Source organism: Flavobacterium nitratireducens (assembly GCF_029625335.1).
Classification (GTDB): Bacteria; Bacteroidota; Bacteroidia; order Flavobacteriales; family Flavobacteriaceae; genus Flavobacterium; species Flavobacterium nitratireducens.
In genome coordinates this window covers 1,903,020-1,960,690 of record NZ_CP121111.1, presented here as the reverse complement: position 1 = coordinate 1,960,690, position 57,671 = coordinate 1,903,020, and the positions used below count along the sequence as shown (strand labels likewise).

The following is a 57,671-nucleotide window of genomic DNA, read 5'->3' as shown; positions in this document are numbered from 1 at the left end:
TTCGTGCTGGATTTTCGTGTTCCAACAACCACTTTTTACGCCACAATCCACCGGCATAACCCGTGAGTGAACCATCGGTTCCTATAACTCTGTGGCAGGGAACTACAATCCAAAGCGGATTTTTTCCGTTTGCGGATGCTACTGCTCGAATGGCTTTGACATCTCCTAATTTTTTGGATAAATCCAAATAGCTCATCGTTTTTCCAAATGGAATTTCGATTAATGATTGCCAAACTTTTTGTTGAAATTCGGTTCCTTTTGGATTTATTTTGAAATCAAAGTCTGTTCTTTTTCCATCAAAATAGTTCTGAAGTTGATGCACGGCTTCTTCTAAAACAGCAGGAATTCTTTCGGTTATTTTTCCATTTTCCTGAATGGATATTTCCGAAATTCCGTTTTCATCACCAATAATTTTAGCGATTCCTAATGGAGTTTTGAAAAAAGTGGTTTCTATATTACTGTTCATTTTTACTATTTTTTTGGGTCAAAAAGATGATTGCTTTTTGAGCTATTTCTGATGGATTTCCTTTTGGTGTTGCCAATAAAATATCCGTGAATCGTTGTGATTTCTTTAATTCTAAAAAGGTCAATTCGGGATAATTATGTGTTTTTCGAATGGCAGAAGGAACAATGGAAACCCCCAGTCCGTTCTTAACCAACTGAATAATTGAAGAAATATTGTTGGATTCGTGTACGACTTTGGGACTGAAACCATACTGCGCACAGATTTCCAATAAAGCATCATAAAAATGCGGCGCATAGTCTTTGTTGAAAAAAACAAAGGTAGCTGATTGTAAGTTTTCCAAATCCTCTTCAGACGGAATGGAATATTGATTCTTATTGAAAACCAATGAAAATCGGTCTTTGAACCACAACTGCGAATCGATTTTTGGAGAATGTAAAGGCGCACGGATAATTCCAAAATCAATTTTACCTTCTTCCAAGGCTGCTATTTGTTTCACAGTAGGTACTTCATACAATCGAAAATTGACATAGGGATATTCATTCGACAAATACTGAATCAATTTTGAAATATCTCCTGAAAAAGTAGAACTCACATAAGCAATCCTGAATTCACCACTTTGATTTTCAGATATTTTTTTGGTTGTTGCGTTAATACGTTCCAAATTTTGAAGCAATTCTTGAACTTCTTTTTGGTAATATTTACCAGCTTCGGTTAGGATAACCCTTTTGTTATTGCGTTCAAAAAGGGTGGTACCTAGTTCGGTTTCCAGTTCCTTAATCTGACGGCTCAAAGGGGGCTGCGAAATAAATAACTTTTCGGCAGCGCGGACAAAGCTGCGTTCTTCGGCTAATTTGAGGAAATATTTAAGGTGGCGTAATTCCATAAATACCTAATAAGTATTAATAATTGACAAAATAAGTATTTTTAAGTCATATATAAAAATTCTAGGTTTGTGAAATAGAAATCTATTTCGCTGATTATTAGCCACGAATTCACGAATTAATTTTGAAAATCGGAAATCAAGAATTATACGAATCAATTAGTTAAGCTTATTGTTAGTGAAATATTGAATTTAGTTAAAAATAATAGTTCGTGAATTCGTGGCAAATAACAGATCCAAACAATTAAAAATTGAATTATGAAGAAATCAACAGTTGCAGAAATCAGAGAACGTTTTGATAATGAGGTAGAACGTTTTTCTAATGTAGAAACGGGGCAAGTGGCTACTATGGATGCTACCATTGCTTTGGAATTAATTACAAGTACGGCAAAAGCTGTAAAACCAAATGCCAAAAGTATTTTGGATTTAGGATGCGGAGCGGGAAATTATACCTTGAAAATGCTTTCTAAAGTGGCTGATTTAGATTGTACTTTGATTGATTTGAGTCAGAATATGTTGGACAAAGCCAAAGAGCGGGTTTCTGCTGAGACGAGAGGAAATGTAGCTACTATTCAGGGTGATATTCGGGATGTCGAGTTGCCTAATAATCAGTTTGATATTGTTTTGGCGGGAGCCGTTTTGCATCATTTACGTGAAGATTCCGATTGGGAAATGGTATTCCAAAAATTGTATGATAGTTTAACGCCTGGAGGCTGTTTTTTAATTTCGGATTTGTTGGTTCAGGATCATGCTGAGGTGAATCAAATAGTTTGGAAAATGTATGCTAATTATTTGATAGGTTTAGGAGGGAGGAGTACCAACAAAAGGTTTTTGATTGCATCGAAAAGGAAGATACACCACGCTCGATGAGTTATCAATTGGACTTGATGAAGAAAGTTGGTTTCTCTTCGGTAGAGATATTACATAAAAATGCCTGTTTTGGCGCTTTTGGAGGAATAAAATAAACAAAAAAACCTTTCTGCAAATGAAAGGGTTTTGAGTATTATTAAGTGTGTTTTATTAGCAAACAGCTTCTTCGATAGTTTCGTTATAGGGAAGGTTGAAAGCATCGGCTACACCTTTGTAAAGAATTTTACCGTTAGCAATGTTTAATCCTTTCTTCAATTCTTCGTTCTCCGCACATGCTTTTTTCCAACCTTTGTTTGCTAATTGTAATGCATATGGTAAAGTTGCATTAGTCAACGCTAACGTAGAAGTATAAGGAACCGCACCTGGCATATTAGCTACACAGTAGTGAACGATATCGTCAATGATGAAAGTTGGCTTTTCGTGAGTGGTAGGAGTACAAGTCTCGATACATCCACCTTGGTCAACAGCAACGTCAACAACTACAGTTCCAGGACTCATTAATTTCAACATATCACGAGTAATCAAGTGAGGTGCTTTAGCTCCAGGAATTAATACCGCTCCAATTACTAAATCAGCAGTTGCGATTTCTTGACAGATGTTGTAGTGGTTAGACATTAATGTAGTTACGTTAGCAGGCATAATATCATCTAAGTAACGTAAACGAGCTAAGCTTAAATCCATGATAGTTACCTGCGCACCAAATCCAGCAGCCATTTTAGCAGCCTGAGTACCTACAACTCCACCACCAAGAACAACTACTTTTGCTGGTTTTACTCCAGGAACTCCTCCTAAAAGGATTCCTTTTCCTTGTAATGGTTTTTCTAAGAATTTAGCACCTTCTTGGATAGACATACGTCCAGCTACTTCTGACATTGGAACTAATAAAGGCAAACTACGATCTGCTTTTTCAACCGTTTCATAAGCTAAACATATTGCTCCGCTTTCGATCATTGCATGTGTTAATGGCTCACAAGAAGCAAAGTGGAAGTAAGTAAATACTAATTGATCTTTTTTAATTAATGGGTATTCAGAAGCGATAGGCTCTTTTACTTTGATGATCATCTCAGCAATTTTATAAACAGCTTCAATTGTAGGTAAAATTTCAGCTCCAGCCTCTACATAAGCAGCATCACTAAATCCACTGTTGATACCTGCATTTGTTTGCACATATACAGTATGTCCAAATTTTTTAAATTCAGCTACACCAGATGGAGTAAGTGCTACACGATTCTCATTATTTTTAATTTCTTTTGGAACTCCGATTATCATAGTTAGTAGTATTAGATGATTGATTGTTATTTCAGTACAAATGTATTCATAAGTGTTTTTTACTGATTAAACTACGTTTAAATAAGAAAATTTTCGTTTTATTGTTTATTTTTACACAAATTATTTCTGGTTTGTTCACTTAATCGTTTTCGTAACAGAAATTTTTTCTTTTGTAGTCTTTTAATAAAATGAAATGTTATGGTATTGGACGAAACGGATAAAAGAATTTTGCGCTTATTGCAGAAAAATGCACATTATAAGCTAAAAGATATTGCTGCTAAAATCAACTTGTCATTGACTCCAGTTCATGACCGACTAAAGCGATTAGAGCGGGAAGGTATTATTGATAAATATGTGACTGTTTTAAACAAAAAAGAAACTGGGAAAGAACTTAACGGTTTATTGTCAGGTGACATTGGTCAAGCAGAATTATGATATCTCGGTAGTTTTTAATCAAGCTATCCTCAATATGCCAGAGGTGGTAGAGTGCAATTTTATTTCAGGTAGTTTTGATTATTTACTTAAAATTGTTTTGGAAGATATGGAGAGTTATCATCATTTTCATCAAAAAAAACTCTCTGTATTGCCTGAAGTTTCATTGATCAATAGTTTTTTTATTATCTCAGAAGTAAAGAATACGACGATGTTGCCCTTATAAACACAAAAACCATTCGATGTTCCGAATGGTTTTTGCTTTTTTTGATGACTTAGGATTTATTTTAAATGCGAATTAATGTATGCTTCTAATCCTTCTAATTCTTTGTCAGAAAATGTTTTTGTTAGGTTTAGATTCGCCTGCATTACAGCAAATTGAGACGGATCTACAATAGCATCGCTTTCTCCTTTTAAGAAAGTGACGATGCTAGCATTTTTATCTTTATAGATTTTTGCAATTTCTTTCAAGCTTGGTCCAATTAATTTTTCCTCTGATTTATGGCAGGAAATACAATTTCCTTTGCTTTCAAAGATTACTTTACCTAATTCTTCAGGTGCCAATTCTTTTTCTTCCGTAGCAACGGTTGTTTGATGTTCTTCATTTCCAAATGATTCCTGACTTTCTTTCTTACAGGCAAAGGTTAATAGAATCAGACTCAAGAGTAGTAATTTTTTCATTGTTATAAATTTTATACACCAAATATACTTTTTAAGAGGCGATGATAAAATGATTAATATCAGTTTATTGGTTCAAAAGAATGGCTGCTTCTTTAGCGAAATAAGTCGAAATCAAACTAGCACCGGCTCTTTTGATGCACATTAACTGTTCCATCATGATTTTGTCATTATCCAGCCATCCACGTTCGGCAGCGGCTTTAATCATGGCGTATTCACCCGAAACATGATAAACGGTTACCGGAACATTTACAGCGTCTTTTACTTCGCGTACGATGTCTAAATAAGCGATTCCCGGTTTTACCATAACCATGTCGGCACCTTCTTCAACATCCCAAATAGCTTCTTTAACCGCTTCAATACGGTTTGCATAGTCCATTTGGTAAGTTTTCTTGTCTTTTGGTACCACAACATCGGCTTCCTTAGGTGCAGAGTCCAAAGCATCGCGAAACGGCCCGTAAAAAGCCGAAGCGTACTTTGCCGAATAACTCATAATCCCCACGTTTTGAAATCCTGCGGTATCCAATCCCTGACGTAAACGCAATACACGTCCGTCCATCATGTCTGAAGGTGCTACGAAATCGGCTCCGGCTTGTGCATGAGAAACCGCCATTTTTACCAAAGCTTCTACCGTAGAATCGTTTTCGATATCGCCATTAGCGATGATTCCGTCGTGACCATAAATGGAATACGGATCTAAAGCCACATCTGGCATTACAATCATCTCCGGACAAGCAGTTTTAATCGCACGAATAGCCTGTTGCATCAATCCATTAGGATTCCAAGCTTCTTTTCCAGTATTGTCTTTTAAATCTTCACTTACTTTTACATAAATGTTTACTGCACGAATGCCTAAAGCGAATAATTCTTTTACTTCTTCTACCGTTAAATCAATCGAACGACGAAAGATTCCCGGCATAGAAGGAATTTCTACTTTTACATTTTCGCCTTCGGCAATAAACATAGGAAACATAAAATCCGAAGGACTTAAAGTTGTTTCTCTAACTAAACTTCTTATTGATTCGTTGACTCTTAAGCGACGACCTCTGTGTATTGGGAACATAATTATTATTTTTCAAGCTCCGTAGGAGCGTAATATTTATAGTTTATTTTCGATTCGTGATGTTAGCTCCAGAGGAGCGACATGTTAAATATCTTCGAATAAATATTCGTTTTTAAAATCAACATTAAACAATTTTAAAAATTCGACATATTCTTCTTTAAATGTTTTTGTTTTATGGTGTTCTTCCTGATTTTGAATATAATTGATAACATTAGTTAATTGCGAATGGCTATAAGTGAAAGCACCAAATCCTGTTTGCCATTCAAATTTACCATTTATCCATGCTTTTTCGTTGATGAATCGGGATGAATTTGCTTTGATATCTCTGACCAAATCAGATAATGCTTTATTGGGCTTTAATCCAATTAGAATATGAATATGGTCAGGCATTCCGTTGATAGCAATCAATTTTTGATCTTCATTTGTGACAATTCCTGTTATATATTTGAATAATTCATCTTTCCATTTATTGGAAATCAGATTTTGTCTTCCTTTGACGGCAAAGACAATTTGAATATATAATTGCGTATAGGTATTTGCCATTCGAAATAGATGTTAATTAAAATTTGTCATTCCTACGGGATTCAATATAGATTGCATAAAATGTTTCTATAAATATGTCGCACCGATGGTGCTTTTTTTTAAATATTGTTTATTGCTACAAATATATCGCTCCTTCGGAGCTGCTTCAAAAATGATAAATCAACAGCTATAAAAATAACGCTTCTACGAAGCTATCCAATCAACTGGTTTTTCTAATACTTTCAATAACTTTTCTTCTTCGCTTCCGGCTTCCGGATGATGGTCGTATGCCCATTGTACATGCGGTGGTAAACTCATCAGGATACTTTCGATTCTTCCATTGGTTTTTAAGCCAAATAAAGTGCCTTTATCGTGAACTAAATTGAATTCTACATAACGACCACGACGGATTTCCTGCCAGGTTCTGTTGGCTTCAGTGTAAGGAAGATCTTTTCTTCTTTCTACAATTGGAACATAAGCCTCTAAGAAGCTGTTTCCAACTTCTGTAACGAAATTGTACCAATCGTCCATTGTCATTTCTGGAGTGGCTTTTAAATAGTCGAAAAACAAACCGCCGACACCTCTGGCTTCATGTCGGTGAGCATTCCAGAAATAATCGTCACATTTCTTTTTATAATTCGGATAAAACTCCGGATTGTGTTTGTCACAGGCCGTTTTACAAGTTTGGTGAAAATGCTTAGCATCTTCCTCAAACAAATAATAAGGCGTTAAATCTTGCCCGCCACCAAACCACGAATTGATAACGCTACCATTATCATCATACATTTCAAAATAACGCCAGTTGGCATGCACCGTTGGTACCATTGGATTCTTAGGATGAATCACCAAACTCAGTCCGCAGGCAAAGAAATCAGCTTCGCCAACGTTGAACATTTTCTGCATCGTATCCGGTAATTTGCCATGAACGGCTGAAATGTTCACGCCACCTTTTTCGAAAACAGCACCGTTTTCAATCACACGGGTTCTTCCGCCGCCACCTTCTGGACGGTCCCATAAATCCTGACGGAATTGAGCAACACCATCTATCTTTTCTAATCCGGCACAGATTTGGTCTTGGAGGTTTTGTATGTATTGATAAAATTTGTTTTTCATTTTGTGATTAAATAATCATGATTAAAAAGACAATTCCTATTAAGAATAAAAAAGGTAGGCTAATGTATTCGTAATCAGTATAGTATTTCTTTTTTGAAATTAAATTAATTATTGCAATTATTAATAAAAATAAAAGTGATAAAATAGGAGTAAAGAACATCAATGCAGTAATCATATATCCGGCACCACAAGGAGGATGATTTTTAAATGACTCTATTTTAAAAATATAAAAATATAAAACAAATAATACCCATAGACTATGAAGTCCAATAGGTAAAATGTTGTTCTTATTAATAATTTTTAAGTATTTCAAAATCTTTATTTTACAAGATATTCTGACGGTTTTCTTTTTATCTTAAATTACTTTTTGCAGTGGCAATTTTATTAAAAATTCCAAAAGAAAACATCTTGCTTTCCGCTTGGATATAATTGTAAATTGCGATGGCTTTTTCTAAAAAATGAAATTTATTCTGCTGAGACATTTGCACTAAAATATCTGCAAATCGTTCCTGTTGCTCCCAGTCTAAATGACAACGTTGTATCAGTTGAATCAATTCCTTTTCAGGAATTTCATTTATTCTTTCTAAGCTTAAACCAAAACCTTTTAACTGCTCATCAATAGCCGGGAAATCTTCGTCATCCAACTTTGGTACAAAAACCAAAGAATGCAATGTTCGAAAGATATTATCAATTCGAATGCTTTCCTGATCTCTAAGTCCTTTGTTGAGCATTTTTTGAGTTGTTGGTTGTCGGTTTATGGTTGATAGTTTTTTATCCAACAACTATCAACCATAAACTATCAACTATTATTTTCCGTACTCTTTCACCGCATCAATAAACGCTTTGGCATGATCCACAGGAATGTTTGGTAAAATTCCGTGCCCCAAGTTTACGATGTATTTGTCTTTTCCGAATTCGTCAATCATTTCGTGAACCATTTTCTTGATGGTTGGAATTGGTGATAACAATCTTGATGGGTCAAAATTACCTTGTAAAGTCACATTTCCACCTGATAAATAACGCGCATTTCTGGCAGTACAAGTCCAATCAACTCCAAGAGCCGAAGCCTTGCTTTTACCCATTTCGTTCAATGCAAACCAACAACCTTTTCCAAAAACAATAACAGGAGTAATATCGGCTAAAGCTTCAACGATTTGGTTGATGTATTTCCATGAAAACTCTTGATAATCAGTTGGAGAAAGCATTCCTCCCCAAGAATCAAAAATTTGAACGGCATTAACTCCCGCTTTTACTTTTTCTTTTAAGTATAAAATAGTGGTATCGGTGATTTTTTGCAATAAAGTGTGTGCTGCTACTGGATTTGAGAAACAGAAACCTTTGGCAGTATCAAAACTCTTCGAACCTTTTCCTTCAACAGCATAGCAGAAAATTGTCCATGGAGAACCTGCGAAACCAATCAAAGGCACTTCGTCGTTCAACATTTCTTTGGTCAATTTTACAGCGTCCATTACATAGCCTAAAGTTTCTTCGATATTTGGAACAAATACCTGATTAACTTGCTCCATGGTACGAATTGGATTCGGGATAATAGGTCCTAAATTGTCTTTCAATTCTACGTGAATTCCCATCGCTCTTGGCACCACTAAAATATCCGAAAATAAAATAGCAGCATCCGGAGCAATACGACGAATAGGTTGAACCGTGATTTCAGCAGCTAATTCCGGAGTTTCGCAACGGGTGAAAAAATCATATTTGTCACGTAAAGCTCTAAATTCCGGTAAATATCTTCCTGCCTGACGCATCATCCATACCGGTGGACGTTGAACAGTTTCTCCTTTTAATGCTTTTAAGAATAAGTCGTTTTTTATCATTTTGATTTTATTTAACCCTTTCAGAGTTCAAAACTCTGAAAGGGATTTTTATTTAAATTCTTCTATTACTGCTTCGATGACATCTTCGATGGTAGGTTGTGCCGCCACAATGATGTTCTTTGCTTTATTTTTTAATGCTGATGCTGTGGTTTCGCCAATGCAAAAGCAAACTTCTTTTGTGATGGTATTATTTGTCAGGTAACTTTCTACTGCCGAAGGACTAAAAAACAGAATACCATCAAAATTTTCTTCTTTGGAAATTTTAAATGGTGCTAACTTGGTTTGATACACCTCAATTTCATTGAAAGTGATACCCGCATTTTTAAGGGCTTTAGGTAAAGTTTCTTTGCGAAGATTTCCGCTGAAAAATGTATAGCTTTCTTTGTTGTAGATTAGCGTAATAATCTCTGCCAACTCAGAGGCGTAATCCAAATAGACATCTACTGTAAAACCATTTGCCTCGAGTAAATCTTTTGTTTTTTCGCCTACGCAAAATACACTTTTGGATGTAAGTTTTTGCCAATCCTTTTGTTCCATCAAACTTAAAACTGCATTTTGACTGCTGAAAATCAGATTGGTATTGATTTCTTTTAGTTCAAAATTGTTGTTTTGGATTTCGATGAAATCTTGTTCTAAAAGGTCAATTTCGGCATCAAGAAAAGCCTGACGTTGCGCAACGGATAAGGTTTTGGTCGAAAGAATACTTGTCTGACTCATTATTTTTTCAAAGTTGCTTTAATCGTTGCCATCAATTCGCTTCCTCCATTATCGAGAATTTCTTTAGCAGAATAGAAACCTAATTTTTTCCATTCGGATATATCCACCACTTTGTTGATTTCGATTTTTTGTTTTCCATCCAAAGAAAATAAAACGCCATCCAAATGAATAGTGTCTTCGTCTTCATTGTATTTTGCTAAAGCACCAATAGGAGCTGTACAACCACCTTCTAAGGTTCTCAAAAATTGGCGTTCGATATAGGTACAAACTTCGGTTTCGATATCGTTTAATTGCGAAACAGCATCTAAAGTAAATTCGTCATTTGCCATAGCAACGACTAGCATAGCACCTTGAGCAGGAGCCGGAATCATCCAGTCTAAATCGATATAATCACTTGGTTTCAAGTTGATTCTTTCTAAACCTGCAGCGGCAAAAACAGCTCCGTTCCAGTCATTGTCTTGCAATTTTTGCATTCTGGTATTCACATTTCCACGTAAATCAACTACGGTGTGATTTGGGTATTTATTCAACCATTGTGCTTGACGACGCAAACTTCCAGTAGCGATTGTTCCTTCAGTTTCTAGAAAATCCAGATCACCTTTGTGCACTAAAATATCAAGTGTATTGGCTCTTTTTAAAACGGCAGCCTGAACAATTCCAATAGGTAGGGCAGTGGGAACATCTTTCATAGAATGTACAGCGATATCCACATCGCCATTAATCATAGCTATGTCTAATGTTTTGGTGAAAATTCCAGTAATTCCCAATTCGTATAGTGGCTTGTCAAGAATAATATCGCCTTGTGATTTTACGGCTACGATTTCGGTTTTATAACCTAAATCGTTGAGTTGTTTTTGAACAGTATGTGCTTGCCATAAAGCGAGTTCGCTATCTCTTGTACCTATACGTATTGTTTTTTCTGCCATTTTATTTTTTTGCCATAAATATAGAAAGTAATTATGACTTAATTAATTTGTGAAAATTGGTGTAATTTGTGGTGGATTTTATTTTACCACAGCTTCAATTTTAAAGACTTTTTCAATCCATTCAATGCTTTCATCTACCATTGTGTTTTCATCTTTTAGGTGATTGGCAAAATGCGTAGTGATTTTTTGAATGATTCTGTTGCTGATGATTTCGGCTTGTTCTTCGTTAAAATCGGCTATTTTTTTACTTTGAAAATCCAATTCCGAATTTTTGATTTCGTTTAGTTTGGCTTTCAATGCATTGATAGTTGGAGCAAATTTTCTGCCTTTGGTCCAGGTATTAAATTCGTCTTTTATTTCTTCGATTATCGCTTCAGCAGCAGGAATATGTTCTTTTCTGTTTTCTAAAGTCTCATCGGTAATTTGTGATAAATGGTCCATGTGAATTAGTGTCACACCTTCTACTTCTGTTACATTTTCATGTACGTTTTTAGGAATAGACAAGTCTAATATCAACAAAGGTTTTTTAAGGTTCAAAATGGCTTTGTCAACCGTTGGGTTTTGAGCACCTGTGGCTACAACTAATACATCGGCTTTTTGTATTTCCAATTGTAAATCCGAATAATCTTTAACTACTACATCCAGTTTTTCGGCTAATTTTTCAGCCTTGTCTTTGGTTCTGTTGATTAAAGTAATTTGTTCGTGTTTGCTGTGTTTTACCAAATTTTCACAGGTATTTCTACCAATTTTTCCGGTTCCAAAAAGTAAGATATTTTTATTAGCAATATCTTCTACATTTTTGATGATATATTGAACAGATGCAAAGGATACTGAAGTTGCACCTGAAGAAATTTCGGTTTCTGTTTTGATTTTTTTACTGGCTTGTATCACCGAGTTTACTAAACGTTCCATGAAATTGTTTACTAAACCATAGGATTTACTCTGTGTAAAAGCATTTTTGATTTGACTGATGATTTCAAAATCACCTAAAATTTGGCTATCTAATCCGGTCCCAACACGAAACATATGATTAATAGCCTCTTGGTTTTTGTAGATATAAGCTACTTCTTGAAAATCTTGTACCGAACCGTTACTGTTTTCGCAAAGTAATTTGATTAACTCATAAGGATGGTTAGCAAAACCATAAATTTCAGTTCTGTTACAAGTTGAGGTAACTATAATTGATTCGATTCCTTCTGCTTCAGCTTGCATTAATAGAACGGATTGTGCTTTGGCATCTAAGCTAAATTTTCCTCTAATCGTTGCATCTGCTTTCTTGTAACTTAAACCTAAAGCGTAAAAAGTGCTGTTTCTGGACATATTAAAATTTTCCATAATTATACTTTCCTTAAAAAGTTCTACAAAATTATTATTAACTATTTTATAAAAACAACGCTGTAAGTTCTTTTTGTATCGCTTAGCGATTATTTGAACTATTATCGTAATTAAAAATTCAATTTTTATGTGAAATTGGACTAAAATAGCTAATTTTTGAGCTATTGTGTAGACTTGTTCTAAATAATTAATTGGTATTTTTTCGAAATTTATAATAAAAATATCGCTATGAGTTCAAATTATTGCTTCATACAATATATGAGTAAGTGGAGTTGTAAATAAATGAAAATCAAATGATTAATATTTTTTTATGAGGTTTTGGATTTTGATTGTCGGATTTTATAATTAGTGATGCTTTATAAATTTGGTTATAAGTAAAAATTTCCCATGAAAAAGATTTAATTTTGAAACACCGATATGAGAAGTTTAACTAAAAACGACTATATTAAGTTGAATAAAGTAAATCGAAAAAATGGAAGAAGAAATAAAAATTGACGATGATTTTATTTTAATTCGTTTTCAAAATAATACCGATACGGTTTTAACTTTTCAGCGACCTGTTCAATTGGGCTTGATACAATTTCATTTTGGGTTAAAGGGTAGTGCCAATTATATTTTTAATCAGGGAAATTATGTGCTGAATCTCAAAGAAGAAAAAGCTTTGTTGTTTTATAACACCGAAAAAGAATTGCCTTTGAACGTGCAAATAGCTCCAAAATCCTGGTTGATTTCCATTTTTGTTTCTATCAAAAAGTTTCATGGTTTGTTTACCAATGATGCCGAGCATATTCCGTTTTTGAGTAAAGAAAATCAAGAGAAAAAATATTATAACGAAAGCGATATTAGTCCGTCGATGGCCATTGTTTTGAACCAAATGTTTCATTACAATTTGAATCCTTCTATCAAAAATTTGTATTATAAAGGAAAAGGTTACGAGTTGTTGAGTCTTTTTTTCAATCGAGAATGAAGATCCAAATGCTGAACAATGTCCGTTTTTAGTAGACGAAGAAAATGTTTTGAAAATCAAAAAAGCCAAAGAAATTATCATTGCTAATATGGCCGAACCACCAGGTTTACCGGAACTGGCCGACCAAGTGGGGCTGAATTTGAAAAAATTAAAAATGGGTTTCAAGCAAATTTATGGCGACACGGTGTATGGCTTTTTGTTTGATTACAAAATGGATTTCGCTCGTAAATTATTAGACAGCGGTTCGTACAATGTAAACGAAGTAGGTTTGAAGATAGGCTACAGCACCGGCAGTCATTTTATAGCCGCTTTCAAGAAGAAATTTGGAACTACTCCAAAAAAATATTTGATGTCAATCAATCCGAATGCATAGTCGTGATTGATTTTCTAAATTAAACAATAAATAAAAAATAACATTTATCATAGATCTACAAAGTGGCTTATGCTATTTTTGGAGAAAATCAAAAAACAAAAATCTACACATGAAAGGAGTATTATTAGTCAATTTAGGTTCACCAGAAAGTCCAACGCCAAAAGATGTAAAGCCGTATTTAGACGAATTTTTGATGGACAAATACGTTATCGATGTTCCGTTTTTATTGCGTGCCTTATTAGTTCGTGGGATTATTTTACAAACCAGACCTAAAAAATCGGCTGAAGCTTATGCTAGAATTTGGACTGATGAGGGTTCGCCTTTAATTGCTATTTCCAAAAAAATGCATCAAAAAGTACAGCAATTAGTAGATCTTCCTGTTGCTCTTGCCATGCGTTATGGTACGATGACGATCAAGAAAGGATTGCAAGAATTAAAAGATAAAGGAGTGACCGAAGTGATGTTGATTCCGTTATATCCGCAACACGCTATGGCTTCTACAACGACAATTGTTGTTTTGGCTGAAGAATTGCGTCAAAAGTTTTTTCCAGAGATGACTTTTACTAATGTTCCTGCATTTTATAACAAACCTGATTATATTCAGGCATTAGCTAATTCGATGAAAAAACACTTGGATGGATTTGATTACGATCATTTGTTGTTTTCGTATCATGGAATTCCTAAACGTCATATTCGTAAAACAGATGTAACAAAATCACATTGCAAAATTGATGGTTCTTGTTGTAATACGCCATCACCGGCACATGAGTTTTGCTACCGCCATCAATGTTATGAAACAACTAAACAAGTGGTAAAATTATTAGGAATTCCAGAAGAGAAATACAGCCAAACCTTCCAGTCTCGATTAGCAGGCGACAAATGGTTAACACCTTATACAGATGTAGAAATTAATAAAATGCCTGAAAAAGGGATTAAAAAATTAGCCGTTGTTACACCCGCTTTTGTGGCTGATTGTTTAGAAACATTGGAAGAAATTGCAATGGAGGCTAATGAGCAATTTTTACATCATGGCGGAGAAGAATTTTTGGCCGTTCCATGCATGAATGATGATGATGAATGGTGCGGAGTTGTGGCTAATTGGATTGAAGATTGGGCTAGATAGATTTAAGATTGATGAATGTTGATTAATGATTTGAGAATACAACATATCAGAAATCTAAAATTGTTAATCAGAAATCTAAAATTTTTATGGAATACTACAACTATCTAAAATCCCTTCATCTCATATTTGTAATCACTTGGTTTGCAGGTTTGTTTTATATTGTTCGCTTGTTTGTATACCAAATTGAAGCTGCTGCTAAAACTTCGCCTGAAAAGGAAATTTTGCAAAATCAATTCAAAATTATGAGTTATCGTCTGTGGTATATTATCACTTGGCCGTCGGCGGTATTGGCTAGTATTTTTGCTTTTTGGATGCTGTTGTTTACTCCTACAGGAAATGCGTGGTTGCAAATGCCTTGGATGCATGTAAAACTTGGCTTTGTTTTTGCGCTCTATTTGTATCATTTAAAATGCCATCAGATATTTAAACAATTACAAAAGGATGAGGTAAAATATACTACTAATTTCATGCGTTTGTGGAATGAAGGAGCGACCATTATTCTTTTTGCAGTTGTTTTTTTAGTAATATTAAAAAATGCGGTCAACTGGATTTATGGTGTAATCGGGATAGTTTTATTCTCGGTTTTAATCATGCTGGGCTTTAAATTTTACAAAGGAATAAGAGAAAGACAATAGTTATATGTTATGGGTTGTGAGTGTTGAGTTCATGACGCATAACCCACAACTCATAACCCACAACTTTATAAAAATGCTTAAAAGCTTCAAATTATCCATGCTTTCGTTGCGAGTTCGAATCTTTCTTTCGATGATCGTTGTGATAATTATTTCTTCGGTTTTATTAGCATCCATTTCTATTATTCAGTTTAAAAACGAGGCTAAAGAATACCATCGTGAACGTTTAGAACGTAAAGAAAATGCGGTAAAAGAACATATTAATTATATTCTTTCTACTACCACTTATCCATTGAATACGGAGAATTTAGATTTAATTTTTAAGGATAAAATCCACGAATTAGCCCACATTCACAACATTGAAATCAATATTTACGACTTAGACGGAAAGTTGTTGAAGTCGTCCAAAGAATCTTTTTCGGTAGATAAAACAGCACCTCCTATTCCTAAATACATTCTGAAACTGGTTCGCTCTTCTATTGAAAAAAGATATGTGGATATAAAAACCATTAATGGTGTTAAAAATCGTTCTTCGTTTACCCAGATTAAGGATGATAAATTCAAACCGCTGGGGGTTTTAAATCTACCGTATCAGGAAGATGATGGTTTTTATGACAAAGAGTTAAATAGCTTTTTAATTCGGTTGGGGCAAGTCTATTCATTTATGTTGATTGTAGCATTTGCCTTGGCGTATTTTCTTTCATCATATATCACCAAGTCTTTAAAAACCATTTCGGATAAGTTGAACGAAACCCGTTTGAATAAGAAAAACGAAAAGATTTTGCTTTCTGCCAGTAGTAAAGAAATCAATTTGTTGATTAGTGGTTATAACCAAATGGTGGATGAATTAGAAAAAAGTGCCATTAAGTTAGCCCAAAGCGAAAGGGAAGAGGCTTGGCGTGAAATGGCAAAACAAGTGGCGCATGAGATTAAAAATCCGCTTACGCCAATGCGTTTAACCGTGCAGAGTTTTCAGCGAAAATTTAATCCTGAAGATCCCAATATTGTCCAGAAAATGAGGGATTATTCAGAAACATTGATTCAGCAAATTGATACGATGACATCTGTAGCTTCGGCTTTTTCTAATTTTGCTTCGATGCCAGCACAGCAAAATGAAACGCTGAATGTAGTTGCAGTTGTCGAATTGGCTTTGGATATTTTTAATGAAGATCAAATAGTTTTTGAAAGTAGTGCCCCTGAAATAATTTCTAAGATTGATCGAACACAATTAATCCGAATTATCACTAACTTAGTAAAAAATGCCATTCAAGCAATTCCTGAATCACAAGAAGAAAAAAGGGTGGCAGTATCAGTAAAAAAAGAAAAGGATAATGTATTGATAGTGGTTGAAGACAATGGAGTAGGTATTAAAGAAGAAGATAAAATCCGAATATTCGAGCCTAAGTTTACTACAAAAAGTAGCGGAATGGGATTGGGATTAGGAATTATAAAAAATATTATCGAAAATTATAAAGGCAGCATTGACTTTGAAACAGAATACGGAAAAGGAACCCGTTTTACGGTTTCGCTACCCATTATTAACTCTTAAATCAACACAATGAGCTACCAAAACATTTTGATTGCAAAAGAGCATAATATTGCAACCATAACGATTAATCGTCCGGAAAAATTAAATGCTTTAAACAAAGTTACGATTCAGGAACTGCATCATGCTTTTTCAACCTTAGAAAGCCATAGAGATATTCGCGCTATTATTCTAAAAGGAAGTGGCGATAAAGCTTTTGTGGCTGGTGCTGATATTGCTGAGTTTGCCGAATTTTCAATCGAAGAAGGCATTCAATTATCAGCTCAAGGTCAGGAAACTTTGTTCAATTTTGTTGAAAATCTAAGAGTCCCTGTTATTGCAGCCATTAATGGATTTGCCCTTGGTGGCGGATTAGAGTTGGCTATGGCTTGTCATATTCGTGTGGCATCTGAAAATGCTAAAATGGGACTTCCAGAGGTGTCCTTAGGTGTAATTCCGGGTTATGGAGGTACACAGCGTTTACCACAATTAATTGGTAAAGGACGAGCCTTAGAAATGATTTTAACTGCAGGTATGATTTCTGCCGAAGAAGCACACAGAGAGGGCTTAGTAAATCATGTGGTAAAACAAGAGGATTTGCTTTCTGTATGTAATGAAATCGCTCAAAAAATGATAAAAAATTCCCCTGCAGCCATAGCAATGGCGATTCATGCGGTGAATGCCAATTTTAAAGAAGGGGAAAATGGTTTTGAAACCGAAATTAAATCTTTTGGAAGATGTTTTGGAACCGAAGATTTTAAAGAAGGAACCAAAGCCTTTTTAGAAAAAAGAAAAGCCGTTTTTACGGGAGAGTAATTTTGAGTATCTAGTTTGCAGTAGCAGTTTGCAGTATTAAAAAATTAAAAAAATAAAATGTCATACGAGCCCGTATTTGCCCTTTTTTGGGAAAGAGTGAAGCAAAGTATATTAGATAAGACTTTTGCCAAATTAACCCTTGCAAAAACCATAGGAGATACTGAATTGAAAAATATTTATGTTCGCCCCATTTTAGACGAAAATAATGAGATGAAAATGTCTGTTATTGCACGTTATAAAACTGAAGAAGTAGAAAGTTTTCACTCCTTAGAAGATACTTATCCTATTTTGTGTTCGTATATGAACAATCCTTTTTTAAGTGCCTTGTTGTTTACCAGTGAACAAGATGTGGTTTTTAAGCTAAACAAAAAACGAGCAGGAAGTATTAGCGAGCAAGCCCCTACTTTTTTGAATCCTTCGGATGTGATTTTGGAGATGAAAGCAAAGGGAATGTGATTTTAGAATGTAGAATCGAAGTAAATATAAACAACAAAGCCACTCTGAGAATAGTGGCTTTGCTTTATCATTAGAAATAGCTTTTAAAGACTATCAAACTTTAAAATTTTAGAACTAATTCCATCCTCCTCCTAATGATTTGTACATGTTAACCTTAGCGGCTAATTGTTCTTTTTTGGTTTCAACCAATTGAAGTTTGGATTCTAAGGCATCACGTTGCGTTAACAAAACTTCCATATAATCGGCTCTGGCTGCATTGAAAAGTTTAGTAGTGATTTCGATAGAATTTGTCAAAGCTTCCACTTGATGTACTTTTTGCTCATAGCTTTTCTTCAGGATGTCAATTTTAGACAAACCATTTAATACTTCGATATGTGCCTTTAAGATGGTTTTTTCATATTCAAAAACGGCTTGCAATTGTTTGTCATTTGCATTGTAATAAGCGGTTTTAATAGCATTTCTGTTGATTAAAGGTGCTACCATATCACCCGCTAAACCATACAATAAGGACTCAGGGGTTGAAGTAAGATACTTGGTTTGGAAAGCTTCTAAACCTACACCAGCTCTTAACGTAAATGAAGGATAAAAATTAGCTTTAGCAACCTGTGTATCCAGTTTGGCTGCTTGCAATTCATATTCTGCTCGTCTAATGTCTGGACGATTTGTTAAGAGCTGTGAAGGTATGCCTACATACATAGTGTCTATTTCTTTTTCTACAAATTGTTCCGAATTACGCTGAATGGGTTGAGGTGCGCGACCTACTAAGAAATTCAATTTGTTCTCCGTTTCTACAATTTCCTGTTTTACAGAAAACAATTCGGCAGTGTTTTTATATACTTCTGCTTCTAATCTTTGTACGCCCAGCGATGTAGCCTTAGCCGCCTGCATTTGAAGACGAATAGTTCTTAAACCATTGTTTTGCAATTCTAAGTTTTGAGTTAGAATTTTAAGTTTGTTGTCCAAAGCTTGTAATTCGTAGTACGAATCGGCTATTTCAGCAATCAAATTCGTTACCATGAAATTCTTCCCTTCAACTGTAGAAAGGTATTCCATTACGGCTGCTTTTTTGGCATTACGCAATTTTTTCCAAACGTCTAATTCCCATGTTGCAAAAGCCCCAACTTTATAATTTTGCAAAGGTTCTGGGAATTCTTTTCCAGGTTTAATTTCGGTATTTGCATCATTAGCTCCCTGACTGGTATAACGACCTACTTTTTCTACTTCGGCAGCAGCTTGAAGACCTACAAATGGCAAGTATTCTCCTTTTCTGGCCTGGATTTCATTCTTTGCCATATCTATTTGTTGCAAAAAGATATTTAACTCCTGATTGTTTACTAAAGCCGTTTCAATGAGTGCATTTAAATGTTCATCATTAAAGAATGTTTTCCATTTAATTTGTGCCGAATTAGTTGTGTCTTTAGAGGCGACATTTTGAAATTGTTCGGGTAAATCCTTTTTTTCTTCGCGTACGGTTTTTGTTGGTACACAACTTTGAAAAATCAGGCTTGATAAGGTCAGTGTTACTACTGACCTTATATTTATTAGTTTGAAAATTGACTTATTCATTTTCTTCCTCTTTTTTCATTAAATTTTTCAATAGTTTGTTCATTTCTTTTAGCTTCAATTTCAGCTTACTATCGCCTTCGCTAACTCTCATGAATTCCTCTGATACAGGTTCGTTATGTTCGTCTTGAATCATATTACGGCCATCACTCATTTTAGCAAAAATGTAATACAATCCAGGAATTACAAAGACTCCAAATAGGGTTCCTATAATCATTCCTCCCATGGCCGATCCTCCAATAGTTCGGTTACCAATAGCTCCGGCTCCAGTAGCAAGAACTAACGGAATTAACCCAGCGATAAAGGCAAAGGAAGTCATCAAAATAGGACGGAAACGAAGTTTAGCTCCTTCTATTGCCGAATCAACTATACTCATACCCTGAGCCCGTTTCTGGACGGCGACTTCTACAATCAATACGGCATTTTTACCCAGTAATCCAATAAGCATGATAACCCCAATTTGAGCATAAACGTCATTAGATAATCCCATGAGTTGTAGTAAAGCAAATGAACCAAAGAAACCTACTGGTAACGATAGCAATACGGCTAATGGCAATAAGAAACTTTCATATTGTGCCGCTAAAACCAGATAAACGAAGATTAATACGATTCCAAATACATACATGGCGTCATTCCCTCTGTTAGCTTCATCATACGACAAACCTTCCCAGGCAATGTCGTAGCCTCTTGGTAACTTTAATTGAGCGACCTCTTTGATGGCATTAATCGCATCGGCACTGGTGTATCCTTTAGCTGGTAATCCTCTAATGGCAGCCGAGTTGTAGAGGTTGTATCGGGTAATCTCATTAGGCCCTAGTTCTTTTTTTACTTTCATAAAAGAAGAGTAAGGTACCATTTCGCCAGCTTCATTTTTCACAAATAAATTTTCTAAATCCGAAGGGATTCTTCGGTATTCAGGTCCTGCTTGTGTGTATACTTTGAAAAATTGACCAAATTTTATAAAACCTTGTTCGTACGTACTACCAATAAGGATGTTCAGATTGTCCATCGCTTTTTTGATAGTAACTCCTTTTTGCATTGCCGCTTTGTTATCAATGTCTAATTTCAATTGCGGATAATTAGCAGAATAAAAAGTAAAGATTCCTGTTAATTCTTTGCGTTTTTCTAATTCGGCAAGGAAATCATTATTTACCTTTTGGAATTCCTGATAATCGGTTCCATTGGTTTTATCCAATAAACGTAAAGAGAAACCTCCAGAAGAACCAAATCCTGGTACTGCAGGTGGTTCAAAATATTCAATAACCGCACCTAGATTTTTTGATTTTTCTTCCAATTCTTCCATGATTTCATGTACAGAATGGCTTCTTTCTTCCCAAGGTTTTAAGTTAATCAAACAGGTTCCGGCATTCGATCCACGACCTTCGGTCATGATTTCATAACCTGCTAAAGAAGATACAGAAGAAACTCCGTCGATTTCTTCACAGATTTTCTGTAGTTTTTTAGCAACATCATTGGTACGTTCTAAGGTAGTTCCTGGAGGTGTTTGAATGATGGCATAAATCATTCCTTGATCCTCACTTGGGATAAATCCAGCAGGAAGAGTTTGGTTTGTATAATAGGTTGCCACACTAAATCCGATTAAGATTCCAAAAGTGATAACTCTACGGTTTACAATGTGTTTTAATATGCCAATATAGTGTCCAGTAAGTTTTTCAAAGCCTTTGTTAAACCAATCAATAAATCGATCAATTGGTGATTTTTTTCTTGGTTGACCATGGTTGTTTTTTAATAACATGGCACAAAGAACCGGTGTAAGTGTCAAGGCTACAACTGCAGAAATGATGATAGATCCTGCCATTGTAATAGAGAATTGACGATAGAATACCCCAACTGGTCCAGACATGAACGAAATAGGAATGAATACTGAAACCATTACCAATGTAATCGCAATAATAGCACCACCAATTTCACCTAAAACGGCTTTAGATGCCTTAAATGGACTGAGATGTTCTTCTTCCTTTTTTACGTGAACGGCTTCCACCACAACAATAGCATCATCGACTACAATACCAATGGCTAATACTAAGGCAAAGAGCGTAATCAAGTTGATGGATAAGCCAAACATTTGCATAACAAAGAATGCTCCAATCAACGAAACGGGAACGGCAATAACTGGAATTAGTGTCGATCGCCAATCGCCTAAGAACAGGAATACGACTATGGATACGAGAATGAAGGCATCTCTAAGCGTATCTATAACTTGTTCGATAGAAGCATTTAAGAAACTGGATACGTCATAACTGATTTTGTAGCCTACTCCCGGAGGAAGATCCTTTTCTAATTCTTTTAATTTAAGTTTAACGGCTTTAATTACATCGCTACCGTTTGTTCCAAGTGTTTGTTTTAATACGATGGATGCAGATGGTTTTCCGTCTAAATTGTCGTAGATGTCATAAAATTCACTTCCTAATTCTACATTTGCAATATCACCTAGTTTTATTTCTTCCCCATTCGAATTGGCTCTGATAATTATATCTTTGTATTCTTGTGGAGTCGAATATCTGTCTTTATAGGTTAAAACATATTCAAGGGATTGCGATTTTATCCCAGAACTTTGCCCTAAACGTCCTGGTCTGGCAAGGATACTTTGTTCCTGCATGGCTTCCATTACTTCTTCTGCCGAAATATTGTAAGCACGCATACGGTCTGGTTTTAACCAAATACGCATCGCATATTTACGGCTACCTAAGATTTGTGCACTGGCAATACCGTCGATACGTTGTATTTCACGAAGCATGTTGGTATAGGCATAGTTGTAAAGGAATTTTTCATCTGCTTCATGTCCTTTTTTGCTGTATAAATCCACATACATCAACATACTTGGTTGGACTGGAGTAATGATAACCCCTTCACGTTGTACTAAGTCGGGTAGTAAGGGCATTACTTGGTCGACCCTAGTTTTTACCCTAATAACGGCGACGTTGGGGTCGGTTCCGGGTTCAAAAATTACACGAATGGTTCCTTCACCAGCACTGGTAGCATCCGAGGCAATATAACGCATTCCTGGCACACCATTAATGGCTGTTTCCAATGGGATTAAGGTTGATTTTACTAATACATCTGAACTCGAACCTGGATAGGCGATAAAGATGTTTACAGTGGTAGGCGCAATTTCAGGGAATTGTGAAATGGGTAATTGTTTGATAGCAAGCAAACCCATAAATACAATGATGACCGAAATTACAATCGCTAAGACCGGTCTTTGAATAAACTTTTTAAACATTTTGTTGTATTTTTAAGGTTGATTACTCGGCGTAAACATCAAGATGTGTTAATACATGTTTCGCATTTTCAACTTTGTATTTTATTTTTTCGTTGTTTTTAACCAATCGTAAACCGTCTAATAAAATGTGATCGCTTTCCTGCAATCCTTTTTTAACAACAAAAAGGTTTTCTAAAGTGGTTCCAATAGTAATTTCTCTTTGTCTAACTACTCCGTTTTTATCAATTACAAAAACATAGCGTTTGTCTAATACTTCAAAAGTTGTTTTTTGAGGAATCAGTAATGCATTTTTCAACGGAACAGTCATCAAAATAGAACCTGTTTCACCGTGTCTTAAAATCCCTTTTGGGTTAGGAAATGTGGCTCTAAAGGCAATGTTTCCGGTTTCATTGTTAAATTCTCCTTCAATGGTTTCTACCACTCCTGTTTGATCAAATACATGATTATTAGCCATTAAAAGTTGTACTTTTTCTTTTTTGTTCTTGTTAGCACTTTCCATGTAGTTTAAGTATTCGGCTTCAGGAACATTAAAATACACCCACATTTTACTGTTGTCTGAAAGTGAAGTCAATAATTCACCTTCTTCTAGCAAACTTCCTTCTCTAGCCATTAAATGGTCCATTACGCCGTCAAAAGGTGCTCTAACAGTAGTAAATCCTAAATGGGTTTTAGCAAGGTCAATTTCGGCTTTTGCTTTGTCGTATTTAGCTCTTGAAAGCGCTAATTCGTTTGGAGAAACTACTTTACTATCGGCTAAAAGTTTCGTGTTTTTGTATTCAATTGCAGCAACATTTCCTTCTGCTTTTGCTTTTTGTAAATCGGCTTGGTAAATGTTAGGCATGATTTGGAACATCAATTGCCCTTTTCTAACTTTCTGACCTTCGTCAACGCTTATTTTTTGAAGGTATCCTTTTTCCATTGCTCTCAATTCGATATGACGAATAGAGTGAATTTGGCAAACGTATTCTTTAATTATTGAGGTATCCATCGCCACAGGATTTGTTACTTGAAATGTCCTCTCTTCCTTTTTTTCTTCTTTGTGTGAATTACATCCAATAGTGCATATAGCAGCCAGTAGACCAATGAAAATTGCATTCTTTTTCATGATAGTTTTTTTTAACGATAAAATATTAGGATTGTATTTTGTTGTGAAAATGATAAACAACAGCAAATTGAGCTCTATTTTCTTGCTTTTATTAATTGCGGCAAGAAATAAAGTAGTAATAAGCAACAATAGATGTGCTTAGTAAGAAGAAAAAATCAAATACGAAATACCTCGAAGATAATGTAAAGTGAGGTAAATGATGGTAAATAAAAAAACGCTTTGCAAAAGGATTTTGCTAAAGAGTTATAGTTGTAATTCGTTAAAAAAGAGGGTGGTAATGAGCTTGAAAATGCGATATAGGAAATCGTTTTTTCAAGTTGTTTTTTACCGTTTAGGATTTCAGAATCTTCTTCTTCATAATCCGTAATTATTTCTTTTTTTGCCTCGGTTTCTTTTGTTGGAGTAGTAATATCTGTTAAGTCCGAAAGCTGGATTTTTTTGGTAAAAACCGACTCATCTTGAATTGATGTTTGAACAAAAATGAACGATTTGACTGGAGTATGAGCAAACAAGCTATTGTTACTAATAAGTAACAGCAGACACAAAGTTAGAATATGTTTGATTCTCATTCTCATTTCTGATGCAAAGCTAATTTTTCAAATACAATTTTTGAAAGTAGGCGCTCATAAATATTTGTTAATTGCGGTAAAAACAACAAGTAAACTGTTAAAATGCATGAATATATGCAATTGAAATTAATTATAAAGCAATTAATTTTTTCCAAGATTTATTTTACCCCATCCCATTCGGCATAAAACTGAGCCAAAAAGCTTTCCATAAAACGATGTCTTTCTTCAGCAATCTTTTTAGCTGTAGTAGTATTCATTTTGTCATTAAGCAATAATAGTTTTTCGTAAAAGTGATTGAGGGTAGGTGCCTGGCTCTTTTTGTATTCCTCAGTACTCATGTCTAATTTAGGAGCAATTTTAGGGTTGTATAATGCTCTATTTTTAAAACCACCATAATTGAATGCGCGAGCTATTCCTATGGCTCCTATGGCGTCTAATCGATCAGCGTCTTGAACGATATCTAATTCTATCGAACTGAATTTCTTTTCAAAATTTCCGCCTTTAAATGAAATGTTTTCAATGATAGCAATAACATTACTGATTTTTTCAGAATCAAGTTGTTGCGATTCTAAAAACTCACGGGCTATTTTTGGGCCAATAGACTCGTCGCCATTGTGAAATTTACTATCGGCTATATCATGAAGTAATGCGCCTAATTGCACGATTTGCAAATCGCATTTTTCCTCTTGAGCAATTAATAAAGCGTTTCTATATACTCTTTCGATATGAAACCAGTCGTGTCCGCCTTCGGCATTTTCTAATTTTTCTTTTACAAAAAGGATGGTGTTATTTATTAAATTTGTGTTCATGTGTAGCTTTGGAATAAAAAAAGCTGATTTTTAAAGTCTAAACCTCAAAAATCAGCAGTATATATTAATAGCAAAAATCAATTTCAATGGTAATTTCAATTGAAAAAATCAAAAATCATTTTTCTATTTCAAACCAAATCTGAAATCAAAAATCGTTAATCTTCAATCTGAAATCTATAATCTTGCAGGTTCAACCCATTTGAAAATGTGCGATTCTTTAGGGATAACTAATCTTTCAGAGATTTTAGCCATTCTTGCTGGTAATTTCATTAAGTAATCACGAGCTTTTTCGGCTTCATCAGTTAATCCAGATATTTTTTCAATTTCCCATTTGTCAATCAATTTCTGCATAATTTCAACATAATCTTGGGCTGTATAAACTCCAATACGCTGTGCTGAATCAGAAAATAATTCAAATGCCGAACTTATTTTAGCTCCTGATTCTCTCAGGAAATGTGCTGGCATCACGATTTTAGCTTTCATCATGTATTGAAAAGCAAGCATCATTTCGCTTGGATCTACTTTGAAAATTTCGCTCACAAAATGGCTATAAGCGTGGTGATGACGCATTTCGTCTCCAGCAATCATTTTACACATTTTAGATAATTTCTTATCACCATATTTTTTGGCTAATTGCGAAACTCGGTTATGAGAAATGTAAGTAGCTAATTCTTGGAAACTAGTGTAAACGAAGTTTTTATATGGGTCTCTACCAGTACCAATGTCGAAACCGTCATTGATAAGGTGTTGGGTTGTCATTTCAATTTCGCGCATGTTTACACGACCTGATAAGTACAAGTATTTATTTAACAAATCACCATGGCGATTTTCTTCACCGGTCCATTGACGTACCCAAGCTGACCAACCGTTTCTTCCTTCATTATCAACTCCTTCTACTTCCATTAACCAGTTTTCATAGGTAGGAAGTGCCTCTTCGGTAATCATGTCACCTACCATAGCTACCCAAAAATCATAAGGTAAATCTTTTGAGATTTCGCGTAATTCTTTTACTTCTTCTAAGAAATTATCTCCTTCAGAATTGGGTAAAAAATCCGATGGCTGCCAGATTTGTTCCACTGGAATCAAGTATTGATCCATGTAGCCAGTCACGTTTTTTTCCAAAAACTGCATAACTTCTAATCGAATGTTTTTTATTGACATTTTATATGTATTAAAATTGTATTCCTTTTACTACTGCACTTTCCGTCTTCTCCATTAATTCAGGAAAATTATAATCGCTCACTTTAAGTGGATTATGAATTACAAAGGTAAGATGATTTCCTAAACCAACAGGAAAAAAACCAAATTTTACCATTTTCCATGAATTATTAATGCTTACAGGAACAATATAGGCGGATGGTGCGCTTTTACACAATATTTTCAAGCCAGTTTGGGCAAATTCTTTGGGTTTTCCGGTTTTGCTTCGGGTGCCTTCTGGAAAAATTACTGCTGATCGTGTATTCTTTTCAATATAATCTCCTAATTTTTTTATTTCGGGAATCGCTTGTTTAGGGTCTTTTCTGTCTATCAAAGCAGCTCCTCCATGTCTTAAGTTATAAGAAACACTTGGGATTCCTTTGCCTAACTCTTTCTTACTTACAAATTTACAATGAAATTTACGCAAATACCATATCATAGCAATTATATCGTACATACTTTGATGATTGGCTACAAATACCAAAGGTACTCCCTCAGGAATAAGTTCTCTGTTTTTGAATGAATAGGTTGTTCCTACTAAGTTAGTACATTTTAGCAAAAAAAAGTTTAAATAATCAACACTTTTTTTGTGCGCCTGATACCCAAAAACATTGAGGCAAAACCATTGAATAGGGTGGAAAATGACTAATGTAAGTCCAAAACACAAATAATAAATAACCGATATAGGATAGGAAATAAGTTTTTGCATTTTAAAAAAATTAGCTGCAAAAGTATGAAATAATTTTTTAGCGGTATTTAAAACCTAAATAATAAGTAGGTTTAGCGTTAAATTGTACCTTTGTTGTCTGAATTATAATATTTATTAGACACTAAATGAACTTTAACTATCCAAAGAACGAAAAACTTAAAAGCAAAATTAGCATTGGATTGTTGTTCTCTGAAGGAAAATCAGTTTCAAAATATCCCTTGCGTTTGGTGTATCATTCGGGGACGTTGAATGAAAATGAGAAAATCAAAATGGGTATTTCGGTTTCTAAAAAGTATTTTAAAAAAGCAGTGGATCGAAATCGTTTCAAACGCATTCTTCGCGAAACCTATCGTTTAAATAAGCATATTCTACTAGATAATTTAGATAAACCGTATTGCTTTATGTTTTTTTATCAAACCAAAGAGCGTTTGTCTTACGATGAGATTAATACCAAAACCATTCAGTTGTTTGAAAAGTTTGTGGCTCAGGTTTTAAAAAAAGAAAACCCCTAAATTGGTTTACTATTAATTACTTAGATAGTTATTCTATTTCCTTTTTATTACTGATAAATTGTTATTTTAGTAATTCACAATTAATAATATTATGAAATTTTCTTTCCAAAAAAATACATCATTCCTGTAGTCGCTTCGGCTTTTATTTTCATTGGTTCTAGTTTTAAAGATGATTTTTTTGAAATTGCTAAGCAAATCGAAATTTTCACGACACTATTCAAGGAATTGAATACCAATTATGTAGATGAAACCAATGCAGGCGAATTGATGGATACCGCTATCAAAGGGATGCTAGCCAGTTTAGATCCGTATACGGTTTATTTTAATGAACAAGATGTATTAAAATTTAAGATCAATAATACCGGAGAGTATACGGGAATTGGCGCTTTAATAACTCAAAAATCAGGGAAATTAATTTTACGTGAAGTATATAAAAATTTTCCAGCCGATAAAGCTGGTTTTAAGGCTGGAGATGAGATAGTACAAATTGGCGACATACAAATGGCCGATTTAAAAGAAGATGCTTCTCAGTTATTAAAAGGGGCTAAGAATACAAAAATTGATATTAAATACCTGCGTCAAGGGAAGTTGTATTCCACTCAAATAACTTTGGATGAGGTAGAAATTAAGTCGGTTCCCTATTTTGCAAAAATTGATGACAAAACAGGTTATATCGTTTTAAGTCGTTTTAACCGAAAAGCATCTAATGAAACTAAAGAAGCTTTGTTAGAACTAAAAAAACAAGGCGCTCAGCAAATTGTTTTGGATTTGCGAAACAATCCTGGGGGACTTTTGAATGAAGCGGTTAATATTTGTAATTTATTTGTTCCCAAAAACGAAGTAATTGTCACCACCAAATCCATCAACGAAAAACACAATAACACTTATAAAACCGCATTTGATCCTATTGACTTGGATATTCCATTGGTAATTATTGTCAATGATAAGAGTGCTTCGGCTTCGGAAATTGTTTCCGGTGCACTACAGGATTTAGATCGTGCCGTTATTGTAGGTAGCAGAAGTTTTGGGAAAGGTTTGGTTCAAAAACCAATTGATTTAACCTATAACACCCAGTTAAAAGTGACCATTTCGAGGTATTTTACGCCTTCTGGAAGATGTATTCAGGCTTTGGATTATGCGCATAAAGACAAAAATGGTTTGGCTATACGAACAAAAGAAACCAGTTATAATTCGTTTAAAACACGCAAAGGAAGAACAGTTTATGATGGAGGAGGAATTTTGCCAGATGTCCAAATGCCAGAATCAAAAACCAGTGTGATCGCTAATGCTTTGATTAAGAACGACGGTATTTTTAATTATGCCACTACGTATTTTTATAAGCATCCCAATTTGGGTAATGAAATACCAAATTTCACTAATGCTGACTTTCAGGATTTTAAACAGTTTTTGAAAAGTCAAAAGATTAATTTAGATACTGAAACCGAAGAGTCTTTGAAAAACACATTGGCACTGGCAAAAAAAGAGGCAATTGATGCCGCTATTATTTCCGAATACAATCAGTTATTGACGGCAGTTCAAAAATCGTCGGAGGCTCAAATTGATACTAATCAGGAAGAAATTAAGAATTTACTTTTAGAAGAAATTATTAAACGATATCAATATCAAGAAGGTTTTTACGCGTATTATATGAGAAGCAATTCAGAGATTAAAAAATCGGTTAAGATTTTGAACGATGTTGCTACTTACAGAAACATTTTAAAAATGTGATGAAAACGTCAATTCTACTCCTTTCTTTTCTTGTTTTTGGGAATGTTTTTTCTCAAGAAAAAAAGATTGGTACCGTATATTTTGAATTTGATAAATACACAATCGATGCCGTTCAAGAACAAATTATTATTGATTTTATTCAAAAAATCGATACTTCTAGGCTTGAATCGATTCAAATTTATGGCTATTGTGACGATAGAGGCGATAATAATTACAATTTAAAATTGTCTCAAAATAGGGTTAATGCTGTTCGTGAAATACTTACGGCAAACGGTTTTAATAAGAGCAAAATCGTAATGATTGAAGGTAAGGGTCGTGTGTTACTTGATAATTTTTCAGGAGGAAGTTTAGAAGATGTTCGCTCAAAAAACCGAAGAGTAGATTTATTAATTGTAAAGAAAAATAGTTTCGGAAAAGGGATGTATAATTCCTTTCATGATCATCATGAAATTGGAGATCGAATTTTTCTAGAAGATATTTACTTCGAATTGGGTAGTAGTAAACTTACCGAAGCTTCTAAAAAAGAGCTTGACCGAATTGCCGAAATCCTTTTGAAAAACAAGAATATCGAATTTGAAATCCGCGGTCATGTGTGTTGTACTCCAAGCACGTATAAAGATGCTATTGATTTTGCTACCAAGGAAAGAAAGCTGTCTTTAAATAGAGCTAAAAGTGTTTTTAGATATTTGATTTCTAAAAATATCAATAGCTTACGAATGACTTACCGTGGTTTGGGTAATCAATTTCCTTTAGGAAAAGGTGACGATTATGATCGCAGGGTTGAGTTTTTAATTACCAAGAACTAGTTGGGTTTCTTTTGAGCTTGTTTTTTGATGATTTCAATCGATTTTATAATAGCTTCGGTCTCGAACATCAAATCTCTTTTTTCTTTTGAAGGAGCGTAACAAAATCCCTCTAATACCACTATTCTATTATTCGCCTTGTCGACAATTCCGTAATTGATAAAAGGTCCCGACATAAAGTCGTTTTTGAGTACCCATGTGCCTTTAGTTTCATAAGCTCTTTTGTAATCGAGTACTATGTTAGAAAAATAGGGAGCGTAGGCCTCTTCAGTAATCATATCTGTTTTTTCTTCCTTACCATGAATGTATAATTTACCTATCGAATCTCTCATTTTGATGATGTGAGCGATTTTATTTAATTTATTTTCGATAGTATTTAAAGGAACTTCATAGATTAAAATACTGGTGTTACCACTGATGATTTCTTTTTTAAACCAAACAAATCCTTTTTTTGTACCATCAATTGATAACTGGTAGGCATTTCTAGTTTGATTTTAAATTTAACTTCAAAATATTTAGAATCTAAAAGTGATTTCCTGTGCTGACGTTGTAATTCTTCAATTTCGGTTTGATGAATTTTTTTTATGATTTCAGGAGCATGTTGTTGGATTAGGCACAAAATGTCATCAGCGGTTTTACCCGAAATTTGAAAGATGTTTTGTGGCGTAGCGTATTTGTCTTTTAGGATGTTAAAATTTTCATTCGTGTCTTTTTTAATCACAATAATGTTGCGACTATCCGTCAAATAGCCCTCCATTAATTTTACTGGAAATTGATTGATAGTAAAGAGCGGTTCTTCTTGAGGTAATCCAATAACTGGGGAAGCAAATTTATTCCGAATGCTGTCGCCGATTTCCCCATTCCATAACAAATCATCAATAATTACAGATATGGTATTGATTTTCCCATTTGGTTTCTTAGGGTCTGTATTTTCTTGTTTACAGGAAACAAAAAAAGCGACATGCATACTAATATAAAATGGACTTTATTCATTTTACGATTGTAACGATAGGATAAAAAATGTGAATCTTGATTTTATCGGTTATGATTTCTTTCGAATTTACACCGCTAATATCGTTCCATTTTTTTAAATGAATTGCAAAATGATTAATAAAATGCCGTTTAGAAGCAAAAAAGGCTTTATTTTTTTATCAATAAAGCCTTTTTAGTATTGTATTTTTGATATTAACCGCCAATTTTTAATTTCATTCCAGGTTTGATATCTTCATTTTTAATATCGTTCCATTTTTTAATATCTGAAACGGTTACACCTGATTTTTTTGCAATGCTAAATAAAGAATCTCCTTTTTTTACCATATAGTCACGTTGCAAAGCAGCACTTTCTAATTTGTTTTTCTTAAAAGTAGCTGCAGTAGCTTTAGCGGTATTTATGGCAATTTCGTCTTTGGCAACAATCAATGTTTTACCCAAAGCGATATTGTTATCGGCTAAATGATTCCATTCTTTCAAATCGTTAATTGGAGTTCCAAACTTTTTTGAAATAGTACTCAGATTGTCTCCTTTTTGAACGATGTATTCAATGTTTTTTAATTCGACTGCAGGATTTGCAGCGGCAACTTCGTTAGCTTCGATTTCTTTATTAGACACTTGTAAGTTCATTCCAACTTGAATCGTGTTTCCAGTAAGCTTATTCCATTCTTTAATTTGAGCTACTGTTACATTGTTTTCTTCGGCAATGGTATTTAAGTTGTCTCCTTTTTGAACAATGTAATTGCTTGTTTTATTACTTGCAATGATCGAGTCGGCCTTAATTTCTTTTTTAGCCTTTTCAACCTTGCTGTTTTTATTGTCAACAGTTGCTATAGCAGTAGTATTGTCTTTTTCTGAAGTTACTATGGTGAGTACTTTGCCATACGAAAGCGAATTACTGCTCAATCGATTCCATTTCTTTAAGTCATTGATGTCAACATTGTATTTGGCAGCAATAGCGCTTAAATTGTCTCCTTTTTTGACTTTGTAATATTGCGTTGTACTTCCTTTTGGGAAAACAATTTTTTCTACTGGAGCAGCTGCAATTGCAGTGTTAGGAGTTATGTTTTTAAAATAAGGATTGTTGTTTTTTAATTCTGCTTCATGTTGAATATAAGCGTAAATCTTGTTCTCATTAGAAACAAAAAGTCCAATTTTTTCTTTAGGTAATCGCAAGTAGTGATTTTGATCTTGATATTGCGGAATTACGTTTAATTTATAAGAAGGATTTAGTAACTGAATTTGAGAAATAGGCACATCAAGTAAATCGGAAATTTGCTTAAAAGACATCTGTTTTTTAATCATTACCGTATCGGTAGCAAAGTGTTGCAGATTGGCTTTGTTAGGTTTAATTCCATGCTCTTTATGGTATTCGTACAAATACATCGTTGCTAAGAAAGCAGGAACGTATCCTTGAGTTTCTTTAGGTAAATTTGATTTAATGCTCCAAAAGTTTTGTTGTCCTCCAGAACGTCTAATTGCTTTAGATACGTTTCCAGGTCCAGAATTATAAGAGGCTAAAACCAATTCCCAGTCTCCAAAAATTTCAAACATATTTGCCATGTATTGTGCCGCCGCTTTGGTAGCTTTTAATGGATCACTACGTTCGTCTATGTAGGAGTCAATATTAAGGTTGTATTGTTTACCGGTATGATACATAAACTGCCAAATTCCAGTGGCACCTACTCTGGAAACAGCTTTTGGATTTAATGCTGATTCTACAATTGCTAAATATTTGATTTCTAATGGAATGTTGTTTTTAGCAAATACTTCTTCAAACATTGGGAAGTAATAATCAGAAATGGACATTAGTCGTTCGAACGATTTTTTTCTGTTTTTTAAGAACGATTTAATGATGTTTTCTAATCCTTGGTTGTACTGAATGTTAAATGGTGATTTAGCATTCATGGCTTCCAATCTTGATTTTAATAGTTCTGTTGGCAATTCATAATCAACTTTCTCATCGGTATTAATGCTTTCAATATCTTTGTTAAGTTCATTATAGATGTTTAAATCGGTTAATTCTTTGGTCCATAAACTATCTACACAACTAGCCATGTCATCATTTACAAAGCTACGTTTGATTGAATCCAGATAAGAAAGCTTGGTTTCTAAAACAGCAACTCCCTTGCTTTCAACAATTTCTTGTGAAAACAGGGGAATTGATAGTAATAGAAAAAATGATATAGTGATTTTTTTTATACTCATATTTTTAATTGTCAACATCCTTAATTTTAAGTGGTTACAAATCTGTTTTTGCAAACTTAAGAGGTAAAAACTAAAAAAATCAATAAAAATTGTTAAAAGTGTTATTTTTTATTCTAAAATAGCGGCAATACCAGGTAAAGTTCTACCTTCTAACATCTCTAACATTGCTCCACCACCTGTAGATACATAACTCATTTTGTCTTCAAAACCGAATTGTTTTACGGCAGCAACTGAGTCTCCACCACCTACAAGAGAGAATGTTCCGTTAGCTGTTGCAGCTGCGATAAAGTTTCCTAAAGCGATAGTTCCTTTTGCAAAAGTTTCCATTTCAAAAACCCCTAACGGACCATTCCATAAGATTGTTTTTGAATCCATAATCACTTTTTCGAAAGCTTCTAATGATTTTGGTCCAGCATCCATACCTTCCCATCCATCAGGAATGTTAGTTACATCTACCACTTGAGTATTAGCGTTATTAGAGAAATCATCTCCAGCAACTACGTCAACTGGAATGTGAACTTGTACTCCTTTTTCTTTAGCTAATCTTAAAATTTCAAGGGCTAATTCTTGTTTGTCATCCTCGCAGATAGAATTTCCAATTTTCCCTCCTTGAGCTTTAACAAAAGTAAATGTCATCCCTCCACCAATAATCATGTGGTCTACTTTGTCAAGGATATTTTCGATAACTGTAATTTTTGAAGATACTTTAGAACCTCCTAAAATAGCCGTTACTGGTTTTTCGCTGTCTTTTAATACTTTGTTGATGCTTTCAATTTCTTTTGCTAATAAATAACCGAAACATTTAGCAGTTGGGAAAAATTGAGCAATAATTGTAGTAGAAGCATGTGCTCTATGCGCAGTTCCAAATGCATCATTTACATAAATATCTCCTAATGAAGCTAATTCTTTTGCAAAAGCAACATCACCTGCTTCTTCTTCATTGTGAAAACGTAGATTTTCTAACAATAAAACTTCACCTGCTTTTAAATCGGCTGCTGCTTGTTTTGCTACATCACCGATACAGTTAGCTGCAAATTTTACAGGTACACCTAAAATATCGCTAGCTGTTTTTAATATGTGTTTTAATGAATATTTATCTTCAGCTCCTTTTGGACGCCCTAGGTGAGACATTAAAATTACACTTCCTCCATCTGCAAGAATTTTAGAAATGGTAGGTTTAGCAGCTTCTATACGAGTAATATCGGTTACGTTAAAATTTTCGTCTAAAGGCACGTTAAAATCTACACGGATAATCGCTTTTTTATTGTTAAAATCAAAATCGTTTAAAGTCTTCATTAGTTTAATTTTAGATTATTTTTTTGAAAGTGAAACAAATATAGAAATTTTCTAGTACTATAAAATTTCAAAACTTTAAAAAATCCGTTTTTTTATAACGAAAACGATGTAAATACTCAATTATTTTGATTTATAGTTGTCAATTTAAAAAAAATATTTCTAATGACATTTTTTTGTAGATGAGAAATTGGTGCTTTTTTAAAATGGAGTTAGCGTTTTAATTGTTGAGGTAAAAATCATTTTTACTGCGGTATTCTCCAGGTGTAAGACTTACAATTTGTTTAAATATTTTCGAAAAGTGCGGCAAATTTGAAAAGCCAGTATCTAGTGCAATTTCTAAAAATGTTTTATCAGTAGTTGCAAAAGATATTGTGCTCTTTCAATTTTTTTTCATGTATGAAAAACTACAAGTCGAATTCCTAGAACTAAAGAAAAGATATTGGGGGTGTCATTTTTGGGCAATAGGCTTTGGGTGTTGGTGTTCTGGTAATATCACAGATGAAATGGTCAATGAATATTTGGAACATCACAGAAATCCAAATGGAAACAATGATGATAACTTCATAATTGAAGACTAGCAATATGAGACTTTAAGTCTGACAACCAAATCTATTGACTTTCAGTTCATAGTGGTTTAGTTAAAAGTTGAAGAGCAATTTAAATTTGGTTCTTACTTAGACGTTTAAACTTTATAATCTAAAATTTTAGACTTATCCATTTTCTGCTATCTTTGCTTCATGCAATTTTCTGAAATTTTAGGACAAGAACACATTAAAAACCATCTCACAAGAACGGCTGATTTGGGAAGAATACCCCATGCACAGTTGTTCGTTGGTCCAGAAGGAAGTGGAACTTTGGCTATGGCAATTGCCTATTCTCAATATATTTTATGTAGTAATGCAAACGGAGAGAATGAGGGTGAAAATCAGGCCTGTAATCTAAAATTTCAAAAATTATCCCATCCCGATTTGCATTTTGCTTATCCTACAGTTACTACCGATGAGGTAAAGAAAAATCCCAAAAGTATTGATTTTATTACCGATTGGAGAGCATTTGTTCTTCAAAATCCCTATGGAGGTCTTTTTGATTGGTATTCCGTATTAGGAGTGCAAAATAAACAAGGAGAAATTCGCGTTGATGATGCTCAGGAAATTCTAAAATCATTATCCTTAAAAGCTTACGAAGGAGGTTATAAAATCATGATTGTGTGGATGGCAGAGAAGATGAATATCGCTGCTTCTAATAAATTATTGAAATTACTCGAAGAGCCACCAGAAAAAACCATTTTTATTTTGATTGCCGAAAATGAAGAGGATATTATACAAACCATTCGTTCGCGTTGTCAAATATTGCATTTCAATGGTTTGAGCGAATCGGTTATCACTGATGCGTTGGTAACTCGTGAAGGAATTGATTCAAAACTCGCTTCAAAACTGGCGCATCAGGCACAAGGTAATTTTAATGCCGCTTTGCATTTGTTACACGATAACGACGAAGAACATCCATTTGAACAATGGTTTGTTACTTGGGTTCGTGCTGCTTTTAAGGCAAAAAAAGATGCTGCTGCGATACAGGATTTGATACTTTGGAGTGAAAAAATAGCGGCCTTAGGTAGGGAAGCACAGAAAAAATTTCTTCAGTTTTGTATGGAGATGTTTCGTCAGGCTTTGTTGCTTAATTATGAAGCGCCAAGTTTGGTCTATTTTGAACCTAAAGTAGATAAATTCAAATTAGAAAATTTTGCTCCCTTTGTCAATGGAAATAATATTCAGGATATTTTTAAAGAGCTTTCGGATGCCATGTATCATATTGAGCGCAATGGAAATGCAAAAATCATTTTAACCGATTTATCTATCAAGTTAACACGTTTAATCCATAAAAAATAATTGTTATGAACAATCCAGCCTCTTTTTTACTATTAGTATTTTTTGGGATTACTTTTTTACAGTCGAGTTACGAAAAATTATTTTATTGGCAAGATAACATGACTTGGTTAAAAGGGCATTTTGCAAAAACAATTTTAAAGAATCATGTTAAATTAGCTTTAATTAATTTGGTAATTATGGAGTTAATTTCAACAATTTTGTGTTTTGTGGGTTGTATCGAATTGTACGTAAATAATGGAAGAATCTTTGGTTTTTATGGTGCCGTATTTTCATGTATTACTTTATTGATGATGCTTTTTGGTCAGCGATTGGCCAAAGATTATGATGGAGCAAGAACCATCGTTATTTATTACATACCCGCAGTTATGGCGGTATATTGGTTAAACTAATTTTTTACATCAAGCTATGTCTTTAACTCCTAAACATCCATCAGAATCCTTAACGATATTAACCGATTTGGTTTTGCCTAGTGAAACCAATCATATCCATAATTTATTTGGAGGAGAATTATTAGCACGAATGGATCGTGCGGCCAGTATTGCTGGTCAAAGACATTCCAGATGTATTACCGTAACAGCTTCGGTGAATCATGTGGCTTTTACTAAGGCTATTTCTTTAGGAAGTGTAGTGACTATTGAGGCAAAGGTTTCCCGCGCTTTTAGGAGCTCTATGGAAGTTTATATTGATGTTTGGGTGGAGGATAGAGAATCAGGTGTAAAGACTAAGGCAAACGAAGCGATTTACACTTTTGTGGCAGTAGATCAAAATGGAAAACCAGTAGAAGTAGCTCCTATTATCCCTGAAACCGAATTAGAAAAACAACGTTACGATGCTGCTTTAAGACGCAAACAATTGAGTTTAGTATTAGCAGGAAAAATGAAACCTAGCGAAGCAACAGAGTTGAAAGCCTTATTTACATAAAATTTTATTTTTTTGATTCTAAATTTTTTTCAAACTGAAAAATAACATCAAAAAAAGAAGTATTTTTACGAACCTTAAAAATTAAAAACTAATAAAAATTAGGAAGAACGTAAAGGCTTTGTAATTTTCTAATTAGTAGAAAAATAGAATAATTTAACGATAGAAAAGCGAAATAGAAGATGAGTACAGAGAAAGAAGCCAAATTGAAAGCATTACAGCTTACCCTTGATAAACTGGATAAAACCTACGGAAAAGGTACGGTTATGAAAATGGGGGATAAAGCCATTGAAGAAGTAGAAACCATTTCTTCAGGTTCTCTAGGGGTAGATTTAGCACTAGGAGTAGGTGGTTATCCAAAAGGAAGAATTATTGAAATTTACGGACCAGAATCTTCAGGAAAAACAACCTTAACACTTCATGCTATCGCCGAAGCTCAAAAAGCAGGCGGTATTGCCGCTTTTATTGATGCGGAACATGCTTTTGATAGAAATTATGCTGAAAAATTAGGTGTTGATATCGAAAATTTAATCATTTCGCAACCCGATAACGGAGAGCAAGCTTTAGAAATTGCCGAAAATTTAATTCGTTCGGGTGCTATTGATATTGTGGTAATTGACTCTGTTGCAGCTTTGACTCCAAAAAGTGAGATTGAGGGCGAAATGGGTGACTCTAAAATGGGATTACACGCTCGATTGATGTCGCAAGCCTTAAGAAAATTGACCGCTACGATTAGTAAAACAAATTGTACCGTATTCTTCATTAACCAATTAAGAGATAAAATTGGAGTAATGTTTGGAAGTCCAGAGACAACAACGGGAGGTAATGCCTTGAAATTCTATGCCTCTGTTCGTTTAGATATCCGTCGTTCTACACAAATTAAAGATGGTGAAAATGTTTTAGGTAACAGAACCAAAGTGAAAATCGTTAAGAATAAAGTAGCACCTCCGTTTAAAGTTGCTGAATTTGATATTATGTACGGTGAAGGTGTGTCTAAAACGGGAGAAATTTTGGATTTAGCAGTAGAATTCGAAATTGTTAAAAAATCAGGTTCTTGGTTTAGCTATGGAGAAACGAAGTTAGGGCAAGGTCGCGACGCTGTGAAATCGTTAATTAAAGACAATCCTGAATTAGCTGACGAATTAGAAGAAAAAATCAAATCAAGAATCAAAGAATTAGCTGATAATTAATTCAATTCAATAATAGAATTTATTAGAAATGCCTGGTTTATACTGGGCATTTTTTTGTTTCTACAAGGCATTGCGAATTTTATTTGAAAAAAAATGTATTGAAAGAAGCAACCTTTTTATGGTTTAGTAGTCTAGTTAATGAATCATGATTAACATAAAAAATTATAAAATGAAAAAAATTGCATTGCTATTAGTTTTAATGACTACTTTTTTAAGTTGTAGTTTAGATGAAGGAGATAGGTATAATTATATGGTTCTGCCTGTAGAAAGTTATACATTACCTGAAACCTTTAAAGTAGGTCAATCTCACGAAATCAAGTTGAAATACAAAAAACCTACCCCTTGTCATATTTACAGTGGCATTTATTATTATTCAGAAAATAATACAAGAACAATAGGTATTCATTCATCTGTAAAGGTAGGTGAAACTTGCGCAGATAATTCAACACCTGCGCTTACAGAAGTTTCTTTTAATTTTTCGCCTCTAACAGCGGGAACTTATACTTTTAAGTTTTATAAAGGAGAAAATTCTGCAGGAGAGGATACGTTTGAAAATGTGGAAGTTGTTGTAGCTGCGGCTACTACTCCAAACTAAAATGGTTTTATTTATTTGATAAAAGGCTGTCTGAAAAGACAGTCTTTTTTTTGTGATTAGTTTTAAGTTTGTTTTTCAAAAATTAAAAGCTGATTGTAAATAGTATTTCTAACAGCTTCCCTGATTTCTTTTCTATCTGATTCGTCTTTGCCTTTGGTTTCAACTAGTTTATGGATTTTTACACGCATGATGCCTGGAGAACCAGCAAAAATGGTATAAGGAAATCGTTTTTTGTTGTCTGCAAATGTGATTGGTAAAATGGGAATTTGATGTTGAACGGCCAATTTAAAAGCGCCTTCTTTAAAATGGTCTAAAATGACTGATTCGTCATCAGGAACACCTCCTTCTGGAAAGATGCAAACACTCAGTCCACGTTCAATTCTTTTGTGCGCTTTCGTAAAAACAGCCATTCGGCTTTGCGAATTTTTACGATCGACTAAAATGCAGGTTCTTTTGTAGAAAAAACCAAAAATCGGAATTTTAGCCAATTCCTGTTTGCCTACAAATACAAAAGGATTTTTGACAACAGCCAGCATTAACATAATATCCGTCATCGAAGTATGATTGGCCACAATCATATAACTTTTTTTAGGGTCAATGCTTTCTTCACGTTCTACTTTGTAATGAAAACCCATGCCAAGAAGAATGAATTTGGCCCAAATTCTGGCTATTTTAAAAAAATAAGGATATCCTTTTTCAGATAAAATAGTTAGAATTAAAATAGGGAAAAATGCTAATATGGGTACAGCCATAAGGATGTAAAACCAAATGCGCCATAAAATCCATAAAATTATTTTGATGCTCTTCATAGGTTCAAAAATAAGGATTCAAAAGGAATTATTGTTTAAAATCAATTAAATTTGGTAGGATTTAACCGCAAAGTTTTTAAAGTTTTTTCGCAAAGTAAAAAAAGCAAAGATGACAGAAAATGAAATTTCTAAAAAAGTTATTGGTTTTGCAATAGAGGTGCACAAAGCACTTGGGCCTGGTTTTTTGGAGAATGCATATAAAGAGTGTCTGTTTTATAAAATTAACAAAGCAGGTTTTTTTGTTGAGAAAGAAAAGGCTTTGCCCGTAATTTTTGAAGAGGTAAAATTGGATTGCGGTTATAGAGTTGATTTGTTAGTTGAAAATAAATTAGTAATTGAACTTAAAAGTGTTGAAGCTTTGGATGTAATTCATCTTGCTCAGACTTTGACTTATTTAAAGTTGGGTAATTTTAAACTTGGATTACGTATTAATTTTAATGAAATTCTATTGAAAGACGGTATAAGAAGAGTAGTTAATAATTTATAAAAATGTTAATACTGCGAACTTTGCAAAAAACTTTGCTTTCTTTGCGGTAGAAAAAGAACATAAACTTTGTGAACTTTGCGAAATCTTTGTAAACTTTGCGTTAAATCAAGAATACAGCTTTAGAAATACATTATAATGGCAAAAATACTTACGGGAGTTCAAAGTACTGGGACTCCACATTTAGGGAACTTACTAGGAGCAATTATTCCGGCAATTCAATTGTCTAATCATTCAGCAAATGAATCTTTTCTTTTTATTGCCGATTTACATTCGGTAACCCAAATAAAAAACGGAGAAGTTTTAAGAAATAATACGTATAGTGTTGCGGCTGCTTGGCTAGCTTTTGGATTAGATGTGAATAAGGTAGTTTTCTACAGACAGTCTGATGTACCAAAAACAGCAGAATTGTCTTGGTATTTGAGCTGTTTCTTTCCGTATCAAAGGTTGACATTGGCACATTCATTTAAAGATAAAGCCGATCGATTAGACGATGTGAATGCAGGTTTGTTTTCGTATCCAATGTTGATGGCGGCAGATATTTTATTGTATGATGCTGAATTTGTTCCGGTAGGAAAAGACCAATTGCAGCATTTAGAAATGACACGTGATGTAGCTTCTCGTTTCAACCATCAAATGGGGGAGACATTCGTATTGCCTGAAGCTAAAATTCAGGATGATAGTATGTTAATTCCGGGTACCAATGGTGGAAAAATGAGTAAATCGGCTAATAATATCATTAATATTTTTCTTGACGATAAATCTTTGCGCAAGCAGGTAATGAGTATTGAAACGGATAGTACACCACTTGAAGCACCAAAAAATCCGGATACCTGTAATGCTTTTGCGATTTATTCTTTATTAGCCAATGAAGAGCAAATTGCAACTATGCGTGCTAATTATTTAGCTGGAAATTATGGTTATGGTCATGCCAAACAAGCTTTGTTTGAGTTAATCTGCGAGAAATTCAAAACAGAGAGAGAAAAGTACCACTACTATATCAACAATCTTCAGGAAGTGGATGCGCTATTGAAAATTGGAGCTGAGAAAGCTTCGGCTGTAGCTGATGGTGTTTTAGCCAGAGTACGAGAAAAATTAGGTTTTGAGCAGCGATAGTTTTTTAAGATATTTGACCACAAATTCGCAAATTAAATAGTTATGCAATTTGCGAATTTTCGGTTTTCTGATAGTTATAAACCCGACAGGTTTCAAAAACCTGTCGGGTTTTTATTTTTCAAAATTTTAATTCTTTATTTTTATAAATTTAACTTTCATTTTTGGAGGACGTGGAACTACTAATTCTGAAGTGTCTTTGTTTATTGCAAATTGTTCAAATTTCTTTTGTTTTTCTAAAATTGAATTGTCCAGAGGTCTGATGTTTAAAGAATTATTTAGTGTTTTGTATAAATTATAATAAAGACTAAGTTTTTTTAAATCTTTACCTTCATCAAAAGTAAAACTCTTAGTTTTCATATTTTTATCGGTTATTTTAAAACGAATTATTGGGCCATCATAAATATCGATGTCTAAAGTATCTATTGATTGTTTAAAATAATTTTCATCCTTGTTTTTTGTTTCAGAAACAATACTGTTTAAAAGTCTGGGGTCTGTTTTTGATACATAATATTTTTCTTCACCTGTTGGGCCTGTTCTTTTTATTGTTTGAGATAGTCCATTTGAATTGATGTAGGAGTAAAAAATTCTGTCTATACTAACTTTGGAATTGTCTTCATAACTATAATAATAAGACATGATTTCAATACTTTTAAAATCATATTGATCTGAAGAGCAACTTAAGATTATGAATGATAATAAAAAGAGTAATTTTTTCATAAATATTTTATAGAAGAAGTTAATAGATTTAATTATTAATCTGCGAATCTGCGGTCAAATTATCAAATCGCCTCAAACAATTTCCCTGGCAAAGGTCTAATAACGCCTTTGAGTTCCATATTCAATAAAATACTGGAAACTCTGTAAATAGGGAATTCACATTCCAAAGCAATGATGTCCATCAATTCCTTGCCTGTTTTTAGAAGGTAGTCGTATATTTTTTGTTCGTCGTTATCTAGGGAAACAAAGAGTTGTTTTTGTACCGCTTTGGGTTCTTCTTTAATGTCCCAATTCAGCATATAAACTAAGTCGGCGGCAGAAGTGAGTACATTTGCTTTTTGGGTTTTAATGAGGTTGTTACAGCCTGTGCTGTATTTGTCGGTTACGCGACCCGGAACCGCGAAAACATCACGGTTGTAGTCGTTTGCCATGTTTGCAGTAATCAATGAACCGCCTCTTTCAGCCGATTCAATGACGATAGTAGCTTCGGAGATACCTGCCACAATGCGGTTTCTTTTAACAAAATTTTCTTTGTCAGGATTACTGGAACTCCAAAATTCGGTCATAAAACCGCCATTTTGTTCAATTTTAGCCATGTATTTTTTGTGGTTTTTAGGATAAATTTGATTCAATCCATGCGCTAATACTCCTATGGTTTGCAAATTGTTTTCTATGGCGAGTTGGTGTGCTACAATATCCACTCCGTAAGCAAATCCACTAACAATTACCGGATCTAGTGGAATCAAATCTTCAATGAGTTTTTTACAAAATTCCGTTCCGTAGGAAGTAATTTGGCGTGTGCCTACAATACTGATGATTTTTCGGTTTTTTAAATCGATGTTTCCGGCACTAAATAGTAATACAGGGGCATCCACACAATGTTTAAGTTTGTCTGGATAATTTTCATCTTGAAAAAAACTAACGTTGATGTTGTTGTTTTGAATGTATTCCAATTCCTTATTAGCTTTGTCAAAAACGGTTTCATCTTTCAAATTCTTTAATAGTGAGCTGCCTACACCATCAATTGCTGCTAATTGCTGTGTTTTGGTTTTAAAAACAGCTTCTGCCGAACCGCAATGACTCATTAGTTTTTTAGCCATAATGTCGCCTACACCTTCTACTTTTTGCAGTGCTAATATGTAAAATAATTCAGATGTTGTCATGGTAAATATTTGAAATTGAAATGTATAAATTTTCTTCTGAATTGTTAATAAAAATTGTGAATAAAATTTTGATAACTATATTGTATGTATAACTTTGTATATATGAATATAGAACATTACATAAGCCAACTATTGTATCGTTATCAATGCGTTACTGTTCCTGGTTTCGGTGCATTTTTAACTGAAATCCAGTCAGCGCAATGGGTTGAGAGCGCTAATTCTTTTTATCCGCCTAAAAAATTGATTTCTTTTAATACCAACATTAAAAACAATGATGGATTATTAGCCAATCATATTGCTAGAGCTGAAAAAACTTCTTATGAATATGCGATAAGTGCTATTCAGTATCAGGTTTTGAATTGGAAAAAGGAATTAGAACAAAACAGAGCCTTAATGGTTAAAAATGTAGGTAGTTTTGTTTTGAATGCTACCGATAATTTGATTTTTACCCCATCGGAACAAAAGAATTATTTGACTGCTTCTTTTGGATTGTCTTCATTTATAGCGCCAGCCGTAAAACGTGATGCAAGTGAAGAACAAGATTTAGTTGTTATTGATGATAGGGAAGTAATTGCTTTAGTTCCTGAAGAAAGAACGGGACGTTCGTATTTAAAATATGCTGCTATCTTTATTCTTGGATTAGGTTTAGCGGGTACTGCAGCTTACACAGTATATAATAATCAAATAGAAACACAAACGGTTTTAGTAGAGAAAGCGGTACAAAAGAAAATACAAGCTAAAATTCAAGAAGCTACTTTCTTTATTAAAACACCAATGGCTCCTGTAACGCTATCTGTTAAATCGGATAAAGAAGAAGTTAAAGAAGTGAAAATGCCGTATCACGTTGTGGCAGGTGCATTTAGAGATGAAAAAAATGCAGAACAAATCTATAAAAAGTTGGTAAAAGAAGGATATAATGCCCGCCGATTAGAGATAAATAAACATGGTTTGTATCCTGTTTTATATGGAAGTTTTGCTACTTATGCCGAAGCTCAAAAAGTGAAAAATGAAGTTCGTGAATCAGAAAATCCAGATGCCTGGTTGCTGGTTGAATCACTTTAATAAAAAAGCCTTTCTTTAGAAAGGCTTTTTTATTGGAGTTATTTTAATAATGAATCTAATCGAGTAACTAACTCTGGTGACGAAGGTCTTTCGGCATCGCTACTGATGAAATTACCTTGTGGATCAATAAGGATGAATCGTGGTATTGCATTGATTCCATAAGTAGTAACAAAATCTGAATTCCAGTTTTTATCAGCAATTAATTGGATACCTCCTAGTTGTTTATCAGTAACCATGTTTTTCCATTTCTCATAGTCTTTTTCAACATCAACAGAGATACTCACAAATTCGATATTTTTTCCTTTGTATTTTTCTTCTATTTTTTGCAAGTATGGAATTTCTCCTAGGCAAGGCATACACCAAGTAGCCCAAATATCGATATACACATATTTCCCTTTTAAATCGCTCAATTTGGTTTTTCCTCCTTTGTGGTTTTCGTATTCAAAATCCAGAGCCGCTTTTCCTATTAAGGCTTTCGATTTTTGAATATTAGAATAATTACTTTTAATTCTGCTTAAGTTGGATTCGTAACTTCTTGTAATATTTTCTTTGAATTCAGGATCGATAGTTGCCTTTGCTAATATGTTTTTTTCAGTTTCATCTTGCTCAGCTATTGCTTTATCAAATGCTTCTTGATCTTTATTGTAAATGTCTGCTACAAGTTTGTTTGTTCGGGCTATAATTTGGGTTAAATAATTGTTTTCATTAGCTCCATTTCCTTTAAAAGTTAGGTTCTCATTGAATTTTTTCTCATCCGTGTTCAGTTCAATGTCTTTACCTGGAATGAAGTACAAATTGGTCATATTTTCTCCATAAGTCAATCTATAAAATCCTTTAGGTACCGTAAGTTCCTCTTGAAATTGTCCTTTGGAATTTACAGGAATTTTTTTCTCGTATTTTTGGGCGCCAACTATTACTATGGTGTCAATTGATCTGTTTGCAATTGAAGCTGTAAACTTAGTTTTTTCAATTGCTGTTTGCGCAAATGAACAAACTCCTGAAAGAAACAAAAGGAAAGTTAGTTTTTTCATTTTTTATATGGTTTTTTGAATTTTGTTGCCCAAATGTATGTAATCGAGCGTATATCTGATTTAATATTAAGGATTTATTAACGGATTTGTTTGTTGGATTGTGGTAATTATTTCCTTTTTTTCTGTTGTTGAATCTGGAATTTCCTAGGACTAATCCCATTACGTTGTGAAAAAGTAGAAGTAAAATGCTGCAATGACGAAAATCCGCAGCTATAGGTAATTTCTGCCATATTTACTTGACTGTTGTTTTTGATTAAATTAATGGCTCTTTCCAGTTTGAGACTGATAATAAAGCTGTTGGGAGGAAATCCAGTAAGTTTTTTTACTTCATAAGTGAATTTGGTTTTTCCCATATTAAAAACAGAAGCAAGGTCCTCAATGTGCCATTTTTTAGTCAAATCACTTTCAATTAGTTGGCTTAATTTTTCAATGAAGTTATCGCTTTCTTGGTTTTTATGAATTTTATTCGAAAGTTGACGATGCAAATCGATAAACAGATTTTCCAGAATGTTTTGTACCTTGATTTCAAAACCTTCTTCCTGATAAGCCAATTCGTTTCGTAATTCGTCAAAATACTTTTTGAAGTTTTTAGCTTTTTCCAGTACGGCATTGTTGGCATCGCCAATCATTTCACCTAAACTTTGCTGAAATGCTTTCGATTATTTGCTCCAGCTACCAAAATCTAAGGCTTTGTCTTTGCTGAATTCAGAAGGTTTGATAATAATCCAGTTAATCTGACCTATATCCATGATGCCCGAAAGGCTTCCATTTTCATGCCAGGGTGCCGTAACTGATAAATTTTCGGGTAAGAGTTCGATTTCTTTGCCTTCGATAACCCAGTCGTATTTTCCGCTGTTTACATAATGAATTTCAATTCCGTCATTGAGGTGCGGACGCATAGTTTCATCAATACGCACTTTAGAAAATTTCATACTACCAAACTGACGGATAAAAGGTAGTTTTTGTAATGGTCCGGGATTGTTTTCGTGCCACCAAACCCCTGAATTACCATGCACATCTTTCTCCTTTATGTTTTTTGGTAATGAAAAGGAATTCATAAATTATTTTGTATTAAATTGGTATAAAGATAATTATTAAATTGAGTCGTTGCTATAATTGGATTTTTTATAAAATCGACCGTTGTATAAAAATATGATTTTTTTTGAATAAAAATAGCTATCTTGCCCAACCCAATTTGTTTATTTCAAGGGTATTAGAGTCGTCAGGCTTTTTTTTACTTTTAAAATGATAACGTTTACATTTTGTAAAAAATTAAAAAATATTGATTGTTTAAATGGTTGGTATACAAAGTGAATCTCGAATTAAAAATAATGATATGTTTCTAATAAATCGAAATCGTTTCTTGTCTTTTTCCTTGCTGTTTTTCTCTGCGTTTTCAATGCAGGCTGCAGATATTTGGGTGGCAACAAACGGGAATGATGCTAATGAAGGTACAAAAGAAAGTCCGCTGGCTACTATTCATATGGCATTGCGAAAAGCCAGAGAGTTGCGTCGACTGAAAGATACTTCGATTCAAGGTGGATTCATATTATCATTAAAGACGGAACTTATTATTTTGATGAACCATTATTTGTAAGACCTGAAGATTCTGGAACTCCGGACTGTCCGACGATTATTGAAGCAGATGCCAATGCAAAACCTATTTTTAGTGGCGGAATTCCAATTAAAAATTGGAAAAAAACAACTACTGTAATCAATGGTTTGAAAGCAGGAACGGTGTGGGTTGCCGATGCACCACAAATAGGAGGCGAAGTAATTAATTACCGCCAACTTTGGGTAAATGATGGAAAAGCAGTACGGGCTAAAAGTACTGCAGGAACCCAAATGGACCGTATTTTATCTTGGGACAAAACAACAGAAACATGCTGGATTCCTTTCAAAGACAAGTCGGTAAAATTTGAACCGGGAATGGAAATGTTCATTGTGCAATGGTGGGCAATTGCCAATTTGCGTATTAAAAATATAGAGGTAGTTAAAGATAGCGCCCGACTTTCATTTGAAAAACCGGAAAGCCGCATTCAGAGTGAACATCCTTGGCCTGCACCATGGATTTCTAAAAACAATGGAAATTCGGCTTTCTTTTTAAACAATGGGATGTCCATGCTTAATGAAGCAGGCGAATGGTTTTTGGATAGAAAAAAAGCGAAGATTTATTATATCCCAAGAAAAGGCGAAGATATGACTAAGGCCAAAGTGATCGCACCGGTTTTAGAAAATTTGGCTGAAATAAAAGGAACGATAGATTCACCGGTTCACGACGTAAAATTCAAAGGAATTTCTTTTCAATACAGCAATTGGCTTCGTCCGTCGCAACAGGGACATGTGCCTTTGCAGGCGGGAATGTATTTGCTGGATGCTTACAAATTAAAAATTCCTGGAACACCTAATCAGGCTTCTCTTGAAAATCAGGCTTGGGTAGGACGACCAAGAGCAATGAATTTACATAAAAGGTTTTTACAAAAAACGGGAACAGCCATAGCCCTGTTGTTCTTAGTTGCTTGTGCTTCAAATCAAAAAGAAAGCCGAGCGATAAGCGATTTCAATCTTGATTGGAATTTTAAATTAGGAGATTTTCCAACGGCTATTCAGGCTGATTTTGATGCTAAGGATTGGCGCGCTTTAAACCTGCCGCACGATTGGAGTATCGAAGGCGCTTTTAGCAAAGACTACCCAACCAAACCGCAGCAGGGTGCTTTGCCGGCTGGAATGGGTTGGTATCGCAAAGCATTTACGTTGCCGGAATCGGCTAAAGATAAAAGCATCGCTATCGAATTTGATGGTGTTTTTTGCAATAGCGAAGTGTGGATTAACGGCCATCATTTAGGGAAACGTCCGTTTGGATACATTTCTTTCTCTTATGATTTAACGCCTTATTTGAACTTTGGTAACCAAAAAAATTATATTGCTGTAAAAGTGGATAATGATGCACAGCCAAGTTCACGCTGGTACACCGGATCGGGAATTTATAGAAATGTACGATTAGTAACTACTGACAAAGTGCACATAGCACATTGGGGAACTTATGTGACTACTCCTAAAGTTTCGGCAGCACAAGCCACGGTGAATTATGAACTTCAGATTCAAAATGATAGTCCTACAGCTAAAAATGTAAAAGTAGTAACGCGTATTTTGGATGCTGCTAATCATTTGGTTACAAAATCAGAATCGACAGAATCGATTTCGCCAAAATCAATTTTGAAAAAAGAACAAAGTCTTGAAGTTAGTAATCCGAAATTATGGGATACTAAAAATCCAAATATGTATAAGGTTGTGACTCAGATTTACGACCAAAAGACTTTAATAGATGAATACGAAACGCCGCTTGGTTTCCGTTATTTTGCCTTCGATGCCGAAAAAGGTTTTTCATTAAATGGTGTGCCAACTAAGATTTATGGGGTTTGCCTGCATCATGATAATGGTGCTTTAGGTGCGGTGGCCAATTTTGATGCTATAAAAAGAAAACTGTCTATTATGAAGGAAATGGGAGCCAATGCAATTCGAACGGCTCATAATCCGCCTTCTTTAGAATTGTTGCAGTTGTGTGACGAAATGGGTTTTATCGTTCAGGATGAGGTTTTTGATGTATGGAAAAAGAAAAAAGTATCGAATGTTTACAACAAATATTGGGACGAATGGCACCAACGCGATTTAGAAGATTTCATCAAGCGTGATCGTAACCATCCGTCGGTAATAATGTGGAGTATTGGAAACGAAATCCGTGAGCAATTTGATAGTACGGGTGTTCGTATTACTAAAGAATTGGCGCGAATTGTAAAATCCTTGGATACTACCCGTCCTGTAACTTCGGCATTGACAGAAAATGTTCCCGAGAAGAATTTTATCTATCAGTCGGGAGCTTTGGATTTATTAGGATTTAACTACAAACATGCAGATTATCCAACATTTCCGGAGCGTTTTAAAGGACAAAAAATCATTGCTTCCGAGAGTGTTTCGGCCTATGCAACCCGAGGGCGTTATGATATGCCAACGGATACTATCCGTTTTTGGCCTAAGAAACACGGCGAAACTTTTGATGGGAATCCTGATTTAACGGTGACAGCCTATGATAACGTTGCTTCTTATTGGGGAACCACCCATGAGGAAAACTGGAAAGCAGCAAAGAAATATGATTTTATTGCCGGAACCTTTGTTTGGACTGGTTTTGATTACATTGGCGAACCCGATCCGTATCCGTATCCTGCCCGTAGTTCGTATTTTGGGATTGTGGATTTAGCTGGATTCCCAAAAGATGTGTATTATATGTACCAAAGCGAATGGAGCGATAAAACAGTCTTACACTTATTGCCACATTGGAACTGGAAACAAGGCCAAATCATTGATGTTTGGGCCTATTACAACAATGCCGATGAGGTCGAATTATTCCTTAACGGAAAATCGTTAGGTTCGAAAGCCAAACATGGTGACGAATTACACATTGCTTGGAAAGTGCCTTTTGCAGCAGGAACTCTGAAAGCGGTTTCCAAAAAGCAGGTAAAGTAGTTAAGGAAACCGAAATCCATACCGCCGGAGAAGCTGCAAAAATTAATTTGCAGGCTGATAAAAGTACAATCAAAAATGATGGTTATAATTTGGTTTACGTGACGGTTACACTGCAGGATAAAGACGGAAATTACGTTCCGACAGCCGATAATCTGATTAATTTCAAAGTTTCAGGCGGTGCCAAGATTGTGGGTGTGGATAATGGTTATCAAGCCAGTTTGGAGCCTTTTAAAGCGAATTACCGCAAATTGTATAACGGAAAATGCTTAGTGATTCTACAATCAAATAAAAAAGCCGAAAATATCACTTTGGAAGCTACAACAGCAGGGAATATTACTGCTGCTGCTTTGAGTATTAAAGTAGAATAGCTTTCTTAATTTACTTAGTTTTTTAAAGCACGGATTTCGATTCGTGCTTTTTTGTTTTTAATTTTTGAAATAAGAAAAAACTTAAAATTGTATATATTTGAAAAAATATTGTTTAATAAAGTGTTTTATTTCAAAAAAGATGAGAATTAAAAAAATTAGAGCAGTCAATTATAGGAGTTTAGAGGATGTAGAAATAGAATTCAACCCTTATTATAATGCTTTGTCTGGAAAAAATAATTGTGGAAAATCAAACATTATTAAAACAATTCTATCTTTTTTAACTTATGATATGAGGTTGTTTGCATCTTTTAGAAATGGTCCTATAAATTATAATACTGACTTTCCTTATTGGAAAATAAAAGAAAAAACAAAAGAGTCAATTCAAATTGAAATAAGTATTGAATTAGGTAAGGAACTTGATGCAGGTATATTTAAATTTATCAAAGAATTAATTTTTAAAGATGATGAATTATCAGAAAAGGAAACTGAAATATTATATATAAAGGCAGAACATAAACATGATAATAGTAATACTATTATCGATCTTTATTTTGGTGATGTCAAAATAGAAGATGAGTATAAGCGTGAAGAATTGCTTAATAGATTAAGAGGCTCTGAATGTATAATATTTCATAATTCTACCGAAAATGAGCCTTTTTTTATTTCACAAAGAAGAAGGGATTCATTATCTTCTTATTTAACTTCTGAAGATTTAGAAACAATTACAAATAAGAAACAACAATTAGAATCAACAGTAAAAAAATCATTAAAAAAACATCAAACAGAATTTAGTTCACTTTTAGGTAGGTTGACTGAAAAATATGATGTTTCGTTAGGAATTCCAAATCTTAATATTGATAGGGAGAATATTGAAATTTCTTTAAAAGAAAAAGGGGTAGAAGTTTCTCTTGAAGATTGGGGTTCAGGAACAAAAAATAGAACACTTATTCTGTTGAATTTAATGAATGCTAAACGAATTCAAGAGTCAACTAATTTGAACAAAAGATTAACACCTATTGTGATTATTGAAGAACCTGAAAGTTTTTTGCATCCATCCGCTCAAGCTGAATTTGGAAGGATTTTACAAGATTTAGCATTAGAATTTAAAATTCAAATAATAGTAGCAACTCATAGTCCTTATTTATTGAGTCATAAAGATTCAAAAGCAAATTTACTCCTTGAACGGGATTTGTCAAATAAAGATAAAGGATCTAAATTAGTAAATACTGAAGGCGAAAATTGGTATGAGCCTTTTGCTTTAGCATTAGGGATTTCGGGAGAAGATTTTGGACCTTTAAAACCAACAATATTTAGTGAAAAAAGTGATATAATATTGGTTGAAGGAACTTCTGATAAAGAATATTTCGAATTATTAAAAGATGCTAAACATGGGAAAAATAAATTAAATTTTGATGGTGAAATCTTTCCTTATGGAGGTGCAGGAAACATAAAAAACAATATACTCTTGAGGTTTATCAAAGAAAGATTTAAAAGATTTATCGTAACAGTTGATTTAGATAAATTTTCTGAAACTAAAAAAACTTTTGAATCATTAGGGCTAACTGAAAATAAGGAATTTATGGTTATTGGAAAAAATGAAACAGGAAAAAAATCAATTGAAGGTCTAATTCCTGATAGAATTTTTACAAAAGTATATACAGAGAATGTTGAATTGGTTCGTTCATCAATGGAAAATTCTGAACAAGGTAAAGATGCAAGATCTTTATTTAAGACTAAGGTTTTAGAAGAGTTTAAAGCAGAAGAGAAGAAGGATAATTTAGATATTTTTGAAAATTTTTATCCTTTAGTTCAAAAAATAAATAAAATTTTCAAATAACACGTGTAAAGTTTATTTTGGATTATAAATTGCTCTTTTCCAGTCTGTTTGTTTCTAAATATAGTTTAAACCCTGCTTTTTCAAGAACAATTTTATACTTTTGCACTCTGATTCCAAAAAAAAGGAATCCTTTTGAGGAAATGATGAAAAAGAAAGTAGAAATTCTTGCTCCGGCTAAGAACCTGATTCAGGGAATTGCCGCTATCAATGCGGGTGCAGATGCTGTATATATTGGAGCGCCGCATTATGGAGCTCGTACAAATGCAACCAACTCTGTGGAAGATATTGCCGAGATGGTTAAATACGCCCACTTGTTTAAGGCACAGGTTTTTGTGGTAATCAATACCATTTTGTACGACAACGAATTGGAAGATTGTAAAAAATTAATCTATCAACTATACGATATCGGGGTGGATGCGCTTATTGTGCAGGACATGGCGATTATGGAAATGGACTTGCCTCCAATTGTTATTCACGCCAGTACTCAAGCGAACAACCGTGATCCAAAACACGTAAAATTCCTGAAAGATGCCGGAATGCAACGTGTGGTTTTGGCACGTGAGCTGAATTTAGATCAGGTGAGAGATATTGCTGCTGCAACGGATGTGGAATTAGAATTCTTCGTTTCGGGTGCCCTTTGTGTGTCTTTCAGTGGAAATTGCTACATGAGTATTGCCGGTGGTGAGCGTAGTGCTAACCGTGGTTCATGTGCGCAAAACTGTCGTTTGCCGTACAACCTGATTGATGGAAACGGTACGACTTTGTTAACTGAAAGTCATTTGCTTTCGATTAAAGATTTGGATTTAAGTGACCAATTGCCAAACTTAATTGAGGCAGGAATCACTTCGTTTAAAATCGAAGGCCGTTTGAAAGACATCGTTTACGTTAAGAACAATACTTCTTTTTTAAGAAAGAAATTAGATGCTTTCTTAGAAAATAATGATCAATTCCAAAAAGCTTCTTCGGGTAGAACTTTCTATAACTTTGAGCCGGAAATGGATCGAAGTTTCAACAGAGGTTACACGGACTATTTTGTAAACCACCGAAAGGAAAAAATCGGAAACTGGGAAAGTCCGAAATCGCAGGGACAACACATTGGTAAGGTAACCGAATTGAAAGCTAATGGTTATGTGATTGAAAATTACGAAAAACTGAACAATGGTGATGGCTTGTATTTTATCAATGCCGATGGTGTAGCTGATGGAGTTCAGATTAACATTATCGTGAATGATATTGTGGTTCCGAATACGTTTAAAAATATTCCTGTAGGAACGATGATTTACCGTAATTCGGATGCGGAATTCAACCGAATTGTAGAAAAAGAAAACGCTGCGGTTCGTAAAATTGGCGTTGAAATGCGTTTTGTGGAAACAGCTGAAGGCTTCCAATTAATCGTAACTGATGAAGACGGACACCAAAGTATTTCGACTTTAGAAACTGAAAAAGAAGAAGCGAAAAGTGCCGAATCGGTTATTCTAAATATTTCGAAAAACTTAGCCAAAACAGGAAATACGCCTTTCATTGTGGATGCAATTGCCGTGGAATTTACTAAAAATTGGTTCCTGCCAATTTCGAAAGTTAATGAAGTGCGAAGAATTGCTTTGGAACAATTAATCGATATTCGTATCAACGAATACCACAGAGAAGAATTCCAAATTGTACCAACAGATCATCCTTATCCAACCGAAAAATTGGATTTTACTTTTAATGTTTCGAATAAATTAGCGAGAGCTTTTTATAAAAGACACGGAGTAACGGAGATTGAAAAGGCTTTTGAATTGCAATGGGATCCTGGAAAAGCCCGTGTAATGACAACTAAATATTGCGTGAAATACGAATTGGGTAAATGTGCCCGTTTTCAACGTGAAACTATGGGAGAGAAAGTAGCGGAACCGCTTACTTTGAAACACGGAGAGAATGAATACAAACTGAAATTTAACTGTAAACCTTGTGAGATGGAAATTTGGGAAAAAGACGCCGAATTTGAAATCATCGATCAGGACGAACAATTGGATTACGTGAAGAGAAGATAATTTTCTTTTAATAATAGACGAAAGCTGCAACTACGGTTGTGGTTTTTTTTTTAACCACATAAGTCACAAAAGAAATTCTAACCATTAAGGTATTAAGCTTAGTTAAGAAAGCTTTGCGTACTTTGCGTATCCTTTGTGCTCTTTGCGGTTAATTTTTTTAACCACGTAAGACACAAAGAAATTTTAACCATTAAGGCATTAAATTTAGTTATGAAAGCTTTGCGTACTTTGCGTGAAAACTTACCGTCCTTTGCGGTCAAACAAATCCTAAATTCCCTTAATTTCTTAATGGTTTAAAACAAAAAACCGCAAATTCACAATTAGCGAACCTGCGGTTTATATTTTTTAAGAAGTTTTGCTTAGCAGAACTCGTTGTAAGCATCAATTAAGTTCTCAGCAATCATTTCAGCTGGGCGACCTTCAATGTGGTGACGCTCTAGCATGTGCACTAATTCTCCGTTTTTGAACAAAGCCATAGATGGTGAAGATGGAGGGAAAGGAAACATGTGTTGTCTTGCAGCATCAACCGCTTCTTTATCAACTCCTGCAAAAACAGTGATCAAATAATCTGGTTTTTTAGCACCTTCTAAACTCATTTTTGCTCCCGGACGTGCATTTCTTGCAGCACAACCACAAACCGAGTTTACAACTACTAATGTTGTTCCTTCTGCTTTGATAGCGTTGTCTACTTCCTGAGCACTATGTAAATCTTGAAATCCTGCTGCTGTTAATTCAGCCTGCATTGGGATTACCATTTCTTGTGGATACATATCGTTTGTTTTTTTAATTTGTAAATTGAATGCTGCAAAGTTACAAAGAATCTGCAGAACAGAATCGTTTGCATTATAAAGTTTTGTTATAGTTTGATAGTCATTTTTATAACTATAAATAACGTCCAACCCTCAATAATGCTTTGATAAAAAGTGTTTTTGGGCATTTCAGAATAACCTTGATGTCTTCGATTAAGGTGGTATCTTCATCTAGGAATTTAAAAATTAATGCTGGATTTCCTTTTTTAAACATGGAAGAAAAAATAAGAGAACCTACTTCGTTTTTTCGGTGCAAAATGTCCAATAAAAGCAAATCATAGAACCAAAATCGGTTGTTTTGATGAAATTTTCTAAAATCGTTTTCCTTTTGTATAAAATCCACTAATCGGGATGATTGTTTGTCGGCATTTTTAAAAGTATAACCGGTGCTGGCTTTCGTCCATCCTCCGGCAGTGCCAATGTTTAGTACTCTTTTAGTGTTTTTTTCCAAAAAGGATAAGAAGTCATCGGGATGCTGCCTTGCTCTTTTTCGATAATTTGATAGTGGCTGATGCCTAACTTTTGAATGTAATTTTCAATCTCTTCTTCGTATTCTTTATTATCTAAAAGATGTTCCGAAAACAAGGTGATATTCCAATAACGCTTCTTTTTCCGAAAAAGGCAGTACATACATGAATCGGGTATTTCCTTTTTGGGCAACCGAAAAATCCATAAAAGTGGCTTCTTTGGGATTAAATACCGATTCGGATGATTGTATGTGCCAACCAATAAAATGTTGTTGTAAAACGCGAAATTTGGACTGTTGCGTTAATGTATTTCTGTTCCAAATACTATTTAAAACTTGGTCACAAGTGAACTCGGCATTTTCTGTCGAAACATAGACATGGGTGTCTAATTCGTTAATGTTGGTTACTTTTTCGTTTAAGAAGGTAATGTTTGTTTCTTTCGAAAGAGCATCAAAAACAAAACTGTAAAAATCAATCCCACTGATTTTGCAATATTCATAGGGATTTATATCTAAATTGCGTTTGAAATTTTCATTGGCAAACCAAGCTGAATCCCATTTTTTACTAATCACAGCTTCCCAAATTGTGTTTTCTTTTTGCCAAAAACACCAGGTTCTATCGTTGGCTTTTTTAGAAGACGCATCTACTAACAAAATGTTTTTGTCTTTAAAATTTCCAGATTGTAGCATTTTGTAAGCCGTCATTAGAGCAGCTAAACCAGAACCGATAAAAATATAATGATAGTGTTTCATGGATTTGGGAACGAATTCTTCTCAAAAATAGCTATTTCTTGTGTTTTTTCGAGTATTCGAATCAGTTCTTTCGCTTTTAAGTAGGATTGTTTTTGGAACAAAATGTCTTTTTTAGTATCAAGAATAGTAATTGTAGGGTAGCTAACTTGTTTGTTTACGGTGGCTAAAGCTGTGGCTAATTCATGAATTCCGGTGTTTTGTCCCGTTGGTTTGTATTTGAAGATGTAATTGTTGAAAGTAATGTCGTTTTTACTTTCTGCATTCAAAACAACAAAATAGAATTGCTCATTTAACATTTGGATAATGTCTTGATTTTTCAAAGTTGAATTTTCCATAATAGCACAGTATTTACACCAATTGGTATGAATGTAAACGATTATGGGTTTCGGGTTTTGGATTGCTAATTTTTCTACTTCTTCAAACGAATAGCTTTTCAGTTGGGCAAAACCAAAAGGAATTACCCAAAAGAAAATCACTGTTATGTAGAAAAGCTTTCTCATTATTTTAAAGTATAGCGCAATCCAAAAAAGCTTCTGATGACTTGATTGGGTCCATAAACATAACTTGGATCAAAGCTTAAAGCGTATGGATTTTCGGCTGTAGCCTGAATATTGCCATTAGTATCGTATTCCAAATTTTTGTCAAAAGGATCATGAGCACGGGCAATAATAAAAGGATTTCCCTTGTTAGGCGTCCAGTTTAGCAGGTTTTTTATACCGGCATATATCTCAATATTTTTGAACTTGTTGAAAGTGAATTGGATGTTTTGAATGCTCCAAGTAGGGGAATACTTCTTTCTTGGGTCTAAATCGCCAAGGGTAGGAAGACGCATTGGTCCATAAAGATTTCCTGTATAATCTACATCAAGATATAATTTGTTGATTCGGTACGAAATTGCCCAGGTTCCTGTGAATTTTTCCGTTAGTATTTGTCGGGTTTTAATACTGTTTTCGGTTTTGGCAACATCCATATATGTGGCTCCCAGAATCAATTTTAAACCGGAGTTGAAAACCATGTCAATGTTGGTACTAATTCCTTTGGTAACGGCATAACCATCCAGATTTTTGTAGATAATCTCATTCGGGTTGGTGTCATAATCGGGAATTATGGAGTTGGAAAAATGCGTATACCAAGCCGTTGTTTCCAGTCCGATGAAATTACCGTTTTGAGTGTATATTTTTTTTA

General features: G+C 34.2%; 55 protein-coding genes and 5 pseudogenes (2 of these 60 cut by a window edge). 26 read left to right on the top strand and 34 right to left on the bottom strand.

Annotation, left to right across the window (positions count from 1 at the left end):
* Together P5P90_RS09315 and P5P90_RS09310 are read right to left on the bottom strand one after the other, a co-directional pair.
* Positions 1 to 466, bottom strand: partial view of a methylated-DNA--[protein]-cysteine S-methyltransferase gene (locus tag P5P90_RS09315; RefSeq protein ID WP_422851710.1) — the 5' portion only. The gene continues 20 nt to the left of window position 1, outside the view; the window shows 466 of its 486 coding nt (coding positions 1-466); the start codon lies at positions 464 to 466; its stop codon lies beyond the left edge, outside the window.
* Positions 456 to 1,349 (bottom strand): LysR family transcriptional regulator, encoded by an 894-nt coding sequence (locus P5P90_RS09310; protein WP_278034437.1) that lies wholly within the window; start codon positions 1,347 to 1,349, stop codon positions 456 to 458. Before P5P90_RS09310 ends, P5P90_RS09315 begins: the two co-directional genes overlap by 11 nt.
* 255 nt (positions 1,350 to 1,604) lie before the next feature.
* Between P5P90_RS09310 and P5P90_RS09305 the strand changes: the two genes are divergently transcribed.
* Entirely contained in the window at positions 1,605 to 2,216 is a 612-nt protein-coding gene (locus tag P5P90_RS09305) for a class I SAM-dependent methyltransferase (RefSeq protein ID WP_278034436.1), read from the top strand.
* A gap of 150 nt (positions 2,217 to 2,366) precedes the next feature.
* On the opposite strand, the gene ald is transcribed toward P5P90_RS09305, so the two are convergent.
* Positions 2,367 to 3,485, bottom strand: coding sequence for an alanine dehydrogenase (ald, locus tag P5P90_RS09300; protein WP_278034435.1), 1,119 nt, complete (start codon positions 3,483 to 3,485; stop codon positions 2,367 to 2,369).
* 198 nt (positions 3,486 to 3,683) lie between these two features.
* Here ald and P5P90_RS09295 point away from each other — a divergent pair, with 198 nt between their 5' ends.
* Both P5P90_RS09295 and P5P90_RS09290 read left to right on the top strand, forming a co-directional pair.
* Positions 3,684 to 3,920: an Lrp/AsnC family transcriptional regulator gene (locus P5P90_RS09295; protein ID WP_278034434.1), complete on the top strand. Its 237-nt coding sequence runs from the start codon at positions 3,684 to 3,686 to the stop codon at positions 3,918 to 3,920.
* Between the two features lie 34 nt (positions 3,921 to 3,954).
* Positions 3,955 to 4,143, top strand: a complete 189-nt coding sequence (locus tag P5P90_RS09290; protein ID WP_278036503.1) for an Lrp/AsnC ligand binding domain-containing protein — start codon at positions 3,955 to 3,957, stop codon at positions 4,141 to 4,143.
* A 56-nt stretch (positions 4,144 to 4,199) separates the two neighbouring features.
* On the opposite strand, the gene P5P90_RS09285 is transcribed toward P5P90_RS09290, so the two are convergent.
* From P5P90_RS09285 to hemA, 9 genes are all read right to left on the bottom strand, one after another.
* Positions 4,200 to 4,598 (bottom strand): c-type cytochrome, encoded by a 399-nt coding sequence (locus P5P90_RS09285; protein WP_278034433.1) that lies wholly within the window; start codon positions 4,596 to 4,598, stop codon positions 4,200 to 4,202.
* Between the two features lie 64 nt (positions 4,599 to 4,662).
* Positions 4,663 to 5,658 (bottom strand): porphobilinogen synthase, encoded by a 996-nt coding sequence (gene hemB / locus P5P90_RS09280; protein ID WP_278034432.1) that lies wholly within the window; start codon positions 5,656 to 5,658, stop codon positions 4,663 to 4,665.
* Between the two features lie 84 nt (positions 5,659 to 5,742).
* Positions 5,743 to 6,201, bottom strand: a complete 459-nt coding sequence (gene tnpA / locus P5P90_RS09275) for an IS200/IS605 family transposase (RefSeq protein ID WP_278034431.1) — start codon at positions 6,199 to 6,201, stop codon at positions 5,743 to 5,745.
* Between the two features lie 183 nt (positions 6,202 to 6,384).
* Positions 6,385 to 7,293: an oxygen-dependent coproporphyrinogen oxidase gene (gene hemF / locus P5P90_RS09270; protein WP_278034430.1), complete on the bottom strand. Its 909-nt coding sequence runs from the start codon at positions 7,291 to 7,293 to the stop codon at positions 6,385 to 6,387.
* A 350-nt stretch (positions 7,294 to 7,643) separates the two neighbouring features.
* On the bottom strand, positions 7,644 to 8,024 hold the full coding sequence (locus tag P5P90_RS09265; protein ID WP_278034429.1) for a hypothetical protein: 381 nt from the start codon (positions 8,022 to 8,024) through the stop codon (positions 7,644 to 7,646).
* A gap of 75 nt (positions 8,025 to 8,099) precedes the next feature.
* Positions 8,100 to 9,125 (bottom strand): uroporphyrinogen decarboxylase, encoded by a 1,026-nt coding sequence (hemE, locus tag P5P90_RS09260; protein WP_278034428.1) that lies wholly within the window; start codon positions 9,123 to 9,125, stop codon positions 8,100 to 8,102.
* A gap of 48 nt (positions 9,126 to 9,173) precedes the next feature.
* Positions 9,174 to 9,842 (bottom strand): uroporphyrinogen-III synthase, encoded by a 669-nt coding sequence (locus P5P90_RS09255; protein WP_278034427.1) that lies wholly within the window; start codon positions 9,840 to 9,842, stop codon positions 9,174 to 9,176.
* Positions 9,842 to 10,768 (bottom strand): hydroxymethylbilane synthase, encoded by a 927-nt coding sequence (gene hemC / locus P5P90_RS09250; protein WP_278034426.1) that lies wholly within the window; start codon positions 10,766 to 10,768, stop codon positions 9,842 to 9,844. Before hemC ends, P5P90_RS09255 begins: the two co-directional genes overlap by 1 nt.
* Positions 10,769 to 10,846: 78 nt before the next feature.
* Positions 10,847 to 12,103 (bottom strand): glutamyl-tRNA reductase, encoded by a 1,257-nt coding sequence (gene hemA / locus P5P90_RS09245; RefSeq protein WP_278034425.1) that lies wholly within the window; start codon positions 12,101 to 12,103, stop codon positions 10,847 to 10,849.
* A 472-nt stretch (positions 12,104 to 12,575) separates the two neighbouring features.
* Between hemA and P5P90_RS09240 the strand changes: the two are divergent.
* From P5P90_RS09240 to P5P90_RS09215, 6 genes and pseudogenes are all read left to right on the top strand, one after another.
* Positions 12,576 to 13,443: pseudogene (locus P5P90_RS09240) on the top strand (helix-turn-helix domain-containing protein).
* A gap of 109 nt (positions 13,444 to 13,552) precedes the next feature.
* Positions 13,553 to 14,566 (top strand): ferrochelatase, encoded by a 1,014-nt coding sequence (gene hemH, locus P5P90_RS09235; protein WP_278034424.1) that lies wholly within the window; start codon positions 13,553 to 13,555, stop codon positions 14,564 to 14,566.
* A gap of 86 nt (positions 14,567 to 14,652) precedes the next feature.
* Entirely contained in the window at positions 14,653 to 15,201 is a 549-nt protein-coding gene (locus tag P5P90_RS09230) for a CopD family protein (protein ID WP_278034423.1), read from the top strand.
* Between the two features lie 73 nt (positions 15,202 to 15,274).
* Entirely contained in the window at positions 15,275 to 16,747 is a 1,473-nt protein-coding gene (locus P5P90_RS09225) for an ATP-binding protein (protein ID WP_422851709.1), read from the top strand.
* 9 nt (positions 16,748 to 16,756) lie between these two features.
* On the top strand, positions 16,757 to 17,539 hold the full coding sequence (locus P5P90_RS09220) for an enoyl-CoA hydratase/isomerase family protein (RefSeq protein ID WP_278034422.1): 783 nt from the start codon (positions 16,757 to 16,759) through the stop codon (positions 17,537 to 17,539).
* Between the two features lie 57 nt (positions 17,540 to 17,596).
* Positions 17,597 to 17,995 (top strand): hypothetical protein, encoded by a 399-nt coding sequence (locus P5P90_RS09215; protein ID WP_278034421.1) that lies wholly within the window; start codon positions 17,597 to 17,599, stop codon positions 17,993 to 17,995.
* A 114-nt stretch (positions 17,996 to 18,109) separates the two neighbouring features.
* Here P5P90_RS09215 and P5P90_RS09210 read toward each other — a convergent pair whose 3' ends face one another.
* The 7 genes from P5P90_RS09210 to P5P90_RS09180 all read right to left on the bottom strand — a co-directional run bounded on the left by P5P90_RS09210 (position 18,110) and on the right by P5P90_RS09180 (position 27,191).
* The gene (locus P5P90_RS09210) at positions 18,110 to 19,561 is read right to left on the bottom strand and encodes a TolC family protein (RefSeq protein WP_278034420.1); all 1,452 of its coding nucleotides are present in this window, start codon (positions 19,559 to 19,561) and stop codon (positions 18,110 to 18,112) included.
* Positions 19,554 to 22,802, bottom strand: coding sequence for an efflux RND transporter permease subunit (locus P5P90_RS09205; protein ID WP_278034419.1), 3,249 nt, complete (start codon positions 22,800 to 22,802; stop codon positions 19,554 to 19,556). Before P5P90_RS09205 ends, P5P90_RS09210 begins: the two co-directional genes overlap by 8 nt.
* A 22-nt stretch (positions 22,803 to 22,824) precedes the next feature.
* On the bottom strand, positions 22,825 to 23,907 hold the full coding sequence (locus tag P5P90_RS09200) for an efflux RND transporter periplasmic adaptor subunit (protein WP_278034418.1): 1,083 nt from the start codon (positions 23,905 to 23,907) through the stop codon (positions 22,825 to 22,827).
* Between the two features lie 155 nt (positions 23,908 to 24,062).
* Entirely contained in the window at positions 24,063 to 24,476 is a 414-nt protein-coding gene (locus P5P90_RS09195) for a hypothetical protein (RefSeq protein WP_278034417.1), read from the bottom strand.
* Positions 24,477 to 24,634: 158 nt separating this feature from the next.
* Positions 24,635 to 25,285: an HD domain-containing protein gene (locus tag P5P90_RS09190; RefSeq protein WP_278034416.1), complete on the bottom strand. Its 651-nt coding sequence runs from the start codon at positions 25,283 to 25,285 to the stop codon at positions 24,635 to 24,637.
* Positions 25,286 to 25,459: 174 nt separating this feature from the next.
* Positions 25,460 to 26,446, bottom strand: a complete 987-nt coding sequence (locus tag P5P90_RS09185) for an acyl-ACP desaturase (RefSeq protein WP_278034415.1) — start codon at positions 26,444 to 26,446, stop codon at positions 25,460 to 25,462.
* Positions 26,447 to 26,456: 10 nt separating this feature from the next.
* On the bottom strand, positions 26,457 to 27,191 hold the full coding sequence (locus P5P90_RS09180; protein ID WP_278034414.1) for a lysophospholipid acyltransferase family protein: 735 nt from the start codon (positions 27,189 to 27,191) through the stop codon (positions 26,457 to 26,459).
* 125 nt (positions 27,192 to 27,316) lie between these two features.
* Between P5P90_RS09180 and rnpA the strand changes: the two genes are divergently transcribed.
* From rnpA to P5P90_RS09165, 3 genes are all read left to right on the top strand, one after another.
* On the top strand, positions 27,317 to 27,703 hold the full coding sequence (gene rnpA / locus P5P90_RS09175; RefSeq protein WP_278034413.1) for a ribonuclease P protein component: 387 nt from the start codon (positions 27,317 to 27,319) through the stop codon (positions 27,701 to 27,703).
* Between the two features lie 96 nt (positions 27,704 to 27,799).
* On the top strand, positions 27,800 to 29,431 hold the full coding sequence (locus P5P90_RS09170; protein WP_278036501.1) for a S41 family peptidase: 1,632 nt from the start codon (positions 27,800 to 27,802) through the stop codon (positions 29,429 to 29,431).
* The gene (locus tag P5P90_RS09165; RefSeq protein WP_278034412.1) at positions 29,431 to 30,237 is read left to right on the top strand and encodes an OmpA family protein; all 807 of its coding nucleotides are present in this window, start codon (positions 29,431 to 29,433) and stop codon (positions 30,235 to 30,237) included. Before P5P90_RS09170 ends, P5P90_RS09165 begins: the two co-directional genes overlap by 1 nt.
* Here the strand turns inward: P5P90_RS09165 and P5P90_RS09160 are convergent.
* From P5P90_RS09160 to P5P90_RS09145, 4 genes and pseudogenes are all read right to left on the bottom strand, one after another.
* Positions 30,234 to 31,201 (bottom strand): annotated as a pseudogene (locus tag P5P90_RS09160) (DUF4837 family protein). The gene P5P90_RS09165 and the pseudogene P5P90_RS09160 sit on opposite strands and share 4 nt — an antisense overlap.
* 218 nt (positions 31,202 to 31,419) lie before the next feature.
* Positions 31,420 to 33,432, bottom strand: a complete 2,013-nt coding sequence (locus tag P5P90_RS09155; protein ID WP_278034411.1) for a LysM peptidoglycan-binding domain-containing protein — start codon at positions 33,430 to 33,432, stop codon at positions 31,420 to 31,422.
* Between the two features lie 108 nt (positions 33,433 to 33,540).
* Positions 33,541 to 34,728, bottom strand: coding sequence for a phosphoglycerate kinase (locus P5P90_RS09150; RefSeq protein ID WP_278034410.1), 1,188 nt, complete (start codon positions 34,726 to 34,728; stop codon positions 33,541 to 33,543).
* A 217-nt stretch (positions 34,729 to 34,945) separates the two neighbouring features.
* Entirely contained in the window at positions 34,946 to 35,035 is a 90-nt protein-coding gene (locus tag P5P90_RS09145; protein ID WP_278034409.1) for a hypothetical protein, read from the bottom strand.
* Between the two features lie 94 nt (positions 35,036 to 35,129).
* On the opposite strand from P5P90_RS09145, the pseudogene P5P90_RS09140 reads away from it, so the two are divergent.
* The 6 genes and pseudogenes from P5P90_RS09140 to P5P90_RS09115 all read left to right on the top strand — a co-directional run.
* A pseudogene (locus tag P5P90_RS09140) lies at positions 35,130 to 35,306 on the top strand (transposase); the annotation flags it as partial.
* A 159-nt stretch (positions 35,307 to 35,465) separates the two neighbouring features.
* Positions 35,466 to 36,614: a DNA polymerase III subunit gene (locus tag P5P90_RS09135; protein WP_278034408.1), complete on the top strand. Its 1,149-nt coding sequence runs from the start codon at positions 35,466 to 35,468 to the stop codon at positions 36,612 to 36,614.
* 5 nt (positions 36,615 to 36,619) lie between these two features.
* Complete coding sequence (locus tag P5P90_RS09130) at positions 36,620 to 37,003, top strand: DoxX family protein (protein WP_278034407.1); 384 nt, start codon at positions 36,620 to 36,622, stop codon at positions 37,001 to 37,003.
* A gap of 16 nt (positions 37,004 to 37,019) precedes the next feature.
* The gene (locus tag P5P90_RS09125; RefSeq protein WP_278034406.1) at positions 37,020 to 37,535 is read left to right on the top strand and encodes an acyl-CoA thioesterase; all 516 of its coding nucleotides are present in this window, start codon (positions 37,020 to 37,022) and stop codon (positions 37,533 to 37,535) included.
* 179 nt (positions 37,536 to 37,714) lie between these two features.
* On the top strand, positions 37,715 to 38,722 hold the full coding sequence (recA, locus tag P5P90_RS09120; RefSeq protein WP_278034405.1) for a recombinase RecA: 1,008 nt from the start codon (positions 37,715 to 37,717) through the stop codon (positions 38,720 to 38,722).
* 169 nt (positions 38,723 to 38,891) lie between these two features.
* Positions 38,892 to 39,317: a hypothetical protein gene (locus tag P5P90_RS09115; RefSeq protein ID WP_278034404.1), complete on the top strand. Its 426-nt coding sequence runs from the start codon at positions 38,892 to 38,894 to the stop codon at positions 39,315 to 39,317.
* A 62-nt stretch (positions 39,318 to 39,379) separates the two neighbouring features.
* Here the strand turns inward: P5P90_RS09115 and P5P90_RS09110 are convergent, their stop codons facing one another.
* A complete protein-coding gene (locus tag P5P90_RS09110; protein ID WP_278034403.1) occupies positions 39,380 to 40,126 on the bottom strand; it encodes a lysophospholipid acyltransferase family protein in 747 nt (248 codons plus the stop codon).
* 109 nt (positions 40,127 to 40,235) lie between these two features.
* Between P5P90_RS09110 and P5P90_RS09105 the strand changes: the two genes are divergently transcribed.
* Both P5P90_RS09105 and trpS read left to right on the top strand, forming a co-directional pair.
* On the top strand, positions 40,236 to 40,613 hold the full coding sequence (locus tag P5P90_RS09105; protein ID WP_278034402.1) for a GxxExxY protein: 378 nt from the start codon (positions 40,236 to 40,238) through the stop codon (positions 40,611 to 40,613).
* 135 nt (positions 40,614 to 40,748) lie between these two features.
* Positions 40,749 to 41,726, top strand: coding sequence for a tryptophan--tRNA ligase (gene trpS / locus P5P90_RS09100; protein WP_278034401.1), 978 nt, complete (start codon positions 40,749 to 40,751; stop codon positions 41,724 to 41,726).
* Between the two features lie 126 nt (positions 41,727 to 41,852).
* Here trpS and P5P90_RS09095 read toward each other — a convergent pair whose 3' ends face one another.
* A complete protein-coding gene (locus tag P5P90_RS09095; RefSeq protein ID WP_278034400.1) occupies positions 41,853 to 42,443 on the bottom strand; it encodes a hypothetical protein in 591 nt (196 codons plus the stop codon).
* 62 nt (positions 42,444 to 42,505) lie between these two features.
* Complete coding sequence (gene dprA / locus P5P90_RS09090) at positions 42,506 to 43,606, bottom strand: DNA-processing protein DprA (protein ID WP_278034399.1); 1,101 nt, start codon at positions 43,604 to 43,606, stop codon at positions 42,506 to 42,508.
* Between the two features lie 102 nt (positions 43,607 to 43,708).
* On the opposite strand from dprA, the gene P5P90_RS09085 reads away from it, so the two are divergent.
* Positions 43,709 to 44,668, top strand: a complete 960-nt coding sequence (locus tag P5P90_RS09085; protein WP_278034398.1) for an HU domain-containing protein — start codon at positions 43,709 to 43,711, stop codon at positions 44,666 to 44,668.
* Positions 44,669 to 44,706: 38 nt separating this feature from the next.
* Here P5P90_RS09085 and P5P90_RS09080 read toward each other — a convergent pair whose 3' ends face one another.
* The 3 genes from P5P90_RS09080 to P5P90_RS09070 form a co-directional block, all read right to left on the bottom strand.
* The gene (locus tag P5P90_RS09080) at positions 44,707 to 45,699 is read right to left on the bottom strand and encodes a TlpA family protein disulfide reductase (RefSeq protein ID WP_278034397.1); all 993 of its coding nucleotides are present in this window, start codon (positions 45,697 to 45,699) and stop codon (positions 44,707 to 44,709) included.
* 107 nt (positions 45,700 to 45,806) lie between these two features.
* A complete protein-coding gene (locus tag P5P90_RS09075; protein WP_278034396.1) occupies positions 45,807 to 46,328 on the bottom strand; it encodes a helix-turn-helix domain-containing protein in 522 nt (173 codons plus the stop codon).
* Between the two features lie 30 nt (positions 46,329 to 46,358).
* Positions 46,359 to 46,757: a hypothetical protein gene (locus P5P90_RS09070; protein ID WP_278034395.1), complete on the bottom strand. Its 399-nt coding sequence runs from the start codon at positions 46,755 to 46,757 to the stop codon at positions 46,359 to 46,361.
* A gap of 278 nt (positions 46,758 to 47,035) precedes the next feature.
* On the opposite strand from P5P90_RS09070, the gene P5P90_RS09065 reads away from it, so the two are divergent.
* The 5 genes from P5P90_RS09065 (at position 47,036) to P5P90_RS09045 (ending at position 54,458) form a co-directional block, all read left to right on the top strand.
* Entirely contained in the window at positions 47,036 to 47,296 is a 261-nt protein-coding gene (locus P5P90_RS09065; RefSeq protein ID WP_278034394.1) for a hypothetical protein, read from the top strand.
* Positions 47,297 to 47,421: 125 nt separating this feature from the next.
* A complete protein-coding gene (locus P5P90_RS09060; protein ID WP_278034393.1) occupies positions 47,422 to 50,220 on the top strand; it encodes a glycoside hydrolase family 2 TIM barrel-domain containing protein in 2,799 nt (932 codons plus the stop codon).
* The gene (locus P5P90_RS09055; protein WP_278034392.1) at positions 50,160 to 50,588 is read left to right on the top strand and encodes an invasin domain 3-containing protein; all 429 of its coding nucleotides are present in this window, start codon (positions 50,160 to 50,162) and stop codon (positions 50,586 to 50,588) included. The genes P5P90_RS09060 and P5P90_RS09055 overlap by 61 nt, the downstream gene beginning before the upstream one ends.
* A gap of 139 nt (positions 50,589 to 50,727) precedes the next feature.
* On the top strand, positions 50,728 to 52,425 hold the full coding sequence (locus P5P90_RS09050; RefSeq protein ID WP_278034391.1) for an ATP-dependent nuclease: 1,698 nt from the start codon (positions 50,728 to 50,730) through the stop codon (positions 52,423 to 52,425).
* Positions 52,426 to 52,568: 143 nt separating this feature from the next.
* Positions 52,569 to 54,458: a peptidase U32 family protein gene (locus tag P5P90_RS09045; RefSeq protein WP_278034390.1), complete on the top strand. Its 1,890-nt coding sequence runs from the start codon at positions 52,569 to 52,571 to the stop codon at positions 54,456 to 54,458.
* Between the two features lie 359 nt (positions 54,459 to 54,817).
* Here P5P90_RS09045 and P5P90_RS09040 read toward each other — a convergent pair whose 3' ends face one another.
* The 5 genes and pseudogenes from P5P90_RS09040 to P5P90_RS09025 all read right to left on the bottom strand — a co-directional run.
* A complete protein-coding gene (locus P5P90_RS09040; protein WP_278034389.1) occupies positions 54,818 to 55,228 on the bottom strand; it encodes a BrxA/BrxB family bacilliredoxin in 411 nt (136 codons plus the stop codon).
* Between the two features lie 112 nt (positions 55,229 to 55,340).
* A pseudogene (locus tag P5P90_RS14200) lies at positions 55,341 to 55,897 on the bottom strand (lycopene cyclase family protein).
* Entirely contained in the window at positions 55,827 to 56,486 is a 660-nt protein-coding gene (locus tag P5P90_RS14195) for a lycopene cyclase family protein (protein ID WP_340696392.1), read from the bottom strand. Before P5P90_RS14195 ends, P5P90_RS14200 begins: the two are co-directional and overlap by 71 nt.
* Positions 56,483 to 56,986 (bottom strand): thioredoxin family protein, encoded by a 504-nt coding sequence (locus P5P90_RS09030; protein ID WP_278034388.1) that lies wholly within the window; start codon positions 56,984 to 56,986, stop codon positions 56,483 to 56,485. Before P5P90_RS09030 ends, P5P90_RS14195 begins: the two co-directional genes overlap by 4 nt.
* Positions 56,986 to 57,671 (bottom strand): annotated as a pseudogene (locus P5P90_RS09025) (TonB-dependent receptor); it runs 1,566 nt beyond the window's last position. Before P5P90_RS09025 ends, P5P90_RS09030 begins: the two are co-directional and overlap by 1 nt.

What these genes read in the sequence shown, in the direction of transcription:
- rnpA (WP_278034413.1), top strand. Translation starts at nt 27,317, where the DNA reads ATGAACTTTAACTATCCAAAGAACGAAAAACTTAAAAGCAAAATTAGC.
- P5P90_RS09040 (WP_278034389.1), bottom strand. Translation starts at nt 55,228, where the DNA reads ATGTATCCACAAGAAATGGTAATCCCAATGCAGGCTGAATTAACAGCA.
- hemA (WP_278034425.1), bottom strand. Translation starts at nt 12,103, where the DNA reads ATGGAAAATTTTAATATGTCCAGAAACAGCACTTTTTACGCTTTAGGT.
- P5P90_RS14195 (WP_340696392.1), bottom strand. Translation starts at nt 56,486, where the DNA reads ATGAAACACTATCATTATATTTTTATCGGTTCTGGTTTAGCTGCTCTA.
- tnpA (WP_278034431.1), bottom strand. Translation starts at nt 6,201, where the DNA reads ATGGCAAATACCTATACGCAATTATATATTCAAATTGTCTTTGCCGTC.
- recA (WP_278034405.1), top strand. Translation starts at nt 37,715, where the DNA reads ATGAGTACAGAGAAAGAAGCCAAATTGAAAGCATTACAGCTTACCCTT.
- P5P90_RS09085 (WP_278034398.1), top strand. Translation starts at nt 43,709, where the DNA reads ATGAATATAGAACATTACATAAGCCAACTATTGTATCGTTATCAATGC.
- P5P90_RS09045 (WP_278034390.1), top strand. Translation starts at nt 52,569, where the DNA reads ATGAAAAAGAAAGTAGAAATTCTTGCTCCGGCTAAGAACCTGATTCAG.
- P5P90_RS09135 (WP_278034408.1), top strand. Translation starts at nt 35,466, where the DNA reads ATGCAATTTTCTGAAATTTTAGGACAAGAACACATTAAAAACCATCTC.
- trpS (WP_278034401.1), top strand. Translation starts at nt 40,749, where the DNA reads ATGGCAAAAATACTTACGGGAGTTCAAAGTACTGGGACTCCACATTTA.
- P5P90_RS09155 (WP_278034411.1), bottom strand. Translation starts at nt 33,432, where the DNA reads ATGAGTATAAAAAAAATCACTATATCATTTTTTCTATTACTATCAATT.
- P5P90_RS09215 (WP_278034421.1), top strand. Translation starts at nt 17,597, where the DNA reads ATGTCATACGAGCCCGTATTTGCCCTTTTTTGGGAAAGAGTGAAGCAA.
- ald (WP_278034435.1), bottom strand. Translation starts at nt 3,485, where the DNA reads ATGATAATCGGAGTTCCAAAAGAAATTAAAAATAATGAGAATCGTGTA.
- P5P90_RS09070 (WP_278034395.1), bottom strand. Translation starts at nt 46,757, where the DNA reads ATGAATTCCTTTTCATTACCAAAAAACATAAAGGAGAAAGATGTGCAT.
- P5P90_RS09210 (WP_278034420.1), bottom strand. Translation starts at nt 19,561, where the DNA reads ATGAATAAGTCAATTTTCAAACTAATAAATATAAGGTCAGTAGTAACA.
- P5P90_RS09205 (WP_278034419.1), bottom strand. Translation starts at nt 22,802, where the DNA reads ATGTTTAAAAAGTTTATTCAAAGACCGGTCTTAGCGATTGTAATTTCG.
- P5P90_RS09230 (WP_278034423.1), top strand. Translation starts at nt 14,653, where the DNA reads ATGGAATACTACAACTATCTAAAATCCCTTCATCTCATATTTGTAATC.
- P5P90_RS09185 (WP_278034415.1), bottom strand. Translation starts at nt 26,446, where the DNA reads ATGTCAATAAAAAACATTCGATTAGAAGTTATGCAGTTTTTGGAAAAA.
- P5P90_RS09105 (WP_278034402.1), top strand. Translation starts at nt 40,236, where the DNA reads ATGACAGAAAATGAAATTTCTAAAAAAGTTATTGGTTTTGCAATAGAG.
- P5P90_RS09285 (WP_278034433.1), bottom strand. Translation starts at nt 4,598, where the DNA reads ATGAAAAAATTACTACTCTTGAGTCTGATTCTATTAACCTTTGCCTGT.
- hemE (WP_278034428.1), bottom strand. Translation starts at nt 9,125, where the DNA reads ATGATAAAAAACGACTTATTCTTAAAAGCATTAAAAGGAGAAACTGTT.
- P5P90_RS09065 (WP_278034394.1), top strand. Translation starts at nt 47,036, where the DNA reads ATGTTTCTAATAAATCGAAATCGTTTCTTGTCTTTTTCCTTGCTGTTT.
- P5P90_RS09225 (WP_422851709.1), top strand. Translation starts at nt 15,275, where the DNA reads ATGCTTAAAAGCTTCAAATTATCCATGCTTTCGTTGCGAGTTCGAATC.
- P5P90_RS09110 (WP_278034403.1), bottom strand. Translation starts at nt 40,126, where the DNA reads ATGAAGAGCATCAAAATAATTTTATGGATTTTATGGCGCATTTGGTTT.
- P5P90_RS09200 (WP_278034418.1), bottom strand. Translation starts at nt 23,907, where the DNA reads ATGAAAAAGAATGCAATTTTCATTGGTCTACTGGCTGCTATATGCACT.
- hemB (WP_278034432.1), bottom strand. Translation starts at nt 5,658, where the DNA reads ATGTTCCCAATACACAGAGGTCGTCGCTTAAGAGTCAACGAATCAATA.
- P5P90_RS09165 (WP_278034412.1), top strand. Translation starts at nt 29,431, where the DNA reads ATGAAAACGTCAATTCTACTCCTTTCTTTTCTTGTTTTTGGGAATGTT.
- hemC (WP_278034426.1), bottom strand. Translation starts at nt 10,768, where the DNA reads ATGGCAGAAAAAACAATACGTATAGGTACAAGAGATAGCGAACTCGCT.
- P5P90_RS09305 (WP_278034436.1), top strand. Translation starts at nt 1,605, where the DNA reads ATGAAGAAATCAACAGTTGCAGAAATCAGAGAACGTTTTGATAATGAG.
- P5P90_RS09310 (WP_278034437.1), bottom strand. Translation starts at nt 1,349, where the DNA reads ATGGAATTACGCCACCTTAAATATTTCCTCAAATTAGCCGAAGAACGC.
- P5P90_RS09050 (WP_278034391.1), top strand. Translation starts at nt 50,728, where the DNA reads ATGAGAATTAAAAAAATTAGAGCAGTCAATTATAGGAGTTTAGAGGAT.
- P5P90_RS09190 (WP_278034416.1), bottom strand. Translation starts at nt 25,285, where the DNA reads ATGAACACAAATTTAATAAATAACACCATCCTTTTTGTAAAAGAAAAA.
- P5P90_RS09295 (WP_278034434.1), top strand. Translation starts at nt 3,684, where the DNA reads ATGGTATTGGACGAAACGGATAAAAGAATTTTGCGCTTATTGCAGAAA.
- hemF (WP_278034430.1), bottom strand. Translation starts at nt 7,293, where the DNA reads ATGAAAAACAAATTTTATCAATACATACAAAACCTCCAAGACCAAATC.
- P5P90_RS09255 (WP_278034427.1), bottom strand. Translation starts at nt 9,842, where the DNA reads ATGAGTCAGACAAGTATTCTTTCGACCAAAACCTTATCCGTTGCGCAA.
- hemH (WP_278034424.1), top strand. Translation starts at nt 13,553, where the DNA reads ATGAAAGGAGTATTATTAGTCAATTTAGGTTCACCAGAAAGTCCAACG.
- P5P90_RS09115 (WP_278034404.1), top strand. Translation starts at nt 38,892, where the DNA reads ATGAAAAAAATTGCATTGCTATTAGTTTTAATGACTACTTTTTTAAGT.
- P5P90_RS09265 (WP_278034429.1), bottom strand. Translation starts at nt 8,024, where the DNA reads ATGCTCAACAAAGGACTTAGAGATCAGGAAAGCATTCGAATTGATAAT.
- P5P90_RS09150 (WP_278034410.1), bottom strand. Translation starts at nt 34,728, where the DNA reads ATGAAGACTTTAAACGATTTTGATTTTAACAATAAAAAAGCGATTATC.
- P5P90_RS09125 (WP_278034406.1), top strand. Translation starts at nt 37,020, where the DNA reads ATGTCTTTAACTCCTAAACATCCATCAGAATCCTTAACGATATTAACC.
- dprA (WP_278034399.1), bottom strand. Translation starts at nt 43,606, where the DNA reads ATGACAACATCTGAATTATTTTACATATTAGCACTGCAAAAAGTAGAA.
- P5P90_RS09130 (WP_278034407.1), top strand. Translation starts at nt 36,620, where the DNA reads ATGAACAATCCAGCCTCTTTTTTACTATTAGTATTTTTTGGGATTACT.
- P5P90_RS09290 (WP_278036503.1), top strand. Translation starts at nt 3,955, where the DNA reads ATGCCAGAGGTGGTAGAGTGCAATTTTATTTCAGGTAGTTTTGATTAT.
- P5P90_RS09195 (WP_278034417.1), bottom strand. Translation starts at nt 24,476, where the DNA reads ATGAGAATCAAACATATTCTAACTTTGTGTCTGCTGTTACTTATTAGT.
- P5P90_RS09030 (WP_278034388.1), bottom strand. Translation starts at nt 56,986, where the DNA reads ATGAGAAAGCTTTTCTACATAACAGTGATTTTCTTTTGGGTAATTCCT.
- P5P90_RS09075 (WP_278034396.1), bottom strand. Translation starts at nt 46,328, where the DNA reads ATGATTGGCGATGCCAACAATGCCGTACTGGAAAAAGCTAAAAACTTC.
- P5P90_RS09220 (WP_278034422.1), top strand. Translation starts at nt 16,757, where the DNA reads ATGAGCTACCAAAACATTTTGATTGCAAAAGAGCATAATATTGCAACC.
- P5P90_RS09095 (WP_278034400.1), bottom strand. Translation starts at nt 42,443, where the DNA reads ATGAAAAAATTACTCTTTTTATTATCATTCATAATCTTAAGTTGCTCT.
- P5P90_RS09080 (WP_278034397.1), bottom strand. Translation starts at nt 45,699, where the DNA reads ATGAAAAAACTAACTTTCCTTTTGTTTCTTTCAGGAGTTTGTTCATTT.
- P5P90_RS09180 (WP_278034414.1), bottom strand. Translation starts at nt 27,191, where the DNA reads ATGCAAAAACTTATTTCCTATCCTATATCGGTTATTTATTATTTGTGT.